The sequence below is a fragment of the Lutibacter agarilyticus genome (genome assembly GCF_900188235.1).
Taxonomy (GTDB): Bacteria; Bacteroidota; Bacteroidia; order Flavobacteriales; family Flavobacteriaceae; genus Lutibacter; species Lutibacter agarilyticus.
Genome location: NZ_FZNT01000003.1, coordinates 115,343 through 173,013 on the forward strand (window position 1 = coordinate 115,343; position 57,671 = coordinate 173,013).

At 31.1% G+C, this 57,671-nt stretch carries 52 protein-coding genes (2 of these 52 running past the window's edge); 22 read left to right on the forward strand and 30 right to left on the reverse strand.

The window, feature by feature from the left end; genetic code table 11:
- Positions 1-240, forward strand: partial view of an acyltransferase family protein gene (locus CHB67_RS05535; RefSeq protein ID WP_089380769.1) — the 3' portion only. It extends 864 nt beyond the left edge of the window; the window shows 240 of its 1,104 coding nt (coding positions 865-1,104); its start codon lies off the left edge, out of view; the stop codon is at positions 238-240.
- A 32-nt stretch (positions 241-272) separates the two neighbouring features.
- Here the strand turns inward: CHB67_RS05535 and CHB67_RS05540 are convergent, their stop codons facing one another.
- The 10 genes from CHB67_RS05540 to CHB67_RS05585 form a co-directional block, all read right to left on the reverse strand.
- On the reverse strand, positions 273-575 hold the full coding sequence (locus CHB67_RS05540; protein WP_089380770.1) for a chaperone modulator CbpM: 303 nt from the start codon (positions 573-575) through the stop codon (positions 273-275).
- A 2-nt stretch (positions 576-577) separates the two neighbouring features.
- Positions 578-1,477 carry a DnaJ C-terminal domain-containing protein gene (locus tag CHB67_RS05545; protein WP_089380771.1) on the reverse strand — a complete coding sequence of 300 codons (900 nt, stop codon included), beginning with the start codon at positions 1,475-1,477 and terminating at the stop codon, positions 578-580.
- Positions 1,478-1,662: 185 nt separating this feature from the next.
- Positions 1,663-4,101 (reverse strand): DUF4982 domain-containing protein, encoded by a 2,439-nt coding sequence (locus CHB67_RS05550; protein ID WP_089380772.1) that lies wholly within the window; start codon positions 4,099-4,101, stop codon positions 1,663-1,665.
- A 99-nt stretch (positions 4,102-4,200) separates the two neighbouring features.
- Entirely contained in the window at positions 4,201-7,422 is a 3,222-nt protein-coding gene (locus tag CHB67_RS05555) for a PAS domain S-box protein (RefSeq protein WP_089380773.1), read from the reverse strand.
- Positions 7,423-7,632: 210 nt separating this feature from the next.
- Positions 7,633-8,826, reverse strand: a complete 1,194-nt coding sequence (locus tag CHB67_RS05560) for a serine hydrolase domain-containing protein (protein ID WP_089380774.1) — start codon at positions 8,824-8,826, stop codon at positions 7,633-7,635.
- A 187-nt stretch (positions 8,827-9,013) separates the two neighbouring features.
- Entirely contained in the window at positions 9,014-10,960 is a 1,947-nt protein-coding gene (locus tag CHB67_RS05565; RefSeq protein ID WP_089380775.1) for a DUF349 domain-containing protein, read from the reverse strand.
- Between the two features lie 120 nt (positions 10,961-11,080).
- Positions 11,081-11,827, reverse strand: a complete 747-nt coding sequence (locus CHB67_RS05570; protein ID WP_089380776.1) for a shikimate dehydrogenase family protein — start codon at positions 11,825-11,827, stop codon at positions 11,081-11,083.
- The gene (locus CHB67_RS05575; RefSeq protein ID WP_089380777.1) at positions 11,820-12,842 is read right to left on the reverse strand and encodes a DUF368 domain-containing protein; all 1,023 of its coding nucleotides are present in this window, start codon (positions 12,840-12,842) and stop codon (positions 11,820-11,822) included. The genes CHB67_RS05570 and CHB67_RS05575 overlap by 8 nt, the downstream gene beginning before the upstream one ends.
- 6 nt (positions 12,843-12,848) lie before the next feature.
- Positions 12,849-13,778, reverse strand: a complete 930-nt coding sequence (locus tag CHB67_RS05580) for a DUF368 domain-containing protein (protein ID WP_089380778.1) — start codon at positions 13,776-13,778, stop codon at positions 12,849-12,851.
- A gap of 35 nt (positions 13,779-13,813) precedes the next feature.
- A complete protein-coding gene (locus CHB67_RS05585; RefSeq protein WP_245813433.1) occupies positions 13,814-15,160 on the reverse strand; it encodes a tetratricopeptide repeat protein in 1,347 nt (448 codons plus the stop codon).
- Between the two features lie 188 nt (positions 15,161-15,348).
- Between CHB67_RS05585 and pyrR the strand changes: the two genes are divergently transcribed.
- The 6 genes from pyrR to CHB67_RS17340 all read left to right on the forward strand — a co-directional run bounded on the left by pyrR (position 15,349) and on the right by CHB67_RS17340 (position 18,863).
- Entirely contained in the window at positions 15,349-15,888 is a 540-nt protein-coding gene (gene pyrR / locus CHB67_RS05590; protein WP_089381109.1) for a bifunctional pyr operon transcriptional regulator/uracil phosphoribosyltransferase PyrR, read from the forward strand.
- Between the two features lie 4 nt (positions 15,889-15,892).
- Positions 15,893-16,822 carry an aspartate carbamoyltransferase catalytic subunit gene (locus tag CHB67_RS05595; protein WP_089380779.1) on the forward strand — a complete coding sequence of 310 codons (930 nt, stop codon included), beginning with the start codon at positions 15,893-15,895 and terminating at the stop codon, positions 16,820-16,822.
- Positions 16,823-16,828: 6 nt separating this feature from the next.
- The gene (locus CHB67_RS05600) at positions 16,829-17,161 is read left to right on the forward strand and encodes a hypothetical protein (protein ID WP_089380780.1); all 333 of its coding nucleotides are present in this window, start codon (positions 16,829-16,831) and stop codon (positions 17,159-17,161) included.
- Positions 17,162-17,179: 18 nt separating this feature from the next.
- Positions 17,180-17,539 (forward strand): T9SS type A sorting domain-containing protein, encoded by a 360-nt coding sequence (locus tag CHB67_RS05605; RefSeq protein ID WP_089380781.1) that lies wholly within the window; start codon positions 17,180-17,182, stop codon positions 17,537-17,539.
- The gene (locus tag CHB67_RS05610) at positions 17,536-18,453 is read left to right on the forward strand and encodes a ribonuclease Z (RefSeq protein WP_089380782.1); all 918 of its coding nucleotides are present in this window, start codon (positions 17,536-17,538) and stop codon (positions 18,451-18,453) included. Before CHB67_RS05605 ends, CHB67_RS05610 begins: the two co-directional genes overlap by 4 nt.
- Before the next feature lie 236 nt (positions 18,454-18,689).
- The gene (locus CHB67_RS17340; protein ID WP_245813435.1) at positions 18,690-18,863 is read left to right on the forward strand and encodes a LuxR C-terminal-related transcriptional regulator; all 174 of its coding nucleotides are present in this window, start codon (positions 18,690-18,692) and stop codon (positions 18,861-18,863) included.
- Positions 18,864-19,095: 232 nt separating this feature from the next.
- On the opposite strand, the gene CHB67_RS05620 is transcribed toward CHB67_RS17340, so the two are convergent.
- The gene (locus CHB67_RS05620) at positions 19,096-20,370 is read right to left on the reverse strand and encodes a tetratricopeptide repeat protein (protein WP_089380784.1); all 1,275 of its coding nucleotides are present in this window, start codon (positions 20,368-20,370) and stop codon (positions 19,096-19,098) included.
- A gap of 15 nt (positions 20,371-20,385) precedes the next feature.
- The gene (gyrA, locus tag CHB67_RS05625; protein ID WP_089380785.1) at positions 20,386-22,911 is read right to left on the reverse strand and encodes a DNA gyrase subunit A; all 2,526 of its coding nucleotides are present in this window, start codon (positions 22,909-22,911) and stop codon (positions 20,386-20,388) included.
- Between the two features lie 257 nt (positions 22,912-23,168).
- Between gyrA and CHB67_RS05630 the strand changes: the two genes are divergently transcribed.
- Both CHB67_RS05630 and CHB67_RS05635 read left to right on the forward strand, forming a co-directional pair.
- On the forward strand, positions 23,169-25,709 hold the full coding sequence (locus tag CHB67_RS05630; RefSeq protein WP_089380786.1) for an ATP-dependent Clp protease ATP-binding subunit: 2,541 nt from the start codon (positions 23,169-23,171) through the stop codon (positions 25,707-25,709).
- A 53-nt stretch (positions 25,710-25,762) separates the two neighbouring features.
- Positions 25,763-26,311: a thioredoxin family protein gene (locus tag CHB67_RS05635; RefSeq protein WP_089380787.1), complete on the forward strand. Its 549-nt coding sequence runs from the start codon at positions 25,763-25,765 to the stop codon at positions 26,309-26,311.
- On the opposite strand, the gene CHB67_RS05640 is transcribed toward CHB67_RS05635, so the two are convergent.
- From CHB67_RS05640 to CHB67_RS05700, 13 genes are all read right to left on the reverse strand, one after another.
- Positions 26,312-27,262, reverse strand: a complete 951-nt coding sequence (locus tag CHB67_RS05640) for a glycosyltransferase (RefSeq protein WP_089380788.1) — start codon at positions 27,260-27,262, stop codon at positions 26,312-26,314.
- Positions 27,263-27,487: 225 nt separating this feature from the next.
- Positions 27,488-29,215, reverse strand: coding sequence for an acyl-CoA dehydrogenase family protein (locus CHB67_RS05645; RefSeq protein WP_089380789.1), 1,728 nt, complete (start codon positions 29,213-29,215; stop codon positions 27,488-27,490).
- A 166-nt stretch (positions 29,216-29,381) separates the two neighbouring features.
- Positions 29,382-30,401, reverse strand: coding sequence for an electron transfer flavoprotein subunit alpha/FixB family protein (locus tag CHB67_RS05650; RefSeq protein WP_089380790.1), 1,020 nt, complete (start codon positions 30,399-30,401; stop codon positions 29,382-29,384).
- Between the two features lie 24 nt (positions 30,402-30,425).
- Positions 30,426-31,301 (reverse strand): electron transfer flavoprotein subunit beta/FixA family protein, encoded by an 876-nt coding sequence (locus CHB67_RS05655; protein WP_089380791.1) that lies wholly within the window; start codon positions 31,299-31,301, stop codon positions 30,426-30,428.
- A 174-nt stretch (positions 31,302-31,475) separates the two neighbouring features.
- A complete protein-coding gene (locus CHB67_RS05660; protein ID WP_089380792.1) occupies positions 31,476-32,327 on the reverse strand; it encodes an enoyl-ACP reductase FabI in 852 nt (283 codons plus the stop codon).
- Positions 32,328-32,380: 53 nt separating this feature from the next.
- Positions 32,381-34,033, reverse strand: coding sequence for a DNA repair protein RecN (gene recN, locus CHB67_RS05665; RefSeq protein WP_089380793.1), 1,653 nt, complete (start codon positions 34,031-34,033; stop codon positions 32,381-32,383).
- Positions 34,034-34,056: 23 nt separating this feature from the next.
- Positions 34,057-34,944: a type IX secretion system protein PorD gene (gene porD, locus CHB67_RS05670; RefSeq protein ID WP_089380794.1), complete on the reverse strand. Its 888-nt coding sequence runs from the start codon at positions 34,942-34,944 to the stop codon at positions 34,057-34,059.
- Positions 34,937-36,151, reverse strand: coding sequence for a bifunctional phosphopantothenoylcysteine decarboxylase/phosphopantothenate--cysteine ligase CoaBC (gene coaBC, locus CHB67_RS05675; RefSeq protein ID WP_089380795.1), 1,215 nt, complete (start codon positions 36,149-36,151; stop codon positions 34,937-34,939). Before coaBC ends, porD begins: the two co-directional genes overlap by 8 nt.
- Before the next feature lie 2 nt (positions 36,152-36,153).
- A complete protein-coding gene (locus CHB67_RS05680) occupies positions 36,154-36,480 on the reverse strand; it encodes a DNA-directed RNA polymerase subunit omega (protein WP_089380796.1) in 327 nt (108 codons plus the stop codon).
- Positions 36,470-37,297: an outer membrane protein assembly factor BamD gene (locus tag CHB67_RS05685; RefSeq protein WP_089380797.1), complete on the reverse strand. Its 828-nt coding sequence runs from the start codon at positions 37,295-37,297 to the stop codon at positions 36,470-36,472. The genes CHB67_RS05680 and CHB67_RS05685 overlap by 11 nt, the downstream gene beginning before the upstream one ends.
- A 119-nt stretch (positions 37,298-37,416) precedes the next feature.
- Complete coding sequence (locus CHB67_RS05690; protein WP_089381110.1) at positions 37,417-37,932, reverse strand: ferritin; 516 nt, start codon at positions 37,930-37,932, stop codon at positions 37,417-37,419.
- Positions 37,933-37,978: 46 nt separating this feature from the next.
- Entirely contained in the window at positions 37,979-38,854 is an 876-nt protein-coding gene (dapA, locus tag CHB67_RS05695; RefSeq protein WP_089380798.1) for a 4-hydroxy-tetrahydrodipicolinate synthase, read from the reverse strand.
- Positions 38,854-39,375, reverse strand: coding sequence for a DUF6913 domain-containing protein (locus CHB67_RS05700; protein WP_089380799.1), 522 nt, complete (start codon positions 39,373-39,375; stop codon positions 38,854-38,856). The genes dapA and CHB67_RS05700 overlap by 1 nt, the downstream gene beginning before the upstream one ends.
- Before the next feature lie 52 nt (positions 39,376-39,427).
- On the opposite strand from CHB67_RS05700, the gene CHB67_RS05705 reads away from it, so the two are divergent.
- The 4 genes from CHB67_RS05705 (at position 39,428) to CHB67_RS05720 (ending at position 42,668) form a co-directional block, all read left to right on the forward strand.
- Positions 39,428-40,180 (forward strand): 5'-nucleotidase C-terminal domain-containing protein, encoded by a 753-nt coding sequence (locus CHB67_RS05705; protein WP_089380800.1) that lies wholly within the window; start codon positions 39,428-39,430, stop codon positions 40,178-40,180.
- A gap of 4 nt (positions 40,181-40,184) precedes the next feature.
- Positions 40,185-41,093 (forward strand): bifunctional metallophosphatase/5'-nucleotidase, encoded by a 909-nt coding sequence (locus CHB67_RS05710; protein ID WP_089380801.1) that lies wholly within the window; start codon positions 40,185-40,187, stop codon positions 41,091-41,093.
- A 15-nt stretch (positions 41,094-41,108) separates the two neighbouring features.
- The gene (locus CHB67_RS05715; RefSeq protein ID WP_089380802.1) at positions 41,109-42,149 is read left to right on the forward strand and encodes a GMP reductase; all 1,041 of its coding nucleotides are present in this window, start codon (positions 41,109-41,111) and stop codon (positions 42,147-42,149) included.
- 132 nt (positions 42,150-42,281) lie between these two features.
- Entirely contained in the window at positions 42,282-42,668 is a 387-nt protein-coding gene (locus CHB67_RS05720) for a DoxX family protein (protein ID WP_089380803.1), read from the forward strand.
- Between the two features lie 248 nt (positions 42,669-42,916).
- Here the strand turns inward: CHB67_RS05720 and CHB67_RS05725 are convergent, their stop codons facing one another.
- Both CHB67_RS05725 and CHB67_RS05730 read right to left on the reverse strand, forming a co-directional pair.
- Entirely contained in the window at positions 42,917-43,924 is a 1,008-nt protein-coding gene (locus CHB67_RS05725; protein ID WP_089380804.1) for a 3-oxoacyl-ACP synthase III family protein, read from the reverse strand.
- 212 nt (positions 43,925-44,136) lie between these two features.
- A complete protein-coding gene (locus CHB67_RS05730) occupies positions 44,137-44,826 on the reverse strand; it encodes a nitroreductase family protein (protein WP_089380805.1) in 690 nt (229 codons plus the stop codon).
- A gap of 167 nt (positions 44,827-44,993) precedes the next feature.
- Here CHB67_RS05730 and htpG point away from each other — a divergent pair, with 167 nt between their 5' ends.
- The 3 genes from htpG to CHB67_RS05745 all read left to right on the forward strand — a co-directional run bounded on the left by htpG (position 44,994) and on the right by CHB67_RS05745 (position 48,883).
- Positions 44,994-46,883 carry a molecular chaperone HtpG gene (gene htpG / locus CHB67_RS05735; protein WP_089380806.1) on the forward strand — a complete coding sequence of 630 codons (1,890 nt, stop codon included), beginning with the start codon at positions 44,994-44,996 and terminating at the stop codon, positions 46,881-46,883.
- A gap of 261 nt (positions 46,884-47,144) precedes the next feature.
- The gene (locus CHB67_RS05740; RefSeq protein WP_089380807.1) at positions 47,145-47,831 is read left to right on the forward strand and encodes a hypothetical protein; all 687 of its coding nucleotides are present in this window, start codon (positions 47,145-47,147) and stop codon (positions 47,829-47,831) included.
- 128 nt (positions 47,832-47,959) lie between these two features.
- A complete protein-coding gene (locus CHB67_RS05745) occupies positions 47,960-48,883 on the forward strand; it encodes an RluA family pseudouridine synthase (RefSeq protein WP_089380808.1) in 924 nt (307 codons plus the stop codon).
- Between the two features lie 36 nt (positions 48,884-48,919).
- Here the strand turns inward: CHB67_RS05745 and CHB67_RS05750 are convergent, their stop codons facing one another.
- Complete coding sequence (locus CHB67_RS05750; protein ID WP_089380809.1) at positions 48,920-49,702, reverse strand: S1/P1 nuclease; 783 nt, start codon at positions 49,700-49,702, stop codon at positions 48,920-48,922.
- Positions 49,703-49,820: 118 nt separating this feature from the next.
- Between CHB67_RS05750 and CHB67_RS05755 the strand changes: the two genes are divergently transcribed.
- The 5 genes from CHB67_RS05755 to CHB67_RS05765 all read left to right on the forward strand — a co-directional run bounded on the left by CHB67_RS05755 (position 49,821) and on the right by CHB67_RS05765 (position 51,780).
- A complete protein-coding gene (locus CHB67_RS05755) occupies positions 49,821-50,681 on the forward strand; it encodes an SPFH domain-containing protein (RefSeq protein ID WP_089380810.1) in 861 nt (286 codons plus the stop codon).
- Positions 50,682-50,761: 80 nt separating this feature from the next.
- On the forward strand, positions 50,762-50,932 hold the full coding sequence (locus tag CHB67_RS17020) for a DUF4177 domain-containing protein (protein ID WP_141119681.1): 171 nt from the start codon (positions 50,762-50,764) through the stop codon (positions 50,930-50,932).
- Positions 50,933-50,938: 6 nt separating this feature from the next.
- Complete coding sequence (locus CHB67_RS17175; protein ID WP_176461226.1) at positions 50,939-51,094, forward strand: hypothetical protein; 156 nt, start codon at positions 50,939-50,941, stop codon at positions 51,092-51,094.
- A gap of 10 nt (positions 51,095-51,104) precedes the next feature.
- Positions 51,105-51,608, forward strand: a complete 504-nt coding sequence (locus CHB67_RS05760) for a hypothetical protein (protein ID WP_089380811.1) — start codon at positions 51,105-51,107, stop codon at positions 51,606-51,608.
- A 1-nt stretch (position 51,609) separates the two neighbouring features.
- On the forward strand, positions 51,610-51,780 hold the full coding sequence (locus tag CHB67_RS05765; RefSeq protein WP_089380812.1) for an Arc family DNA binding domain-containing protein: 171 nt from the start codon (positions 51,610-51,612) through the stop codon (positions 51,778-51,780).
- A 48-nt stretch (positions 51,781-51,828) separates the two neighbouring features.
- Here the strand turns inward: CHB67_RS05765 and CHB67_RS05770 are convergent, their stop codons facing one another.
- Together CHB67_RS05770 and CHB67_RS05775 are read right to left on the reverse strand one after the other, a co-directional pair.
- A complete protein-coding gene (locus CHB67_RS05770; protein WP_089380813.1) occupies positions 51,829-54,051 on the reverse strand; it encodes a S46 family peptidase in 2,223 nt (740 codons plus the stop codon).
- An 18-nt stretch (positions 54,052-54,069) separates the two neighbouring features.
- Entirely contained in the window at positions 54,070-56,277 is a 2,208-nt protein-coding gene (locus CHB67_RS05775) for a S46 family peptidase (protein WP_089380814.1), read from the reverse strand.
- Positions 56,278-56,376: 99 nt separating this feature from the next.
- Between CHB67_RS05775 and CHB67_RS05780 the strand changes: the two genes are divergently transcribed.
- Positions 56,377-57,671 carry the 5' portion of a DUF819 family protein gene (locus CHB67_RS05780; protein ID WP_089380815.1) on the forward strand. Its footprint extends 7 nt past the window's final position, so only the first 1,295 of its 1,302 coding nucleotides appear in the window; its start codon is at positions 56,377-56,379; the stop codon falls past the right edge of the window.

Genomic DNA, 57,671 nt, shown 5'->3' on the forward strand with positions numbered 1-57,671 from the left:
ACAAATCCACTAGCTATTTATATGTTTTCAGGGATTTATGTATCTGCAATTATCTATTTAATTCAAATACCAACAGGATCTGGTGAAGTTTTAAGCGGTTACGAATATTTATATTCCAACCTATTTGTTCCGTTAGCTGGCAATATGAATGGATCTCTTTTATTTGCAATTGCGCATATTATCTTTTTCTGGTTTTTAACGTATGTTTTATATAAAAAGAAGATCTTTATTAAAATCTAATTTCATTAAACTACAGATTTTAAATACCGCAATTAATAACTATTAGGTTCATATAAACTCAATCTATTTTGAAGTGAATTCATTTTAGATTGAAGTGCATTCATTTTTTTTAACAGATTAAAAACCACATCAATCCCTTCAATATTAATATTTAATTCTTGATGAATACGTATCATTTTTTCAACATCATTAATTAAATTTTGATGTAAACATTTGGTTTGTTCTATGGTGGTTATTTCTACCAAGCCTTCTTCTTCTAACTGCTGAAAAAATGATACCTCTACTTTATAATGATTGCACAATTGCACTATTGAAATAAAATCTTGCCCTTCCATATCTATCTTAATTTTGCTAATTCCTCAAATAATTCTTTTTCCTTTTCACTAAGGTTTACGGGTATTTTTACTTCATAAGAAATAAATAAATCGCCGTATTTACCTTCTTTTTTATAAACAGGAAACCCTTTTCCTTTTAATTTTACTTTCGTTCCGTTCTGAGTTCCTGGTTTTACATTTAGTTTCACTTTACCTTCAAACGTATTTACAACAACTTCTCCCCCCAAAACTGCAGTGTAAAAATCTATTGCAACTGTAGTGTATAAATTGCTTTTATCGCGTTTAAAGTTGGTGTTATTTGCAATAGTAAATTTAATTAGTAAATCGCCTTTTGGACCATTATTTCGACCTTCACCTCCGTGTCCCTTAATTCTTATTACTTGTCCATTTTCAACTCCAGCAGGTATTGTTAACCGAATGTTTTTACCATTCACCGCTAAAGTACGTTTGTGCGTTTTATAAACATCATTCAAATTTAAATGCAACTCTGCATTGTAATCTTGTCCCTTATATTTTACGCTTCTTCCTCTTGATGCCCCGCCGAAAGCAGCACCTCCACCGCCAAACATAGAACTAAAAAAATCTGAAAAATCTTCTTCAGAATAATTTTGTGAACGACCTTGATGCGAGCTTCTGTATTGTTGTTGCTGCTGATTGGCTTTCTCATACGCTTCAGCATGTTCCCAATCTTTTCCATATTTATCGTATTTTTTACGATTCTCAGGATTGCTTAATACTTCATTGGCTTCATTAATTTCTTTAAACTTTGCCTCTGCTTCCTTATCGTTCGGATTTAAATCTGGATGGTATTTACGAGCTAATTTTCGATATGCTTTTTTAATATCGCTTTCTGAAGCTTTTTTTTCAATCCCTAATATTTTATAATAATCTATAAATTTCATTACAGCTTAATTTTTTCATGAAACAATTATATCTACGATTGCCCAAAACAGGCAACAAAAGCATCTAAAGAAAGTAACAGAACAAACTTAAAACGCTAAAGATTATAGTATAAATATAACCTTTTTATAAATTATTTCATAATAAAAACCAACCTAACCTATTGATTATTTAGTATTTGTATTTTTTACTTTTTCGCCTGAATTTTAACAGATGTACCTTTTAAGCCTTCCCCTGTAACATCTAATTCAATAGTTCCGGTTTTAGTAGTTGCTTGTACCAACACCACTAATTTCCCGCTAAATAGTTTCATAGTTGGCAGGTGGAATTGCTCTAAAGATGTGGCATCACCATTACAAGCGGCTCTATAAATTCCCGCACCTGTTACCTTAAATTTTAATTGATTGGTTGAGGTTGGACACGAAATTCCGTTTTTATCTACTACTGAAACTTCAACATACGACAAATCTTTACCATCAGCTTTTAGGATTTTCCTATCTGGATTTAAAACAATTTCATAAGGTTTTCCTGCTGTATGAATTTCTTTCTCCGCAGCCTTATTTCCTTGTTTGTCAAATGCTACTACTTTTATAGTTCCCGGCTCATATTTTACATCCATCCACATCAATCGATACCTGTTTTGAGGCGTTTCATTGTTTTTTGTTTGAACACCCATACTTTTCCCATTCACAAAGAGTTCAGCGCTATCATAGCTCGTATACACAAAAATGGGGGTTATTTCACCTTCTCTTCCTTTCCAATTCCAATGCGGTAATATATGTAAGGTTTCATCATTGGTATTCCAACGACTTCTATACAAATAAAAACGATCTTTTGGCAATCCAGCCAAATCATTAATTCCAAAGTACGAACTACGTGATGGCCACATTTCATCATAAGGTGTAGGTTCTCCTAAATAATCAAAACCTGTCCAAACAAATTCACCAATTACCCAAGGCTTATCATCTTGCAACACAAAATCATCATCGGGTACATTAGACCAGCTACAATACTCTAAATCGTACGATGAACTTTGAAAATCATCGTATTGTTTCATACTTGCTTTTTCTACAGGAAATTTATAAATCCCTCGAGAACTCACCGTTGAAGCTGTTTCTGATCCTAAAATAAATCCTTGCGGAAATTTCTCATACGCTTCTTCGTACAAATGCAATCTGTAATTTAAACCTGGCACATCTAACAACGCCCCAAAACCAGATTCCATCGTAGCTTGCACCTGATCCATACCTACAGTTACTGGCCGTGTAGAATCTTCTCTATGAAATAGTTCTTGCAACCATTTGGCGCGTTTTACTCCTTCTGCACCCCATTGATCTGGCACTTCATTTCCTGAGCTCCACATCACAATACTTGGATGATTTCTAGTGGCGTGTACTAAATTCACGATATCTTTTTCTGCATAATCTTCAAAAAAACGGTTGTAACCATTTGCTACTTTTGGAATCGCCCATTCATCAAAACTTTCAGCTAAAAACATGAAGCCCATTTCATCGCATAATTCTAATTGCTCTATGGAAGGCATATTGTGTGAACTTCTTATAGCGTTACACCCCATATCTTTTAAAATGGTTAACTGTCTTCTTAAAGCTGACTTGTTAACTGCTGTTCCAAGCGGCCCCAAATCGTGATGCAAACAAACTCCTTTAAACTTTCGCACCTCTCCATTTAAACTAAAACCTGTTTGAGCATCATAGTTGATATCTCTAATTCCAAAACGGGTACTTACTTCATCTTTTAATTGATTTTCAAAAAATAATTGTGTTGTTGCCGTATACAAATAAGGCGTTTCTGGACTCCATAATTTTGGATTGTTGACTTTTAAATTTTGCTCAAACTCTTCACCAAAAATAGTAGTTGTTTTATTTGAAGAAACTTGGTTTCCATCAGTATCAAAAACGGTTGTAACCAAAGTGAGATTTTCACCTGTAATTTTGGTTTTAATATTTATTTGTGCTTCTTTAGTACTTATAAATGGGGTTGTAATAAACGTACCCCACTGATCTATACTTTCTTTATTTTTAACAATAACGCGAACTTTACGATACAAACCAGCTCCTGGATACCACCGGGATGCAAATTCTTTATTTGAAAGTTTTACAGCCAAGGTATTTTCGCCTTCTGTAATAAATGCTGTGACATCAAAATAAAAATAGCTATATCCATAGGCCCATTCACCCACTTTCTCACCATTTAAAAACACTTCTGGTTCACTCATGGCTCCTTCAAAAAGCAATAGTACTTTTTTTTCTTTTTCTTCGGAAGTAATATTGAATTTCTTACGATACCATGCTGTTCCAATATGAGGCAAGGAACCTGTTCTGCCTGTTTTTTCAGAAGGTATTCTTTCTCCATTTTGAACAATGGCAACTTCTTGTTTGTCTATTTCTTTATCAAATGGTCCGTAAATTGCCCAATCATGTGGAACTGTAACCGTTTCCCATTTTGAATCATCAAAATTTACTTCAAAAGCCTTTTCCTGATTTATTTTTTGAAATTTCCAATTGGTGTCTAAATCTTTAACTGTTCTTACTTGTGAAAATGAAAATTGGGCTAGTAAGAATATCAAAATCCCTAAAAATAATCGAGTTTTAGTTTTGGTTAACATGCATTATTATCGTTTGGTTTAATTTTCTGAAGATACTTTAATTTTTACTATTTCTAAAAAAAGCATCTTATTTTAATACAGATCAAATTAACAACGTATTTATATTTTATTAAAATATTTTTGAAGAATTGATTTAACAACCTCACTTGTTATAGGTTTTGAAATAACAGCTTCACATCCTGCCAAAGTAGCTTGGTCATGTTCGTTCTTTGTAACATAAGCTGTTTGAGCTATGACAATTAAATTAGGTGAAATCTGTTTAATTTGTTTTGTTGCCTCATAACCGTTTAATACTGGCATTTTTAAATCCATAAAAACTAAATTTATGGAATTATTAAATTTACAAGCTTCAACTGCATCACTCCCATTTTTAGCATGAAGAATTTCACAATTTTCAGGGATTATACCTTTTAAAAGAGTATCAAGATACAAGAAATTAACTTCCTCGTCTTCTGCTATTAAAATAACACACTTATGGTCTGTAGCTTCATCCGTATCTTTAAGAGTCACACTTGTAAATACTGGCTTGTACGGAATTGTAACAAAAAAAGTTGAGCCTTCATTTTTTTCAGACTTCAACCGTATGTTACCGCCTAATAATTCTGCATTTTCTTTAGCTATTGATAAGCCTAAACCTAATCCTCCTGTTTTACTTGATAAGTTTTTTTCCTCTTGAGCAAAACGTTCAAAAATCTTAGCATGATTTTCTTTATTTATTCCAATACCAGTATCTTTTACAAATAATTCAATTTCGGTATCAATAAGTTGATACCCAAACTCTACAAAACCTTCATTTGTATATTTTAAGGCATTTTCAAGTAAGTTGCCAAGTACTTTATTTAGTTTTAATTTATCGGTTAAAATAGTACTTTGTTCATCGGTTAGTTGTTTTTTAAAATACAATGGTATAGCGCTTTCTTTAGCTTTACTTTCAAAAATTGAAAACAGTTCCATTAAAACATCATTTAAACAAACCTCTGTTTCCTGGACTTTTACCTGTTTGGTTCCTAATTTGGAAATTTCCAAAATATCATCTATAATATGTAATAATTGGCGACCACTGCTTTGAATTATTCTAATAAAATTATTACGTTTTTGAGTTGTTAAATCCGTATTACTTAATAAGTCTGAAAATCCTAAAATACCATTCATTGGGGTTCTAATCTCATGAGACATATTATTTATAAACTCTGTTTTCAACATATCGCTTTCTTCTGCTTTTTCTTTAGCTTTTACCAAGTCTTCTTCTCCCTTTTTTCTGGCTGTAATATCAACTATTGAAGCAATATTTTTACCAAATTCATTAAGCATGGTAGAACGTATAATTACATAAATCGTAGAACCGTCTGTTTTTATAAATTCGGTTTCACTAAAAAAGTCTTTTTCACCTGAAGCAATAGACAATAATTCATCTTTTAAAGTAGAAAATGCTTTTTCAGTATTTGTTTTTCTAATATGTTTTGTTAACTCTTCAACGTTTTTAACACCTATTAAATCGAGTGTTTTCTCATTTACATTTAATATTTTAATTTTTGAAATACATTCTTTAACAAACGAAAAATTATCATTTATATAGGCCGTTAAATCTTTAACTTCTGCTTTCTTTTTATTTAAAAGTATCATAACTTCTGAGAAATCTTGTTCCCAAATTGAAACCGGACTTTTCTCAAATAAATTTTGGAATTTATTTTTAGTTTCAATGAGCAAGTTATTTTTTATAGACAATTCATTACCTAATTGAAGTAGTTCCTTGTTTTGTTTTTTTAATTTTATTGAAGCTTTCTTTAACGTAGTAATATCTTTTTTTATTGCTAAATAATTAACAGGTTCTCCATCTTCATTTTTTATAGGTGTTATACTTGCTTCTTCCCAAAATAGCAATCCGCTTTTTGTTTTGTTTTCTAGTTCACCTGTCCATACATTCCCTGCTAAAATAGTTTCCCACAAGTTGGAATAATAAGCCTTAGTTTCATTTCCTGAGTTTAAAATTCGTGGATTTTTACCAAGTACTTCTTCAGCAGAATACCCTGTGATTTCGGTAAATTTAGGATTGGTATATTCAATATTTCCTTTTAAATCTGTTATAACAATTGAATTAGGACTTTGCTCTAGGGCTGTTGACAATTTTTTAGTTTCGCTTAATAACTTTTTACTCTCTGTAATATCCTGAATTGTTCCATACAAGCGCACAGGCATACCATTTTCAAAATACACTTTTCCTTGTGTTCTAATATAAATATTGTTTCCCTTTGCTGTAGTAAGCAGAGATTCAAACTTATAAGACTCTCCATTTTCAATAGCCTTATTAACTAAGTTTCTAATAATTGGACGATTCTTTAGTGGATAATACTTTATACCATCTTCTATTGATAACTTTGTATTTAAAGATAACTCATAAAGCTTGTAAGTTTCTTCTGTTAAAAATGTTTCTCCTGTAATTAAGTCTAATTCCCAACCGCCAATTTTACCTAACTTACCGGTATCTTTTAAAAGCAATCTTGCTTTTTCTAGTTTATTTTCAAGTTGTTTCTTTTCTGTGATATCAATAATAAGTCCGAAAATTTGTAGCGGAATGCCATTTTCATCTCTTTTATAAATGGATTCTCGTGAATATAACCAAACCCAACCGCCTTTTTTTGATTTCATACGAAATTCATGGTCAATTAAATCATCATCCGCTGCTGTTTGATATCTCGGAATTATATGTTCACAATAATTTATAAAATCATCAGGATGCATCAGATATGAAATAACATTTGGGATATTCTTTATTTCCTCTGGTGCATAACCAAGAATCTTTTCAATAGGATTATTTACATAAATATTTTTATTTTGTTGAATATCGTAGATATAAATTATATCTGAAAAGGATTTAAGTAAAGAGTCTTGAAAACTGTCCTGTTTTTTGATTTCATCTTCTAACCTCTTTTCATTTGAAATATCTTCCAAAGCCATTACAAATTTATTTTCTGAAGGAGAAAATGCATTTACTTTGAAGTATTTTTTTGTATTGTGATTATAATCAACAAATTGGACTGTTTTTTTATTAAGAACAACATCGCTATATTTATCAATCCAAAACGGCTCAACATCAGGATAAATTTCACGAACAGTTTTACCAATTGTTTGGTTAATTTTTAACCCTGTGTGTTTTTCAAATGCAGCATTTAGTTTAATAAAACGATAATCGCTTGGTTTTCCTGTTTTATCAAAAAGGAGTTCACACAATGCAAATGCTGAAGTTAAACCGTAAAATATTTCTTTAAATATTTTATCACTATCATTGTATTCACTTTTTAATTCGTTTTTCTCTGTTTTCATAGAAACACGTCTAAAAATTAGTATTTTAAATGATTAAATGAACAGGCTTAGAAAAATAAGTGTAAAATTTGGCAAGCTTTATTCAAAAGCAAATTTATTATCCTTAAAGTTACCAAATTTATTTCATTAAAAAAAAGAATGTATTAACTAGCACCTTAAAAATTTGGTTGTTAAATAAATAGAGCTTTAATTAATTTGAAGTAAACAATTTTAGACTCCAAAATTTTCAGATACAATTTTCTTTACTTTTTTATTTAAAGAAGTCATAGCATTGTAACTTGTGTGTTCTAAAACAATAACCACTAAATCATCTTCAGGGTATTGCGTTAAACCTGTACTAAAGCCATTCCATTTTCCGTGATGATAAATGGTGTTTTCATTTTTTGAATTAATTCTAAATCCAAAACCATAAGGAATTTTTCTACCATAAATTGTTTCCCCTTTTGAATACATTAATTCTAAAGATTCCTTGGAAAGGATCTTCCCGTTATTAAGTCCAACAGTCCATTTAAATAAATCTTCGCTAGTAGCATACACATTTTTATCTCCTACAACAGCATCATTTACAGTACTCTTAATTTTTAGGTGTCTCCAACCTCTATATAACCTATAACCCGTTAATTGATTTCTTTTAATACTGTCATTTTCATAACTGTACACAAAAGAATCTTTCATATCAAGTGGATCAAAAATATTTTTTTTTACAAATGTGCTAAAAATAGTTCCCGATACTTTTTCTACTATAGAAGCCAACACAAAATAACCCGTGTTTGAATAATCAAAATTGCGGCCAGGCTTAAAATATCGTTGCACATTACTTGTTGACAACAACTCCATCATTTCGCTATTTGTTGGAGCCTTTTCTTGTTGCCATTTATGTTCAGCAACCCAAAAATATTTTGGCAATCCGGCAGTATGATTTAACAAATTTTTAATGGTTACATTTTTATATGGAAAATTTGGGAAATATTTATTTACCGTGTCTGTAAGTTGCAATTGGTTTCTTTCGTACAACAACATAATTGCTGCCGCTGTAAATTGTTTACTTACTGAAGCAAGTTGAAACAACGAAGCTTCGTTTAATGGTTCCTTCTTTTTAAAATCAGCATACCCTATTTGATTTTCATATAAAATTTTACCGTTTTTTGCGACTAATAATGATCCATGAAAATCATGTCTTTTATTAATTCTTTGCAATAACGAATCTAATTTATGGCTAACTTTTTTTGTTTCTGTTTCTGAAAATCGTTCTACTACATTTTTTGAAGATGCTTCAACTATTACTTCTTTTTTGACTAATAATAGCTCATCCTTACTTGTTGAAGAATTAGAATTGGCTACAAAAATAAAACTACTTAAAAGCAGTATAAGAATGAGTGCGGAATATTTTATATATTTTTTCAAATGAGGCTTTGGAGCTTTTAAACACGCAAATTAATAATCAATTTTATATTATCAAAAGACTAGAGCAATTTTAACGTAAATTTTAGCTTACTCTATATTCTCTAATCCTTTAATAATTATGCTTTTCTATTTTCAAAAGATTACTTCTTTTAAATAAAAAAGCCTGCATTAGCAGGCTTTCTTTTATTTAATACTCTAATTCTCTTAGGTATTTAAGTTTGGTTTTCCAGATTGTTAATTTCTCTTTAATAGTATTTATTTGTTCGTGTACATTTTTAACCAACGGATTGTCATCACTTACGTTTGAAATAAAACCAATATTATTTTCCAATTGTTGGATTTCACGAACAGACTCATCAATCTTTTTTCTAACAAATAATTGCTCTGAATCTATTTTTCTATAATTTTTTTGTTCAAGATAACTGTTCACCAAATTAGTAAATTTAATCATTTCCATTTCACTTTGATCAATATCACTATTGCTAACAATTTTATCTAATAACTTATTGAATTTCATTTCAATATGTCTCATATCATATGGAACCCTACCTAACTCTCTCCATTCCGAAATATACGTATTTAACTTATCTAACGTCATCGTTTTTTCGGTTTCAAACTGCTCTTTGATTGTTTTTAACAACGCTTTCTTTTTTGTAAAAACACCTAATTCAAGTTGATTTCCTTCTTCTTGTTTTTTATGCAATCTATCAAAATAATGATTACACGCATCTTTAAATTCTTTCCAAAGTTTATCAGAATATTTTCTTGGCACATGTCCAATTTTCTTCCAATCAGATTGAATTTTTTTCATCACTTCCGTTGCTGACTCCCAGTCATCACTGTCTTTTAAAGCTATTGCTTCCTCAATAAGAAGTTTCTTTTTATTTAAGTTTTCTAGATGATCTTTCTTTACATCTTTAAAAAACTTGTTTTTTTCATTATTAAAATTTTTAGTGGCATCTTTAAATTTTGCCCAAATTTTATCACTTTTTCCTCTTGGCACTTGACCAACGGCAAAAAACTTGGCTCTTAAAGCTTCTATTTCATTGATACTTTTTTGCCAATCGTTTCTTGAGGTGTTTTTTGAAGTATCAACTGCTTCAATTTCATTTATTACTGCTAATTTTTTATCGATATTCTCCTCGTATTTAGACTTCAAATCCTTGAAAAAATCATGACGTTTATCGTGTACTTTTTTTGTTGCAGCGCTAAAACGTTCCCAAACCTCATCTCTATATTCTCTTGCTACAGGACCAACTTCTTCTTTCCAAAGTTTATGCAACACTTGCAATTCTTTAAATGCTTGGTTAATATCCTCAGAATCAGCCAATATTTCAGCTTGAGCAACTAATTTTAGTTTTTCTTCTAAATTGTGTTTAAAATCTAGTTCACGTAAATCATTACTTATATGTAATAAATCGTAAAAACGCTCAACATGGTGATGGTATGTTCTCCAAATATCATTGTATTTTGCTCTTGGAACTGGCCCCGTTTGTTGCCATTTTGTTTGAATTTCTTTGAAGTTTTTATACATAACTCCACCATCATCAGAGTTATCTACTAATCTTTTTAAATCTTCAATAATCTCAAGTTTAGCTTCTAAATTATCATTTAATTGCTTTTCTTGATTTGCAAAAAACTCATTTCGCTTCACTTTATAATCGTACAAATAACTATTATAAGTAGATTTTAACGGATTACTATATTGAAAATCAACAATATCACCACCTTCAATTAAAAACTTTTCTTTTTCTTGCTTTAATAACTTTCCAAATTCAACATTAAAAATAGTTTTAATGTTATTTACATTCGTATTTATACTTTGAACCTCGTTACCGTGAATTAATTTCCCTAACTCAGCTACTAATTCTTCTAAACTAAATTTGCTATAATCAATCAATTCAATTGAAGTGTGCTCTACTTTTTCAGAACTTTCAGCAATTTTATCTTCAATTTCTTCAATTGCTTTGTTTTCTAATAACTTTATTTCAGTAGTTGCTATTTTTTTAACTTCAGCTGGTGCTTCAATTTTCTTTATTTCTTCTTTTAATTCAGAATTATCAGTAGTACTTTTTACTTCTTCAGAAGATGAAGTGCTATCTTCCATCGGTAATTTATGCTCTTGGTCTAACATATTAGAATGTTTAAGGTTCGTTAAAATTAATTAAAATTAGTAATATATTTTAGTACTAATTCTACTTCTTTATAAGATGATGATTATTAATAAAAGTTGCGTGAATTTGTAAAATACTTTTTACGAATTCCATATTTCCCATGACTTCTCTGCTTGCAACTGAAGCATTTCAAAACCATTCTTAACTGCTGCACCTCGTTTTTTTGCTTCACTTAAAAATTTAGTTTCTTCAGGATTGTAAATTAAGTCGAAAAATAAATGTTTTTCTGTTATAAATTGAAATGGTATATTTGGACATTCATCAATATTTGGATGTGTTCCAATAGGTGTACAATTAACAACTATGGTATGTTTTTCTAAAATTTCTTCATTTAATGCTGAATATAAAAACATGTTTTCATCTACTTTTCTTGAAACAAATTTATAGTCAATATTCATTTTTTTTAAAGCATACGCAATTGCTTTTGAGGCACCACCGGTTCCTAAAATGAGTGCATTTTTATGATGCTCCTTGATAAATGGTTCTATGGATTTTTGAAATCCATAATAATCTGTATTATAACCTACTAATTTATTATCATCGGTTACTTTAATGGTATTTACAGCTCCAATTTTTTTTGCATCTTCATCAATAGCATCTAAGTATCGCATTACAGCTTCTTTATAAGGAATTGTAACATTTATTCCCCTGTACTCATCCTCTCTATGGTATAACAAAAATGGAAATTCTTCAATTTCAGGAATATCAAAATTACCATACTTATACTCTTTCAATCCAAGTTTTTCAAATTTTTCAGAAAAATATTTTCTAGAAAATGAATAGGAAATATTTTTTCCTAATAAGCCAAATTTAGTTCTATTACTCATCTATATATTCTTTTCGTTCTGTACCGTATGTATCTAATAACAAAATAATTCCTAAACCAATTACTATAAAAAGTATAGCAATCCAAGTTTCATTTTGTGTAAAGTCTGGAAAATAACGTGTGTAATTTTCAATAATGTTATTTCCCCTAGCATCAAACAATGCTTTACCGTTTTCAATTTTATAAATTTCTTTTTTCCAAGGCCAAACTATGCCCAAAGAACCAGCTATAAAACCAATTATTGCGGCGGTTACAATTTGATGCCACCTTTTTAAAACATATCCTAAAATATGAGATATAACCACCAAACCAAACGCTGAACCTGCGGTAAATGTTACTATTATTTTTAAATAACGTAATTGTTCTACATTGTCTATAAAACTAAAATCTCCCGTGACTACTTGTGTCAATGTTTGCAATAAAACCGTTACAGAATCAACCAATAAAAGCATATAATTACCTAACAATATCAAAATAAAGGACCCGGATAGGCCGGGTAAAGTCATTCCTGAAACCCCAATTATACCGCAAATAAAAACAAACCAAAGGTTATCATTCTCTTTTGCCGGACTCATAAAACTTATTGCCAAACCCAAAGAAACGCCAATAACTAATGATATAATATTTTGAAAACGCCAATCATTAAAATCTTTTGAAATATAATAAATTGAGCCCAAAATCATTCCAAAAAAAGAACTCCACACATACAATTCATAATTGTTTAACAAATAATCGAGTACCAAAGAAATTGAAAAGTAACTAAACATACTTCCTCCAAAAACAAGTATTAAAAAAGTACCGTTTACATAATTGTAAAAACTCTTAAATCTTCCATTAATTATCAATAAAAAAGCCTTGTAATTTATTTTTTTGAAGGAATAAATCATTTCTTCATAAAAACCTAAAACAAAAGAAACGGTGCCTCCAGATACTCCAGGAACTTTGTTTGCAGCTCCCATAGAAAGGCCCTTTAGAAAAAGGAAAAATTTATCAAATAAATTTCGTTCTTTCGACATTGCTTTTTATTTATTTGAAAGATTTGCTATTTTTTCTAACATTATAATTACAGCAAAACCGACAATACTTAATAGTATTGCGGCCATTAATTGAGGATTTCCATCAAATGAAAATGGAGAAATACTTTGTTCATTAAAAGGAACATTTTCTCCGTGTGAATTTATGCGCCAAGTGAGCGTTTCTTTCCAAGGCCAAATTTTATTTAATGAACCTAAAATAAAACCTGTTAGCACTGCCAATGTTAAATTTTTATAATGTGCAAACAGCCACTTTAAAACTTTTGAAAATGATAACAAACCTACTACAGCTCCAGCAGCTAGAAATCCTAACATTTTTATATCCTTGTCATGTATTGCATCTAAAACTGGTTTATAAGCACCTAAAAGCACTAATATAAATGACCCCGAAATACCTGGTAAAATCATAGCACAAATTGCAATTGACCCCGCTAAAAATATAAATAAAGGTGATGAATTTGCTGAAACCAACGGCTCTAAGGTTGTAATATAATAGGCTACAACAGCTCCAACTAACAAAAATACAATTGTTAAAATATTCCAACGGGTAATTTGTTTTCCAATGTATAAGATGCTTGCCAACACCAAACCAAAAAAGAATGACCAAACTAAAATAGGTTTATTCTCTAACAACCAAGATATTAACTTAGCTAATGATAAAATACTAATAAAAATACCGACTAATAATGAAAATAAAAAATTCCCGTTTACTGCTCTCCAAGCAGCCCTAAGCCCTTGGTTTTTTAACATTTTTAGCGTAGTGAAATTTACGGAACTTATTGAAGTAAGTAATTCTTCATAAATACCAGAAATAAAAGCAATTGTTCCTCCAGAAACTCCAGGCACAACATCTGCCGCTCCCATTGCCATTCCTTTCAATGAAATAATTACGTAATCTATTAATTTTCTTGATTGCATATGTCTGTAAAATTAGTCAGACAAATGTAGTATTTTTATGAGGAAGTTTTTTTGAATTCATTTATTATATCCTGCACACTTTCCATTTGATATACTTCTATAAATAATTCTTTAAATATTGTTTGGTATTCAAAATCTATTACCAAAGCTTGTTTTAAATAAAATGCCCCTTTTTCAAAATTTTTAAATTTAAAATACAAACCACTTAATCTATAATCTATTTCGGCAAAGTCGGTAAAATATGTTTTTGCTTTTAACAAATTTGTTAAAGCATCTTCATAATCACCTAAAAAGCACAGTACATCAGCCAAACCTACCCAAATTTCAATATCGTAATCTTGTAAAGTAATACAACGCTGAAAAGCTTCTATAGCTTCTTCAAAATAGTTCAATTTCAAATTAATTTCAGCATATTTACGCCAATACAAGGTATTATTTTCGTCAATTTCTAAGGCTTTATTTACATAAAATAAGGCTTTATTGTATTTTTTTTGTTTTAAAACTAGGTTTGTTAAAACAATCCAAGCTTTATCTAACAAAGGATCTTCGTGTACTGCTTTCTTGTAGAATTGAGTGGCCAAAGAATACATTTCTAATTTCTCATAACATTCCCCAATTCTTAAAAACACAAAGGCTGTAGCATCGTCTAATTCTAAGGTTGCTTTGTAATTCTCAATAGCGTCTTCAAATTGATTTAGTTTTTCTAAGGTTTTTGCCTTTTCTAAATAAGCACCAACAAAATACTCATCAATAACAATTGCATAATCAAAAGCTCTTGCAGCTTCTTCGTATTGTTCTAAAATAAAATATTGCCTTCCTAATTGATGCCAAGCAACTTCACTATATGGATCTTTGTCTATATATTTATTTAAATAATCAACTGCTTCTTGATGTTTACTTTCCATATCAAAACAGTACACTACATTATATAGAGAAGAATAATCTTCAAAATCTACTTCTAAGCATTTTGCAAAATTTAACCGTGCTTCATCAAAATCATCAAGAAACAAATATTCCATACCAATCATAGCCAACACATCTGCTTTTTCATCGGTATATGCCAAAGCTATTGTTAATAAATCAATGGCTTTTTTATGGTTGTCTCGTTTTGAAAAAATACTTGCTTGCTGCACATACACCTCATCATTGGTTGGTTCAATGGCTTGAATTTCTCTCAATAATATTCCTGCAGCATCAAATTCATCATCAAAAATCAATAATTCGGCTTGTAATAATTTTAAAATAATTGAGTTTGGATGTTGTTTAAGACCAAGTTTAATTGCCTTTTTAGCCAACGCATTTTTACCAGAATCTATATAATAATGTATAATCTCCTCAAATTCAACAGAATCAAAAAAATAAACGCTATTTGTTTTTAGCATTGATTCGAATTTTGTAAGCGGTATGTTATTTTCGTTTGGAGTTAAAGACATAAATGTAATTGAATAATTACTACGAGTATAAAAGTACAAGAACAACTCATAATTTTTAAAATAAGTTCTAAATGTTTTTAACATATTAATTAACAAAATGCTTTATATTTGTATTCCAAACAATGTTTGGTACTACCATGAGTAAAAAAACACTTCTTAACTCAAAAGAAATTGATATTATTTTACATCGATTGGCTTGTCAGTTAATTGAAAATCATCATAATTTTGAGAACACCGTACTTATTGGAATTCAGCCAAGAGGTACTTTTTTAGCTGAACGCTTAGTTGCTATATTAGAGAACGACTACAACATTCCGAAAATAGAATTTGGACAACTAGATATCACTTTTTATAGAGATGACTTTAGACGACGTGAAGCACCATTAGGTGCCAATAAAACAACTATTAATTTTATTGTTGAAGATAAAAATGTTGTTTTTATTGATGATGTGCTCTTTTCAGGAAGAAGTATTCGTGCGGCATTAACTGCAATTCAATCATTTGGAAGACCTGCTGATATTGAACTATTAGTACTAATTGATCGAAGGTTTAGCCGTCACCTACCTATTCAGCCAGATTACAGAGGTAGACAGGTTGATGTGATTAACCAAGAAAGAGTAACCGTAAATTGGAAAGATAAAGATGGTGAAGATACCGTATATATTATAAATAATTAAGTAGATGAGTCAGTTAAGCGTAAAACACCTAATAGGTATAAAACATATAAATGAAGCTGATATTAATTTAATTTTTGAAACAGCCGATCATTTTAAAGAAGTAATTAACCGACCAATTAAAAAAGTTCCCTCGCTTCGAGATATTACTATTGCCAATTTATTTTTTGAAAATAGTACCCGAACAAAACTTTCATTTGAATTGGCTGAAAAGCGTTTATCAGCCGATATTATTAATTTTTCTGCCAGTCAATCTTCTGTAAAAAAAGGGGAAACATTAATTGATACTGCTAACAATATTTTATCAATGAAAGTTGATTTAATTGTGATGCGTCATCCTAATGTTGGAGCTTGTGATTTTTTATCAAAACACGTAAATGCTCGTATTGTAAATGCTGGAGACGGAACACACGAACATCCAACACAGGCATTATTAGACTCGTACTCTATTCGTGAAAAGCTAGGAAGCGTAACGGGTAAAAAGGTTGTAATTGTGGGTGATATTTTACATTCGCGTGTAGCACTCTCAAATATTTATGCTTTAAAATTACAAGGTGCTGAAGTAAAAGTTTGCGGACCAAAAACTTTAATTCCAAAATATATTGAAAGCTTAGGTGTTGGTGTTGAATACGATATTAAAAAAGCTTTGGAATGGTGTGATGTTGCCAATGTTTTAAGAGTTCAAAATGAACGCATGGCAATTAATTATTTCCCATCAACAAGAGAGTATGCGCAACTTTTTGGTATTAACAAACCGTTATTAGATTCATTATCTAAAAAAATTGTAATTATGCACCCTGGACCTATAAACAGAGGGGTTGAAATTACTAGTGAAGTTGCAAACTCAGATCAATCAATCATCTTAAATCAAGTTGAAAATGGTGTTGCTGTTAGAATGGCTGTAATTTATTTATTAGCCGAACAAATTCAAAGATAATAACCAATGCATATTACTAAAAACAAACAATTTACTCAAATAAAACCAGAACAAGATTCTGTTAAAGATTTCTTTACAGATTTTATGAATCGGTACTCAGAATTTAAAAATGAACATTTATTGCTCGACTTTTCTGAAAAAATTAACACGAAAATTCAAGATTTATTCCTATTTTTGGATATAAGTACCACTCACAAAGAAAATGGTACAAGTTTTGTTATTATTTGTCAAGGTATTGATATTGATGACATTCCGGATGAAATTAATGTAACACCAACATTTACTGAAGCCGTAGACATATTAGAAATGGATGCGATTGAACGAGATTTAGGATTTTAAAACACAAGTAGCTTATTGATGAAAAAATTACTTTTATTAACCTTTTTATTCCTTTTAACTTTTGGTTTTGCGCAGCAAAATAACAGAAGAATCACGGTTATTAAAAATAATGAACCTTCAATTACTTTAACATCCGTTTCAGCATCTCCAAATCCATTAGTTACAAATACTCGAATAACTTTTAAGTCTTCAAAAAAACAATTAATAAATTTTTCTGTAAAAAGTTTATTGGGAAAAATTGTTTTTCAAGAACAGGTGAACAGTAAAACTGGAATAAACACCATTTATTTTGAACGTAATAATATATCAAAAGGAATGTATATTTATACCTTACATAGTGAAACTGAAGTTATTTCAAAAAGATTGGTTATTAAATGAGTTTAAAACTTACTGTTTTAGGCTGCCATTCTGCAACACCTAGGGTAAACGCACATCCAACTTCGCAGTTTTTAGAAATAAAAAACCACCATTTTTTAATTGATTGTGGAGAAGGAACTCAAGTTCAATTACGAAAATACAGCATTAAGTTTTCAAAAATTAAACATATTTTTATATCTCATTTACACGGTGATCATTTTTTTGGTTTGGTGGGATTAGTTTCTACATTCAGACTCTTAAATCGTGAAAATGAATTGCATGTATACGGTCCAAAAGGCATTAAAGAAATTATTACTTTACAACTAAAACTCTCAAATTCCTGGACGCATTACCCTTTATTATTTCACGAACTATCATCTAATAAACCCGAACTTATTTTTGAAGATGCAACTGTTGAAGTTCATACAATTCCTTTAAATCATAGAGTTTATACCAATGGTTTTTTATTTAAAGAAAAATTAGGCGAACGCAAATTAAATATGAATAAGGTGTTACAATACTCAGAAATTGAAACTTGTGATTATCAAAATTTAAAAAACGGTAGAGATTTTATTCTGAAAAATGGAACACTTCTAAAAAACAACACCTTAACTTTAGATCCAACTCCTCCAAAAAGTTATGCTTTTTGCAGTGATACTAGTTATTTTCCTGAAATAATTCCGCAGATAAAAAATGTAACCTGTTTATATCATGAAACTACTTTTTTAAAGGATAAAGAAAGCCTAGCTACAACCACAATGCATTCAACAGCAGAACAAGCCGCAAAAATTGCAAAAGAGGCAACTGTTAAACAATTAATCATTGGACATTACAGTGGTCGCTATAAAAATAAAGAAGCCTTTTTAAATGAAGCAACACCTATTTTTAAGAATACGCTATTAGCTGAAGAAGGAAAGGTATATACCATAAACTAACTCTTTTTTTCATAAACAAAAACACCTTTTAATTTTAAAGTATCAAAAATTCAAGCAATCTATTATGTTTTTTTTGGAATATTTAAATATACTTAACAAAATACTAGTTTACAAATAGCGCCATAAATACCATTTACAATGAATTTTTTGAAACCTATCAAGGGATAGAAATTGAAGAACATATTAAAAAATTAATTGAATTAGATTTTTTTCACCCGTTTAACACCTCTTTTTTTGTGTTACAAATACAGTATCTCAAGGTTTTGAATACGTTAGCAAAAATTTCAGAAAAACTCCATATTAGCAAACACACTGTTGATACGCATAGGAGAAATATCTTAAAAAAATTCAATCTTACTTCAACAGGAGAACTGCACAGTTACTTTAAAAGTAATATCGATCTCTTTTAAAAATACTCAAATTGAGTATTGCATGGTAATTAATTATCTACTACTTTTCCATTTTATTACTAACAAATAAAAATCGTATTGGGGAAATTAGCTATTTTTTAAGATAGATCATAAACGAATGCAGATACAAAATGCAATCTCAAATTTTATAAAATAGTTTAACTGAAAAATTATTAAATATCCAAAAAAAAAGCCCACTTAAAAGTGGGCTTTTTTTACACTAAATAGTATATTATTTTAAATTCTCATAAACAGCCTTCATATCTTTAAGCTTATCTGTCAATTCTAAATTTTCATATATACCAACTAAAATTTGAACAACTGATACATTTGAATTATCTATTTCATACGCTTTTTCATAATAAGGAAGTGCCTCTCTGTAAACCTCTTTTTGCTGATTTAATAATTTATCATACTTATCAAAATCGCTTAAACTTTTATTCATTTCTTCTTGAATAGGCTTTGTTTTGTCAAGAATAGTAGCCCCAATATTATTATATGCATTTGAATTATTAGGATCTAATTCTATAACTTTTTCAAAGTTTTTAATTGCCTCTTCTATGTTATCCTCATTTTTATACATAACACCAATGTTTAAATATAAAGAAGTGTTTTCAGGGTCTAATTGAACTGCTTCTTCTAATAACTCTTTAAACTTAGTATTGTTACCTTTTTTGTAATTAACATTAGCCTCTGAAATTAACAATTGATAATTGTTTGGAAACTCTTGTCTTCCTGCTGCAATAATTTCTAAAGCTTTATCATAGTTTTCTTCAGCCATATAATTTTCAACCATAATATTGTAAAGAATCCCTCTTCTTGACTCTTTAACCTCTGCTCTTGGATTTGTAGCTAATTTCATTTTCACTTGTGCATCCATTGCTTTTTTATCTGGATAAGAAATATCTTCACCATTAATACCAGTCGCAATATACTCTGTTGTAACACCAGTATAACCCATATCTAATAATTGTTGAGAATATTTATTAGAATTTTCATGGTCATGCGCTTTAGAATACAAAAATGCCGCATTATCTAAAAATAATGTATCTTTTGGACTTAAAGTATACACTGTGTAAAACTTTTTAGCAGCTGCTTTGTAATCAGCATCAGCTTTAGTTTCAACGGCTTTTGAATAAGCATTTCTAGCTTGCTCCATTGTTTTTGCCTTTAATTTTTCAGATAATTCGTTAATCTCAGAAGTATATTTAGGCTTGTTTGTTTCTTTTTCATAACTTATTAATTTATTAAAAGCTGCACTTACAGCTTTTAAATCAATAGGTTTTGCTCCATTTTTATAAGTCGCTAATGCTTTTATGTAATACACTTTAGCTGTTGTTTTTTGGTCGGCTCCTGAAAGCATTCCCTCTGCTTTATTCACCTGTGCCAAAGCACTTGCAAAATCATTTGCTTTTAAAGCTTTTTCTGCAGCTTTTACTTCATTTTTTTGACCGAATACCGTCATGCTTATTAAAAAAGCAGACAGAATTAATAATTGTTTCTTCATTTTTGTTAAATTAATTTATTCTTTATTTGTGTTCTCTTCGTTATTGTTTTCAACTTCCGTGCCATTTTCTGTTTGGTCTCCATCTATTTCTTCATCAACTTCTTCTTCATGAGCTACTTTTGCAACGGCAGCAATAGAATCGTCTCCTTTAATATTGATTAATTTTACACCTTGAGTTGCTCTACCCATAACACGTAAATCTGAAACGGCCATTCTAATAGTAATTCCAGACTTGTTAATAATCATTAAATCGTCTTCATCTGTAACTTCCTTAATAGCTACTAAACCTCCGGTTTTATCGGTTACGTTAATCGTTTTAACACCTTTTCCTCCACGGTTGGTAACACGATAATCGTCTAAACTAGAACGTTTACCATAACCATTTTCAGAAACAACCAATACGTTACTTTCCTCACTATTTACAGCAATCATTCCAACAACCTCATCCTGCTCATTTTGTAAAGTAATACCTCTTACTCCAGAAGCATTTCTACCCATAGGACGCGTTTTACCTTCTTCAAATCGAATAGATTTACCTGATTTTAAAGCCATCATTACTTGGCTATTACCATTGGTTAATTTAGCCTCTAATAATTCATCTCCCTCTTTAATTGTAATTGCATTAATACCATTAGTTCTAGGACGAGAATATTGTTCTAATGAGGTCTTTTTAACTTGACCATTTTTAGTTGCCATTATTATGTAATGATTATTTACATACTCTTCGTTCTTTAAATCTTCTGTAACTAAGAATGCTTTTACTTTATCGTCTTGTTCAATGTTTATTAAGTTTTGAATAGCTCTTCCTTTTGAAGTTTTTCCTCCTTCAGGGATTTCATATACACGCATCCAAAATACTTTCCCTTTTTGTGTAAAGAACAACATATATTGGTGGTTGGTTCCAAGAAATAAATGCTCTAAGAAATCTTCATTTCTAGTTGAAACACCTTTTTGACCTCTTCCTCCTCTATTTTGAACTTTATACTCGTCTAAGTTTGTACGTTTTACATAACCCGCATGAGAAATAGTTACTACAACTTTAGAATTAGGAATCATATCTTCAATTGATAAATCTCCACCAGCATATTCAATCACCGATCTTCTATCATCACCGTATTTATCTCTAATTGTGATTAACTCATCTTTAATAATAGTGTAACGTCTTACCTCGTCGCTTAAAATATCTTTTAAATCTGCAATTAATTCAATAATTTCATCATACTCTGCTCTTAACTTATCTTGTTCTAGCCCCGTTAATTGACGCAAACGCATTTCAACAATTGCCTTAGCTTGAATTTCAGATAATTCGAAACGTTCTATTAAGCTCTCTCTAGCTTCATCAGCATTTGATGAACCCCTAATAATTTTAATTACTTCATCAATATTATCACTTGCAATAATTAACCCTTCTAAAATATGCGCTCTTGCTTCCGCTTTTTTAAGTTCAAACTCAGTTCTTCTAACAATTACTTCGTGTCTGTGTTCAACAAAATAATGAATTAATTGTTTTAAGTTTAATTGCTCAGGACGTCCGTTTACTAATGCAATATTATTTACACTAAATGATGTTTGAAGTGCTGTATATTTATAAAGTTTATTTAATACAATATTGGGAATTGCATCTCTTTTTAATATATATACAACTCGCATTCCATTTCTATCCGATTCATCGCGAATATTAGCAATACCTTCTAATTTCTTTTCATTTACTAAATCGGCAGTTTTTTTAATCATGTCTGCCTTGTTCACCTGATAAGGAATCTCAGTAACAATTATACACTCACGACCGTTTACTTCTTCAATTGTTGCCTTTGCGCGCATTACAATTCTACCCCTACCTGTTTCAAAAGCATCTTTTACACCTTCGTAACCGTAAATTATTCCCCCAGTTGGAAAATCAGGAGCCTTAATATGCTGCATTAATTCTGAAATTTCAATCTCTCTATTATCAATATAAGCTAAGGTTCCATTGATAACCTCTGTTAAATTGTGAGGCGCCATATTTGTAGCCATACCAACTGCAATACCTGAAGCTCCGTTTACCAATAGGTTTGGTATACGTGTTGGCAAAACAGTAGGTTCTTTTAATGTATCATCAAAATTTAATTTATGGTCTACCGTATCTTTTTCAATATCTGCAAGCATATCTTCCGATATCTTTTGCATTCTCACCTCTGTATAACGCATTGCTGCCGGACTGTCACCATCAACTGAACCAAAATTCCCTTGCCCATCAACCATCATATAACGAACACTCCAGTTTTGTGCCATACGTACCATAGAGTCGTATACAGATGTATCACCGTGTGGGTGATACTTACCTAAAACTTCCCCAACTATTCTAGCTGATTTCTTATAAGATCCGGTTGCTTTAACTCCCAATTCATGCATTCCAAATAAAACCCTTCTATGTACAGGCTTTAAACCATCTCGCACATCTGGTAATGCCCTTGAAACTATTACTGACATTGAATAATCAATGTAAGCCGACTTCATTTCATCCTCTATGTTAATAGGTATCAATTTTTCTCCGTCTGCCATATATTTTTAATTTATTTTAGTGTCATTTTTTAACAAAGCAATATACAATTTTTCACTTTTTTACAAGTTAATTATAGCGTTGTTTTTAGAATATTTATCAACAATAGTAATACTGCAATCAACTACACAAAACACTGATTATCAATTGGTTTAAAACCGACAAAATGACTGATTTTACAAAATATGAAAAAGTGGTGCTATTTTTGTAGTTTAAAAAGAAAAAAATCAGTTAAATTTACAATATAAACACAAAAACTATGGACGATAATTTTTCACCAAAAGTTAAAGATGTGATAGCATACAGTAAAGAAGAGGCCTTGCGTTTAGGTCACGATTTTATTGGTACTGAACATCTCATGCTTGGACTATTAAGAAAGGGAGAGGGAAAAGCTATTGAGATTCTGAATTCATTAGATATTAACCTTGATCATTTGCGTAAAAAAATTGAAGGCTTAAGCCCTATAAACCCAATTTCTGTTTTCACTAAAGAAAAGAAAAGCTTACATTTAACTAGGCAAGCTGAAAAAGCTTTAAAAACAACTTTTTTAGAAGCTAAATTATATAAAAGCGACGCTGTAAACACTGCACATTTATTGTTGTGTATTTTACGTAATGAAAATGACCCGACAACTAAACTACTTCACAATTTTGATGCTAGTTACGAAGACGTTAAAAATATATTTAAAAATACTTATCAAGACGAAGAAATGGATTTACCAAAAGCTGAAAATCCTTCAGATGATGATTTTGACACACCAAAATCAAATCCGTTTGAACAGCCACAATCAGGAAAGTCAACTCAAAAGAAGTCAAAAACACCTGTTCTAGATAATTTTGGACGTGATTTAACGCGTTTAGCCGAAGAAGGAAACTTAGACCCTGTTGTAGGTCGAAAAAAAGAAATAGAACGCGTTTCTCAAATTTTAAGTCGAAGAAAAAAGAACAACCCAATGTTAATTGGTGAACCTGGTGTAGGTAAATCTGCAATTGCTGAAGGGTTAGCTTTAAGAATTATTCAACGTAAAGTTTCTCGTATTCTTTTCAATAAAAGAATTGTTTCTCTTGATTTGGCCAGTTTAGTAGCCGGCACAAAATATAGAGGTCAGTTTGAAGAACGTATGAAAGCTTTAATGAATGAGTTGGAGAAAAACGATGATATTATTTTATTTATAGATGAAATTCATACCATTGTTGGTGCAGGTGGAGCTACAGGATCTCTAGATGCTTCAAACATGTTGAAACCTGCTTTAGCTCGTGGAGAAATACAATGTATTGGTGCCACTACTTTAGATGAGTTCCGTACAAATATTGAAAAAGATGGTGCTTTAGAACGAAGATTTCAAAAAGTAATTGTTGAACCTACCTCTGTTGAAGAAACAATTCAAATACTTGAAAACATAAAGGATAAATACGAAGAACACCACCATGTTAATTATACCGATGATGCAATTGAAGCTTGTGTAAAATTAACCAACAGGTATATGACCGATCGTTATTTACCAGACAAAGCTATTGATGCTTTAGATGAAGCTGGATCTCGAATTCATATTACCAATATTGTGGTGCCAAAAGAAGTATTGCAATTAGAAGCTGAATTAGAAAAAATAAAAGAAGACAAAACTGCAGCTGTTAACGGTCAAAAATACGAAGAAGCTGCTCGTTTACGTGATGATGAAAAACGTGTTGAAAGTTTATTAAAAACGGAACAAGCAAAATGGGAAGCTGCGTCTAAACTAAATCGTGAAATTGTTACCGAAGATAATGTTGCTGAAGTAGTTTCAATGATGACAGGTATTCCTGTGAATAGAGTTGCTGAAGCTGAAAGCCACAGACTGCATGATTTACCTAATTTAATAAAAGGAAAAGTTATTGGTCAGGACGAAGCTGTTTCAAAAGTTGTAAAGGCTATTCAACGTAACCGTGTAGGATTAAAAGATCCTAACAAGCCAATTGGTTCATTTATCTTTTTAGGGCAAACAGGTGTTGGTAAAACACAGTTAGCAAAGGTATTAGCTACTGAGTTATTTGACAATGAAGATGCTTTGGTTAGAATTGATATGAGTGAGTATATGGAGAAATTTGCCATTTCTCGCTTAATTGGAGCGCCTCCAGGATATGTTGGTTACGAAGAAGGCGGACAGTTAACTGAAAAAATTAGACGCAAACCTTATGCTGTTGTTTTATTAGATGAAATTGAAAAAGCACATCCTGATGTGTTTAATATGTTACTTCAAATATTAGATGACGGACATATAACTGATAGCTTAGGACGAAAAATTGATTTTAGAAATACAATCATTATTATGACTTCTAACATTGGTTCTCGTCAATTAAAAGATTTTGGAGCTGGTGTTGGTTTTGGAACTGCTTCTAAAACTGCTCAAGCTGATGCAAATGCTAAAAGTGTTATTGAAAACGCCTTAAAAAAATCATTTGCTCCAGAATTTTTAAATAGAATTGATGATGTTATTGTATTTAACGCTTTAGAACGTGAAGATATTCATTCAATTATAGATATTGAATTGCATAAATTAATTTTAAGAATTGAAGATTTAGGTTACAAACTTACGTTAACCGATGAAGCAAAAGATTATATTGCAAATAAAGGATTCGACAAACAATACGGAGCCAGACCGTTAAAAAGAGCCATTCAAAAATATATTGAAGATGCTTTAGCTGAAGAAATTGTAAATTCACAATTAAAAGAAGGCGATTCTATCCATATGGATTTAGATAAAAAAACCGAGGAACTTACTATTAAAATTAGTAAAGGCAAAGGGAAAAATAAAGTTGAATAACAAAAAAAGGTTGAGAAATTCTCAACCTTTTTTTTTTGACTAAAAATCACTCTATGAAAATTAAAACTTTTATTTCATTCCTTTTCATTTTAGTATGTATTCAAAATATACATGCTCAAGAAAAACCAAAAAGCGTTGCGCTAATTTTAAAAGAAGCAAAACAACAGGCTACAATAGAAAATAAAAATGTTTTTGTAATGTTCACCGCTTCGTGGTGTGGTTGGTGTAAAAAAATGAAAGCAACAATGGAGACTCCTTCTGTTGAAAAGCTTTTCAACACCAATTATGTAATTAAGTACATTACTGTACTAGAACATAAAACAAAAAAACAACTTGAAAATCCAGGAAGCAAGGAGTTATTGAATAAATATGGAGGCAAAAATAACGGAATTCCTTTTTATCTTATTTTTGATAGTGACGGAAATTTGTTAGCCGACTCTAAAATGGTGAGCAATAAAAATGTTTTAAAAGGCGAAGGTACTAATATTGGTTGCCCAAGTACTAATGAAGAAATTGATGCGTTTGCTTATAAATTAAAAGAAACCTCCAATTTAACCGATAAAGAATTGATTGCAATTGCAGCGGAATTTAAAAAAGAATAATTAGTTCGCAAACAATCCTTTTAAAAACCCCAATCCATACCCTGTAAATTGAGTAATTGTTGTTAAAATACTCACAAAAGCAACACCTATATTTTTGTTTTTCAGTAATGAATCTAAAAAAATAATAAGAAAATAAGCTGTGAAAAATCCCATAAAAATTGGATATCCTATAACTGAACTTATCACTGAGAACAACAATAAAACAATAAAAACTGAAGGAAACCAATATGTGATTTTTGCTGAACCCGGATATTTTCTATTTAAAAAAGGTCGGCCCTTTCCAAATGCGAATGTTTGTTTAAAAAACTGTTGAAATGTTGACCTTCTTTTATGATACACAAAAGCATTTTTAATAAACTGGGTTTCAAAATTGTGTTCCCAAAGTCTGAACGTTAAATCTATATCCTCTCCTATTTTCATTTTTGAAAAGCCTTTTGTTACTTCAAAAGCTTCTCTTGAAATTCCAAAATTAAAACTTCTTGGTTGAAATTTATCAACTGCTTTTTTACTTCCACGTATACCACCTGTTGTAAAAAAAGAAGTCATACTGTAATTTATTGCTTTCTGAATCGTTGTAAAAGATTCGTGAGCAGCATCAGCACCACCAAAAGCATCTGTATAATATTTAGTCAAAGCATTTTCAACTTCAACCAAATAATTAGGCGGAATAATACAATCGGAATCAAAAACAATAAAATAGTTGCCCAAAGCTTTTTGCATTCCAAAATTTCGACTTGCACCAGCACCAGTATTTTCCTTATAAAAATAGTGAAGGTTTAAATCCTTTGCATATTTTGAAACAACATCTTCAGCTTTAATTGTAGAACCATCTTCAACCACAATAACTTCAAAATTGTCTGAATACGTTTGGCACACTAAACTCTGCAACAACTCATCAATTTCAGTTGGGCGATTGTACACAGGAATAATTATGGAAAATTGCAGCTTCACTAATATTTAATTTTTCGATTTCAAATTTAGGCTATTTATTATAAATAGTTGGTACTATCTAAAATGAAAAAAACTGTCTAAAAAGTAAACTTTTAGTCAACCTAAATTTAATTTAGGTTCTCAAAATGATTAATTATCATTATGATTAGATTCTGAATCAAGTTCAGAATGACGAGTTTTAACACTTTTCAGACAGTCTTAATATTTAAATGTGCTTGCTAGAAATTAATGTTGCAACACTTCAATATCTACATCTTTATACAGTTCTAAATTTTCAATTTCAAAACTAGCCATATAATCAAATCGTTCTCTATTTTCAGATTTAACTAAATTCACATATAGTTTTGCTGTTTTCACAAACTTCTCTTCTTTTTGACTATTTAACACTAATAAATACCCCATAATAATATTTCCAGCCATTTCAACCAATCTAGTTGAATGAAAATCGATCAATTCATTGCTTTCTTGTGCCACAACTCTTTGAACAATTGACTCATATTCTTCAGTCATTTTATGCAACTTCGTTCTAATTTCACAATTTTTATCAGAAACCTCCGTATCATATTTCTTAATTTGCTCTAAGAATACCCCTGTTGTAACACCTTTTATTGCGGCAACAGCTTGTAATTGCGATGTACCTTCATAAATAGAAGTGATACGTGCATCTCTATAAATACGTTCAATTGGGAAATCTTTCATAAAACCAGTTCCACCGTGAATTTGTAAAGAATCATACGCTATTTTATTACAAGTTTCACTAGCTGTTAACTTGATTAACGGTGTAAAAACATTTGATAATTTAGCATAGTATTTCATTTCCATGCGCTCTTCTTTCTCTAATTTTCTAGAACGCATTACATCTTCATACACTTTAGAAATATCAACAAAACGAGTAGTTTCATACAATAAAGAACGAAGTGCATCAATACGAACTTTCATATTGGTAAGCATTTCATAAACTGCGGGAAAATTCACAATTACTTTTCCAAACTGCGCTCTTTCTTCAGCATATTTTAAAGCTTCACGATAAGCAGCGTCAGCAATACCAACCGATTGTGCTCCTACTCCTAAACGAGCAGAATTCATCAATGCCATTACGTATTTAATCAATCCAAAGCGTTCTTTACCTACCAATTCCGCAGGTGCATCTTTAAATACCAACTCACAGGTTGGAGAACCTTTAATTCCTAATTTTTTTTCTAAGTGACGCACCTCAACGGCGTGATCATTTCTATCATAAATAAACATAGATAAACCACGAGCATCACTAGTCCCTTCTTCTGACCTTGCCAACACCAAAGAAATATCAGCATCACCATTTGTTATAAACCGTTTTACACCATTTAAAATCCAAGTATTTTTTTCTTCGTTAAAAACAGCTTTCAATTTTACGGCTTGTAAATCAGAACCAGCATCAGGTTCTGTCAATACCATAGCAGCCGTAGCACCATCACGGTTAAAACGAGGTAAATATTTTTCTCTCTGTGCTTCTGAACCAAATTCATATATGGTTTCGGCACAATCTTGCAATCCCCAAATATTGGCAAATCCAGCATCTGCTCTGGCTACCATTTCTGCAGCCATTACATACGGCAATAATGGAAAGTTTAATCCTCCATATTTTCTTGGCAAGGACAAGCCAATTAAACCTGCATCATATAAAGCTTTATAATCTTCAGTTGTTCCCTTGGCATAAATTACTTCGTTATTTTCAATATGTGGACCTTCTAAATCTACAGATTCGGCGTTCGTTGCAATGGTATTTGCACAAATATCACCCACAATATCAAGTATTTTTTCATAGGAATCTATGGCGTCTTCGTGATTTAAAGGTGCAAAATCAAACTCTTCAGACTCTTTAAAATCTTGTTCTTTTAATTTTACTATTTTTTTTACAATTGGATCTTTTAAATGAAATTTAAAATCCGGAGTATCTGTGAAAAAATTATTCATTTTTTTCTATTTTATGGTTAATAAACTTTCAAAATTACACTTTTCGTCAACCTGAATTTAGTTCAGGTTCTCATCTCTTTAGATTACTGTGTAATGAGATGCTGAAACAAGTTCAGCATGACGGCTTGTACTATTTTTTGAAAATCTTATCATTTTTTTTATTAATCTATTTAGCGTTTTCCTTATAAAATTTAATCATCTTAGGAATAACTACACCCAAATCACCTGTGATTACATAATCTGCCAATGCATTTATAGGAGCTTCAGGATCATTATTTATGGAGATAATCATTGAAGCATCTTGCATACCAGCTGTATGTTGAATTGCTCCTGAAATACCTGCAGCTATATACAATTTTGGTCGAACTGTTGTTCCTGTTTGTCCAATTTGGCGATTGTGATCAATAAACCCAGCATCTACTGCTGCTCTAGAACCACCAACTTCACCCCCCAATATATTAGCTAGATTTTTAAGTAGATCAAAATTTTCTTTTGACCCTACTCCATAACCACCTGCAACAATAATAGGCGCGTCTTTTAAATTCACATCAGACTCTTCTATATGACGCTCAATTATTTTTACCACAAAATCGGTATCAGAAACAGCTTCATTTACTATTACCGAAATTACTTCTGTTTTGTAATTCGCATCAAAAATTTCTTTTTTCATCACACCTTCTCTAACCGTTGCCATTTGCGGGTGCATATCCCAATTAATAATATTTGCCATAATACTCCCCCCAAAAGCAGGACGAATGGCATATAATAAATCGGTATATTCTTTCTTTTCCTTCTTTACAAAATGATCACCAATATCTAAAATTGTTGTATCAGCGGTTAGGCCACAATTTAATTTTGAAGCAATTCTTGGTGCCAAATCTCTTCCTACTGAAGTTGCTCCAAACAACACTATTTGAGGATCTTCTTGTTTTAAAACTTTAGTTACCAAGGCTGCATGAGGTAACGTTCTATATGGTTCTAATCTAACATCATCACCTACAAATAACCTATCTACACCATAAGGTGCAATTTGGCTTTCAATACCTTTTAAATCTTTTCCATTAACCATAGCGACTAAAGGAGCATCTAATTTTTCGGCTAAACGTTTCCCTGCTGATAATAACTCTTGGCTTATTTCTGCTACTTTTTTATTTTCTACTTCGCAATAAACAAATACACTTTTCATCTTACTTATTTTAAGTTATATCAACTACCCAATGGTATGATGTTTAATTAATTCTTTAATCATTCCTTCAATATCACTATCTGAATCGTTCAACACTTTGGATTCGGTTGCTGTTAAAACAATGCTTGATACACTCTTTACTTTTGTAGGCGAACCAGCCAATCCAATTTTAGTTACATCAGCTTCAATATCTTCTACACTCCATTCAGGAATAACTAAATAAGGTCTTTTTAAATGTAATGCTTCTAAAACAGGGTCTCCTTTTCTCATTTCTGTTTTAGTTCTTGCATATTTATGTTTCATCACTTTTTTAGCAATTCTTGATCTGCAATCTGGTGAAGACCCATGAACTGTCATTAAAACAGGATACGGTGCTGAAACAGTTTCAACTCCAGTTTCCAAACGACGTCTAGCTATAATTTCATCCTCTTTAATATCAAGAATTTCCTCAACATAAGTTACCTGTGGAATTCCTAATTTATCAGCACATTGAGGTCCAACCTGAGCGGTATCACCGTCAATTGCTTGTCTTCCTCCAACAATTAAATCGTAATCGGCTATTTTTTTTATTCCTTGAACAATGGTATAACTTGTAGCTAAAGTATCGGCACCTCCAAAACGGCGATCTGAAATCATAATTCCATTATCAACACCTCTATAATAACCTTCACGAATAATGTCGGCGGCTTTGGGTGGTCCCATTGTTAAAATGGTAACCGTTGTTCCCGGTATACGATCTTTAATATTTAATGCTAATTCTAAGGCATGCAAATCATCTGGATTAAAAACGGTTGCAAGCTTACCTCTATTTACCGTACCATCAGGCTTCATAGCATCAGGCCCTACATGTCGGGTGTCTGGCACTTGCTTTGCTAGTACTACAATTTTAAGTGGTCTCATATTTTATATCAATTCTGTTTAGTTTAATCTTCTAAATTTAAAGGAAATATTTCGTCAAAAGCATGACATTACTCATACTCTTAAAATAGTTTAAACTAACTTTAAAAATAGGCATAAAAAAAAGCGATGATTTTTAAATCATCGCTTTAAAATATATTGGTTTTTAACCTACTTTTACTTTTCTAATTCTTCAACATTATCAGTTTCATGATTAAAAGTATTCATGAAATTTTCCATAATAGCATTGCTAACTCCCATATTTGAGAATCCTCCATCGTGGAATAAATTTTGAAGTGTTACTTTCTTTGTTAAATCTGAAAATAAACTGATGGTATAATCTGCACATTCTAATGCGGTAGCATTACCTAGTGGAGACATTTCTTCAGCATACGCAATAAATCCGTCAAAACCTTTAACACCACTACCTGCTGTTGTTGGAGTTGGAGATTGTGAAATTGTATTTACTCTTACTTTTTTATCTCTTCCGTAGAAATAACCAAAGCTACGTGCAATTGATTCTAAATAAGCTTTGTTATCAGCCATATCGTTATAATCAGGAAAAACACGTTGTGCAGCCATATAAGACAAAGCAACAATACTTCCCCATTCATTCATAGCGTCTTTTTTATATAACATACTCATTACCCTGTGGAAAGATAATGCTGATACATCAAAACCTGTTTTTGTGAAATTATAATCTTGATTAGTGTAATGATTTCCTCTACGAACATTCACAGACATACCAATTGAATGCAATACAAAATCAATTTTCCCTCCTAAGATTTCCATTGCTTTATCAACTAAAACTTCTAAATCCATCATTGATGTTGCATCTGCAGGAATTACTTGAGAACCTGTTTTTTCAGCTAATTCAGAAATAGTTCCCAATCGCATAGCAACTGGTGCATTTGTTAACACAAATGTTGCTCCTTCTTCGTGCGCTCTTTCTGCTACTTTCCATGCAATAGATTTTGAATCTAATGCTCCAAAAATAATTCCTCTTTTCCCTTTTAGTAAATTATACATGTAATATATTGTTTTTGATTTTATTTGAATTTGGTTGCAAATATAGTAATTTATTAACTTAACAACTCTTTTGCATGTTCAATAGCTGTTGAAGTAACATTTTTACCGCCTAACATCTCTGCAATTTCAGTTATTCTTTCACTTTCTGAAAGCTGTTTTAACTGTGTTACTATGTTATTTGAAATGTCTTGTTTGTATACTTTATAGTGTTGTTGCCCTTTTGCTGCAATTTGAGGTAAATGCGTTATGGTAATTACCTGCATGTTTTTGCTCATTTGTTGCATTATGTCTGCCATTTTTTGAGAAACATCTCCAGAAACACCGGTATCAATTTCATCAAAAATAATGGTTGGTAACTTTAAATATGTTGAAAGAATTGATTTTACAGACAACATAATTCTTGACAATTCTCCTCCTGAAGCTACTTTTTTAAGTTCTCCAAAATTAGCACCTTTATTTGCTGAAATTAACAACTGTAATTCATCCTTACCGTTTTTAAAATAGGATGTTGAATGCTGAATATCAAATTTAAAACGGGTATTTTCCATTCCTAAATTTGACAACATTTTTTCTAATTTCCTCACCAAAACAGGAATGGCTTTCACTCTCTTTTCAAAAATTTTATTAGCTAAAACATCAATCTTTTTCGCAACCTCAGCTACTTCATTTTCCTTTTCTTTTATAATGGTTGAAGAGTTTTGCACAGCATCTACTTTTACTGAAAGTGTTTGCTGTAGCTCTAATAAACTTTTTACAGAATCTACCACATGCTTTTTCTGTAAATTATATATTAACTGCAATCTGTCGTTTAATTTTTCTAATTCAGAACCATCAAAACTTACATTTTCATTAGCATCTTCAATCTCACTTGTAATGTCATCAAATTCAATTTTTAAACTCAACACTCTTTCATAAAGTTCCTTATAATCACTTGAAAAAGGTGAGATTTTATTAAAATTATTGGTCAACGCATTTAACATAGACTGCAAACCAATTTCTTCGTTTACCGCCATTGATTGTGCTTCAGATAAATTTATTTTTATTTCTTCAATATTATTTAATTTATCTAATGTTTGCTCAATTTCTTCTTGTTCACCTTCTTTTAATTTTGCACTTTGCAACTCTTCAAACAAATGTAAATTATATTCGTATTGCTCTTTTTCTTTTGCTTGTTCCTGCTTAAGTGCGTTAAGTTCTTTTACTAGTTTTGTATATAATGTTAGACCTCTTTTATACGACTCAATTTTAGCGAAATTATTCTCCAAAGCGTCCAATATTTGAAATTGAAAACTGGCATCAGATAATTGCATTGTTTGATGTTGTGAATGTACATCTATTAACTTTTCACTTAAGTTATTTAGAACTTGTAATGTGGTAGGCGTGTCGTTTATAAATGCTCTAGATTTTCCGCTAGGTAAAATTTCACGCCTAATAATTGTTTCTGCTTCAAAATCAATATCATTTTGTTCAAAAAAGGTTTCTAAATTATATTTAGAAATAGAAAATTGACCTTCAATAATACATTTTTGTAATGAATCCTTCAATGTTGAAGATTCAGCTCGTTTACCTAAAACCAATCCAAGTGCGCCTAATAAAATAGATTTACCAGCACCGGTTTCACCTGTTATGATAGATAATTGGTCTTTAAAATTTACAGCCAAACTTTCAATTAAGGCATAATTTTTTATGGAAAGGTGTGTTAGCATTTTCTAAAATAAAAAGTAAAAAATTACTTTATAGAGTTCCACTTTTCAGCATTTAAAGGGGAAATTCTTATTAAATCTTCTTTTAGTTCAAAGGTTTCATATCTTGGTCCGTCTGAAAAAATTTCAACAATTTCATCAGATTTTGAATCCATAAAAACACGTAATAAAAACGCATTAGGACGCGAATTATGTAATGTTTTTAATATACCTAAAGCTTCTGCAATATTTTCTTTTGCTGTTTTAGGGTCTTTACTCATTAAATCTAAACCGTGTAAATGATATTGATACATTGCTGTATGAAATTCTTTATACGTTGGCGACAATATATTATCGGTTAAACTAAAACGAGTTCTTGCACCATCAGCCTGATTCCATCCTTTATAACCACTTTGTTGCGCTTGTGCCAATACATCTTGAGCTTGTGTAAAAAAAGATATTCCTCCGTATTGAGAAAAAGTATCAGCATCCATTCCCAAAACAACATACACATAATACGTTATCATTGAAACTAAATTAGATTCAAAAGTTGTTGCATTATAAACCAAAGGTTCAAATTCTAAATATTGAAATGAGAAATTTGTGTCTTTAAAATTAAAAACGGGTGTTGAATAATTTGAATTATAAACTGGGCGAGATGATTGTATTTGTATACTACCTTTAAACGAACTTCCGTTCTGTTCATCAATAATAATACTCATATTACAATTAACGCGTTCCTGATTTTTATAATTATAACCTGTCCAACGTGTTTGATTTATAAAATCGTTTAGTGAATTTTGAAGTGTTGTAAAAATTTGTTTATTTGACCCAGGTACTTTATCTGAATTTATAGTAATAGTACAGTTTAACTCTTGTGCATTTAACTGAATAATTGCAAAAAGGAAAAAAATTATTTGAACTATGCTACGCATTAATTGTATTCAGTATTTCGTTAAAAATATCTGCTGCTACTTTAGCTTTAGATTTCAGACTAAATTCGGAGATTTTTTCAAATTTATCAATAAGAGTTACTTTATTGGTTGTTGTTTTAAATCCTGCACCTTTGTCTTTTAGCGAATTTAGTACAATTAAATCTAAATTCTTTTTATTTAGCTTTAATTTTGCGTTTTCTATTTCATTATTGGTTTCCAAAGCAAAACCAACTAAAAATTGATGTGATTTTTCTTTTCCTAATGAAGCTAAAATATCTTGTGTTTTCACCAATTCAATAGTTAAAGAATCTTCAGATTTTTTCAACTTTTGATCAAAAACTATTTTTGGCTTGTAATCTGCTACAGCTGCTGAAAGAATTGCGATATCAACATTTTTGAAATACGTATGAGCTACATTATACATATCTTCTGCACTCACAACATTGATTCTTTCAATTGCTGAAGTTTCAACAATTTCGTTAGAAGGCCCCGCTATTAAATAAACTTCGGCTCCTAAACTAGCTGCTGTTTTCGCCAATTCAAAACCCATTTTACCCGATGAATGATTTCCTATAAAACGAACAGGATCAATTGCTTCATACGTTGGTCCAGCAGTAATTAACACTTTCTTTTTATACAAAGGTAATCCTTTAACTATTTCATTTTCAATAAATGAAACAATATCTTCTGGTTCAGCCATACGGCCTTCACCTTCTAAACCACTTGCTAAAAAACCAGTTGATGGAGGAATAAATATATTTCCGAAACCTTGTAACTTTTTAATGCTATTTTGGGTAGATGGATGCTTGTACATATCTAAATCCATTGTAGGTGCAAAAAACACCTTACATTTTGCAGATAGATAGGTAGCTAACAATAAGTTATCGCAAGTACCATTCCCCATTTTAGACAATGTATTTGCAGTTGCAGGGGCAATAACCATATAATCAGCCCAAAGACCTAATTCTACGTGGCTATTCCACTCTTCATCCTCATCTTCACTTTTATCAAAAAAGGTAGAATATACTGGATTTTGTGAAAGCGTAGAAAGTGTTAACGGTGTAACAAAATCTTTAGAGGCAGGTGTCATAACTACTTTAACGTTTGCACCTGCTTTAATAAAAAGTCTGACTAAACTTGCCGTTTTATAAGCAGCAATACCAGCTGTTACGCCTAAAAGTATGTTTTTACCGCCTAAAACACTCATAATTACTCTTGAATTTCTTCTGGATTTCTGAAGTAAATTTTATCTTGTAACCACTCTTCTACTGCAAGTGCTGTAGGTTTTGGTAATTTTTCATAAAATTTAGAAACTTCTATTTGCTCTTTATTTTCAAATACCTCATCTAAACTATCAGTATAAGTTGCAAATTCTTCTAATTTTTCAATTAATTCACTTTTTAAATCACCATTAATTTGTTGAGCTCTTTTAGCTATAATAGTAATTGCTTCGTAAATATTTTCTGTTGGCGCTTCAATTAAGTTCTTGTCGTAAGTAACTGTTGTTGTAGCTGCTTTTGTGTTTTTATAATCCATTAGTTTCCTTTTTTAGTGCAACAATGAGGCTTAATTCCTCATTTAATTTTGTTAATAATTCTTCCGTTTCTTCTAATTTTTCAGCTTCAGGAAAATTTCTTTTAAACTTTTCCTGAGCCTTAACCGCATCATTTAACCTGGTTTCTTTTTTATAAAAATAGCTATTAATTGCTAACTCATAAGAAGAAATAAATTTTAAATATAATGCTTCTTCTTTGTAACTAGTACCTAAATATTCTCCTAAAAAAATATCAAAAGCAGCTATTGCTGCAATGTAATCTTGAGTATGGTAGTATTGTCTTGAAATTTCAAAAGCTTTTTTTTCTAATTTAGAGGTTAATTCTTTGATCGTCTCATTAGCTTCAACTATTTTGTCAGATTCAGGGTACTTATAAATAAAATTCTGCAACGCATTGATTGCCTCATAAGTATCTTTTTGATCTAAACTATATACTGGAGAAGCTAAAAAATAACTACGTGCAGATAAATATGCTGCTTCTTCAACTTTAGAACTTTGCGGATAATTTTTAACAAACTTATCAAAATAATATGAAGACAATGTATATTGCTTGGTATTATAATGTGCTTGTGAAATCATATATTGAATACGCTCATTTTGAGGTTTCCCCCTATAAAATGGCGTAATTTTCTCAAGTAATTGGTTCGCTTTATTAAAACTCTGTTCTTCGTACATTTTTGTAGCCATCTTATATTGTTCCTGAGCAGTACCCTTATTAAGTACTTTATGATACTCACCACAAGATGAAAGTCCTGTTGCTATCAATAAAATGAAAATATAAATCTTATTTTTTTGCATTGGGCAAAATTAGTTATTTATTATGGATTATTAAAATGATTTTTTTACTTCAATAAAACACAAAAATAACTTGCTTATACTATATAAACAGTGTAAAAAACTTAATTGTTTGTTAATTGTTATACTGTAGGTGCTGCTGCACTTACCACATTAAGTTGCTTAATATCATTATCAAACAAGTACAACCCACCTTTATCGTCTCCAATTAAGTTAATTTTATCTAAAATCGTTCTAGCTTGGGCTTCTTCTTCAATTTGTTCAGCTACATACCACTGTAAAAAATTATGAGTTGCATAATCTTTTTCTTCTAAAGCAATATGAACTAAATCATTAATACTTTGAGAAACAAAAACCTCATGTTTAAATAATGTTTCAAACATTTCTTTAATTGAACCAAACTCAGCCGCAGGCTCAACTAAATCAGAAACATGTGCTTGACCTCCTCTTTCATTCACATATTTAAATAGTTTTAACATATGCTGACGTTCTTCATCTGAAGCATCGTACATGAATTGAGAAACTCCTTCTAAACCTTTATTCTCTGAATAAGAAGCCATTGCTAAATATATTTGAGACGATTCTGCTTCAATTCTTATTTGCTTATTTAAAGCAGCTTGCATATTTCTTGATAACATAATTTTGTATTTTTTATTCATTTTACACCTAAACGATGTAAAATTACTAATAATTATCTATAAAAGCATTAATTTTTTGCTGTAATTCTAACGTTGCAGGTACCAAAGGTAACCTCACATTTAATTTACAGATGGCTAATTTATTTAAAACCGCTTTAATTCCAGAAGGATTACATTCTTCAAAAATAGAATCAATACTATCCATTATTTTATAATGCAATTCATTCGCCTTTTCAACTTCACTATTTAAGCCTAATTGAATCATTTCTGAAAAATCTTTAGGTAAACCTTGACCAATTACCGAAATAACACCTGAACCACCTGCTAACACCATTGGTAAAGCAATCATATCATCACCTGAAATCACCATAAAATCTTTAGGCTTTTGTTGAATTAAACGCATTGCCTGTACCAAATCTCCTGCTGCTTCTTTTACCGCTACAATATTATTAAAATCATTAGCCAATCTTAAAATTGTTGTTGGCTCAAAGTTTTTACCAGTTCTACCTGGTACATTGTATAAAATAATTGGTAAAGGACTAGCTTCAGCTATAGCTTTAAAATGCTGGTAAATTCCTTCTTGAGTTGGCTTGTTATAATAAGGAGAAACAGAAAGAATTGCACAAAAAGCTGATAAATCTGTGGTTTTAATTTCTTCAACAACAGCCATTGTATTGTTTCCTCCAACACCTAACACCAACGGAAGCCTTCCATTGTTAGTTTTTATAATGGTTTCCTTTACCTGTTCTTTTTCTTCTTTTGTTAAGGTCGCTGGCTCTCCTGTAGTACCAAGAACTACTAAATAGTTAACCCCATTATCAATTTGAAAGTTTACCAAACGTGCTAAACCAACAAAATCAACTGATTGATCTTCATTAAATGGTGTTACCAAAGCAACGCCTGTCCCTAACAATTCCTTCATTATAATTTATTTAAGATCTCTAAATACTTCTTTAACTCACTATTAAACAACGCTGTATCAGATATTTCGCAATCAATCATTATATCGTACAAGCGTGTGTCAACTTCTGAAAAACCAACTTTAAGCGCAGCCTCACATTGCAAAACTAATAACTTACAATATATATTTTCAACTTTACTGTAATTAATTAACAAATCGTATTTTTTTGTTAAAACAGCTTTCAAAACGTCAGACTTCACTTTACCAAACCAACCAAAATCTTTTGAAGAAAAACAGTTTTCACAAGTATTTTTTTTATTTATGTTATTATAAAATATTACAACATCTATGTTATCTTCAGTCAATCCCAAGTGCTCAGAAATACTTTGTAAAACGGCTTCTCTATTAGAACTCTCATTTAAAAAAACAACACTATTTTGAAGCTTATATGATTCATGTTTTTTTGAATCTTCCAACAATTTTCGCAATTGTTTGTTGAAAAAAAATTGAGTACTTTTTCGTTTAAATCCTTTGAAAATCATCTATATTTACGCTTGATTCACAAAACTAATTAAAATCATTAGTACTACAACAATGAAAAATACAATTCTTATTCTTTTTATAACTTTACTTAGTGTAAGTTGTAAAAAAGAGCCTCAATATTTGGTTAAAATTGAAGGTAAACAGCTGCCTATTTCCGCAGAAATTGCATCCGATAAAACTATTGAAGATTTTATTCTACCATATAAAGAAAAAGTAGAAGCTGAAATGAACACTGTTTTAAGCTACACTCCTAAAGACTTGGTTAGAATAGATGGCAAATTAGAAAGTTCTCTTGGCAATTTAATGGCCGATTTATGTTTTGAAAGAGCAAATCCGGTATTCAACTCTAGAACAGGAAAAAATATAGATTTTGCGATGCTAAACTTTGGTGGCATTAGAGCAGGAATTACAAAAGGCGATATTAAAACAATAAATGCTTTTAATTTAATGCCGTTTGAAAATAGCTTGGTTGTTGTAGAAATGACCGCTGAAAAAGTTACCGAATTAGCCAAGTATTTAATTGCTCAAAACAAAGCTCACCCCATATCAAAACAACTAAACTTAATAGTTGAAGCTAATGAATACAATTTAACAATTCATAATTTACCTCTTGATGATTCAAAAACTTATTTTGTTTTAACTTCTGATTATTTACAAAATGGAGGTGATAATATGGTGTTTTTTAAAGACCCTGTGAAATTATTTAAATTAGATTATAAAGTTCGAAATTCAATTATTGATTATTTCACTGAAATTGATACAATTAAAGTTGAATTAGACGGAAGATTTACAAAAGAAAATTAAGAAAATGAAAAGAAGAAACTTTATACAAAAATCTACTGCTGCAACTGCTTTTTTAACTTTAGGCGGACTTTCAATGCAGTCTTTCAGCGAAAAAAACACCAAGCAGATTACCATTTTACACACAAACGATGTACATAGCCATATTGAACCTTTTAAAAACAATCATTATAAATACCCAAATCAGGGTGGTGTGGCTCGAAGAGCAATTTTGGTTGAAGAAATTCGAAAAGAAAACCCTAACACCTTATTGTTAGATGCTGGGGATATTTTTCAAGGAACGCCTTACTTTAACTTTTACGGTGGTGAATTGGAATTTAAATTAATGAGCATGCTAAAATATGATGCTGCAACTATTGGAAATCATGATTTTGACAATAGTATTGATGGTTTATATGCACAACTTCCCCACGCAAAGTTTAATTTTATTTCATCAAATTACGATTTTAAAAATACCATTTTAGATACGCACGTAAAACCTTATAAAGTTTTTGAAAAAGATGGAATTAAAATTGGAGTTTTTGGCTTAGGAATTGAATTAGCTGGTTTGGTAGACCCAAGAATGTTTAAAGAAACAATTTATTTAGACCCTGTTGAAATAGCACAGGATATGAGTAGAATATTAAAAGATGATGAAGGCTGCGATTTGGTTATTTGTCTTTCGCACCTAGGATATCACTATACTAATGATAAAATTAACGATTTAAAACTAGCTTCAAAAACAAAAAATATTGATTTAATAATTGGAGGCCATACACATACTTTTTTACCTAAGCCAACCGTTACTAAAAACAGTGATGGCGAAAATGTGCTGGTAAACCAGGTAGGCTGTTACGGAATAAATGTTGGCCGAGTTGATTTTTATTTTGATAGTGATAAAAATAAAACAAGTAAAGGAAAAAGTATTATTGTATAAAACAAAATAGATAGCATGAGAATTGAAACAGATTTAAAATTAGGATTTAAGGATGTAATGATACGACCTAAACGCTCTACACTAAGCTCTAGAGCACAGGTAAGCTTAGATAGAGATTTCACCTTTTTACATAGTAATTACAAATGGACTGGCGTGCCAATTATGGCCGCAAATATGGATACTGTTGGTACTTTTGAAATGGCAACAGCATTAGCTAAACATAAAATTTTCACAGCAATTCATAAACATTATACAATTGAAGAATGGAGTATTTTTATGGAATCTATTCCTGATGAAATGACCGATTATTTTTCGGTAAGTACAGGAACAGGAGCTGCAGACTCTGAAAAATTAGCCACAATTATTGGCAATCATCCTCAAATAAAATTTATTTGTATTGATGTTGCAAATGGCTATTCTGAACATTTTGTGAATTTTGTAAAAAACACTCGCAACCAATATCCTGATAAAGTAATTATGGCAGGAAATGTAGTTACAGGTGAAATGGTGGAAGAATTGTTGCTAGCTGGTGCAGATATTATTAAAGTTGGTATTGGACCAGGTTCAGTTTGTACAACACGTGTAAAAACTGGTGTTGGTTACCCACAACTTTCAGCTATTATTGAATGTGCTGATGCTGCACATGGTTTAGGCGGACAAATAGTTTCAGATGGTGGTTGTAAAATTCCTGGAGATATTGCCAAAGCTTTTGGTGGTGGCGCTGATTTTGTAATGCTTGGCGGAATGCTTGCAGGCCATACAGAAAGCGGTGGAGAAACAGTTGAAATTGATGGCGAAAAATTCAAGCAGTTTTACGGAATGAGTTCTGAAACAGCTATGAACAAGCACGTTGGAGGTGTTGCAAATTACAGAGCTTCTGAAGGTAAAACTGTACAAATTCCTTTTAGAGGTAGCGTTGAACACACCGTTCAAGATTTCTTAGGAAGTTTAAGATCTACTTGTACTTATGTTGGCGCAAACAGATTGAAAGAATTAACCAAACGAACTACTTTTATTAGAGTTCAAGAACAACACAACGAAGTGTTTTCAAAATAAAGCTTGCAATACATTAAAATTGAAAGGTGTAAAAAACAATGTGATTGTTTTTTACACCTTTTCTTATTCCTACACTTTATGAAATAATGTAATCATTTTAAAAAACTACGTCTAAATTTAAAAGTTTCAAAAATGAATAAAACTATTTCTTTGCTTATTAGAATTGCAATTGCGCTAATTTTAGTTCAAACATTACGATACAAATTTACCGCGCATCCCGACAGTGTATTTATTTTTTCAAAAATAGGATTAGAACCCTTTGGAAGAATTGGAATTGGAATTTTAGAATTAGTTGCAGCACTACTTATTTTAATTCCAAAAACCATTTGGGTTGGTGCCGTTTTAACTGTTGGAATAATTAGTGGAGCAATATTTATGCACTTAACAAAATTAGGTATAGAGATTCATCAAGATAATGGCAAACTATTTTATATGGGCGTAATCGTTTTAATTTTAAGTATTGTTATTTGTTGGAACGAACGAAGAAAGATACCAGTAATCAGAAACTATTTTAAATAAATCCATGGCTTTCCTAAGAGCGAATTACTTCTTAAAATATGTTTTAAATATTTATATGTTTAACAAATTATTAACGTAAACAGCTGTTACAAAGCAACATTACAAGCGTCTTTTAAGTATACCATTTGTTTGGGACATTAAACTTAAAGGTTTTATAATTATTTGAATTAATTTATAACACCTAAAAAACAAAAAAGCCTCTTAAACTTGCATTTTAGAGGCTTTCTTTATTTTATACATTAGCTAAACTACCATCTCATCACCACACTTCCCCAAGTAAATCCACTACCAAAGGCAGCTAAAACAACCAAATCATTGTCTTTAATTTTACCTTTTTCCCACGCTTCAGAAAGCGCAATAATAATTGAAGCCGCAGTGGTATTACCGTAGTTCATAATATTATTATACACCTGATCATCATTCAGCTTAAATTTCTTTTGAATAAATTGAGAAATTCTCAAATTAGCTTGATGCGGAATAAACAAATCTATATCTGTAGCTTGTAAATTATTTTTTTGAAGTCCTTCCATAATTACTTCTGAAAAACGAACCACCGCATTCTTAAACACAAATGTTCCATTCATATACGGAAAATAAGATTCATCTGTTTCATCATTAGCCTCTAAAATTTCAGGCACCCAATGGCGAATGCTTGGAGCCAATACGGTTAATTCTTCAGCATGTTTTCCTTCAGAATGTAAATGCGTAGATAATATTCCCTTTGTATTATCTTCGGTTCTAGATAACACGGCTGCCCCTGCTCCATCACCAAAAATTACTGAAACATTTCTTCCACGTGTAGTTTTATCTAATCCTCCTGAATGAAATTCAGAACCTACAACCAACACATTTTTATACATTCCTGTTTTAATAAATTGATCTGCAACAGACAAACCATATACAAATCCTGAACACTGATTTCTAATATCTAATGCACCAACAGTTCGCATATCTAACATTTCCTGTAATTGCACTCCACAACCTGGAAAATAATAATCTGGACTTAGCGTAGCAAATACAATAAAATCAATATCTTTTGTAGTTAAACCCGCTCTTTCTATGGCAATTCTGGCTGCTTTTGCCCCCATAACTGCAGAAGTATCTTCACTTCCTTCTTCAATCCATCTTCGTTCTTTAATACCTGTTCTTTCCTGAATCCATTCGTCATTGGTATCCATAAGTTTGGATAAATCGTCATTTGTAACCACATTTTCAGGCACGTAATAACCAAGACCTGTTATCTTCGAATTATACATATTTTACATTTTTTAACATATCTATTCCAAACTTACTAAAAAGTTCATATTTTAACAATTAAAATTTTCATAATTCGTAATAAACAAGGTGTTTTAAAAAACTTAAAACTCATAACTATTTCAAATAGAGCTACTTCTTTTAAGTGCAAGTTCAATTATTTTAATTAACAGAATTAAAATTTAACAAAAAAGGTAGTTTAAACGAGCTTTTATTAGTATAATTCCATCACCTCATCTAAAGGTTTTCGTTCAATAGCTGGCACATAGGTTTTAGCTGCTTTATAACCGACTGGTAGCAATAAAAAAGCTCGTTCGTTTGATGGTCGCTCTAATATTTGTTCTAAAAAACGCATTGGGCTTGGCGTATGTGTTAACGTAACCAGACCTGCATTATGTATGGCCGAAATTAAAAATCCACAAGCCAAACCCACAGATTCATTTACATAATAATTTGGATGCTTTTTTCCTTCAACATCTATTTCATAAGGACGTTTAAATACAATAATTAAATAAGGAGCCGTTTCTAAAAAAGGTTTGTTAGCATCGGTTCCTATATGTTTTAAATCGTCTAGCCATTCTTCACTCATACGTTCGGCGTAACTTTTACGCTCTTCTTCTTCCGCAGCCAATCTAATTTTCTTTTTTATTTCTGAACTTTTTACAACACAAAACGTCCAAGGTTGTTTATTTGCTCCTGAAGGCGCTGTTGATGCCGATTTTACAATGTTCTCAATAACTTCAATAGGAATTTCCTTATCTGAAAAATCGCGAACAGATCTACGTTTGTTACACCTATTAAAATAATCTTCTGAACGTTGCAACATTTCCTTTTCTGAAACTTCTTCTTGATTGTAAAAAATATGTTTATGACCATTCACTAAAATAAAATCATCTGTTTGCATACGTATATTTTTGAAGTTAAAAATACAAATCTATTTATAAAGTACGTCTTTATGACCATTACAGGTTGAAATATTTTCAACACTGCTGTCAAATTGTCACAGATACAACTTTGGTATTTTTTTTGACTATTGACTATTCGTTAAACTAAAAATTAAAACATATACATATGGCAACAGGAAATATTAATGTAACAGCGGAAAACATTTTTCCTATTATCAAAAAATTCTTGTATTCTGATCACGAAATATTTTTACGTGAGTTAATTTCGAATGCAACAGATGCAACTTTAAAATTAAAACATCTTTCTACTTTAGGTGAAGTTAAAGGTGACATTGGAGAACCAATGCTAGAAATTAAAGTTGATAAAGACAAAAAAGAAATTAGAATTATTGACCAAGGAATTGGTATGACTGGTGAAGAGGTTGAAAAATACATTAACCAAGTAGCCTTTTCAGGCGCTGAAGAATTTGTTGAAAAATACAAAGATAAAGTAGAAGACTCTGGAATTATTGGTCATTTTGGTTTAGGGTTCTATTCTTCATTTATGGTAGCTGAACGTGTTGAGATTTTCTCTAAATCTTTTCAAGAAGGTTCAAAAGCTGTACGTTGGGAATGTGATGGAAGTCCGCAATACACTTTAGAAGAAACTGATAGAACTGAAAGAGGAACTGAAATAGTTTTACATATTGATGACGATTCTTTAGAGTTTTTAGAAGAAAGCAGAATTAACGAGCTTTTAAACAAATACAATAAGTTTATGCCTATTCCAATTAAATTTGGAACTAAGGAAGAAACATTGCCTTTGCCTGAAGGTGCTGAAGAAGGTGCTGAAGCTGAAAAAATTACAGTTGATAATATTGTAAACAACCCTACACCAGCTTGGACTAAAAAACCAACCGAATTAAATGACGAAGACTATACAAAGTTTTACAGAGAATTGTATCCAATGCAATTTGAAGATCCTTTATTCCACATTCATTTAAATGTAGATCACCCATTTAACTTAACAGGGATTTTATATTTCCCTAAAATGAGTAAAAATGTAGATCCTATGAAGGATAAAATTCAGCTGTATCAAAACCAAGTGTTTGTAACTGATAATGTTGAAGGCATTGTTCCTGACTTTTTACAAATGCTTCGTGGTGTAATTGACTCTCCAGATATTCCTTTAAACGTATCTCGTTCTTACTTACAAGCTGATGGAGCTGTAAAGAAAATTTCAGGATACATTACGCGTAAAGTTGCTGATAAATTAATTAGCTTGTTTAAAAATGATCGTGCTGCTTTTGAAGAAAAATGGGATGATATTAAGGTAATTATTGAGTACGGAATGCTTTCAGAAGAGAAATTCTTCGAAAAATCTGACAAGTTTGCATTGTTCCCAACAGTTGATAAAGCATATTATACTTTTTCTGAATTAGAAGAAAAAATTAAGCCTAACCAAACGGACAAGGATGGTAAAACTATTGTTTTATATGCTTCAGATGTAAATGCGCAACACAGTTATATTGACGCTGCTAAAGAAAAAGGATACGAAGTATTATTATTAGATTCTCCAATTGTTTCTCATTTAATTCAAAAACTTGAAGGAAGTAAAGAAAACATTCAGTTTGTAAGAGTTGATTCTGATCACGTTGATAATTTAATCAAAAAAGACGAAGATAAAATCAGTAAACTTTCAGATGAAGAAAAAGAAACACTAAAGCCAATTATTGAAGAAGCTATTCCAAAAGAAACATATACAGTTCAATTAGAAGCTATGGATTCTAACGCTAATCCGTTTATGATTACGCAACCAGAATTTATGCGTAGAATGAAAGAAATGCAAGCTACCGGTGGTGGTGGAATGATGGGAATGGGTAATTTCCCTGAAATGTATAATTTGGTAGTAAATACAAATAACGATTTAGTTGGAGAAATTTTAAATACCAAAACTAAGAAAAAACAAGAGCGTTTAATTCAACAAGCATTTGATTTAGCGAAGCTATCTCAAGGGCTTTTAAAAGGACAGGAATTAACCGAGTTTATTAAACGTAGTTTTCAAATGGTGAAATAAAACTTTCAACATATAAAGTCTTAAAAAGGCTGTCTAAAAAGTTTACCTTTTGTCAACCTGAATTTATTTCAGGTTGACGGATTTTAGAACTTTTTAGACAGCCTCTTTTTTTGCTGAAATTTTATTTTTACAAGCAGTTTAACAAACAATTATAAAAGCGTCAATCTTCATTGCCGCTTTTTTTATTATTTTTACCCAAGAAATAAAGTGTCTCACATTTATGGCATTTTTTTGCAGGTCATAAAAGTTTATATACAAACTATGAATAATTCATTAAAAATAATTTTAACAATTGGCATTATACACTTGATGTCAATACATAGTTTTGCTCAAACATTCCCTTCAAATTCAAAAATATTAGATGCTGAAATAAATGCTGCTTCAGGTAACAAACAACTCAATTCAAATTACACAAATACTAAAGTCGCACCAAACGCTAATATTGACTTAAACATTAATAAACAGTTAAATACAAACGCTGTAAATAACACCATGAATAAATATGCCACCAAAAATGACGGCAATTTTTTAATGGAAACACTCCCTGAAGATAGAGATATTACAGGAAAAAGATACTTGAACAATAAAGATGTTACGCACAAAAGATTAGGGACAAGTATGGATTTAGGAACCATTTCAACAACGTCAAAAGTTGTTAGGGTTGTTTGTAGAGATCATAGTTATGTTGACGGAGATATTATTAAAATTTTTATCAATGAACAGTCTTTAGAAAATAATGTTGTTTTAAAAGGCAGTAGCTATATTGTGTACTTAAATTTAAATAAGGGCTACAATAGAATTGACTTTCAAGCTTTAAATCAAGGCCTTTCTGGTCCAAATACCGCAGAATTATTGCTTTTTGATGAGAATGATAATTTAATTTCTGCAAAGGAATGGAATTTACTTACTGGTGAAATTGCTACCCTTGGAGTGATTCAAAAAGATTAAATTTCAGCTTCAAAAAACAGCATTTAACATTTCGTTTGGTTTTCATTATGAAAACATTAGCACTACATTAACACAAATAAATGTAACTTTTAAGTTGTAGTAGCGTCTTTACTTTATAACCTTTACTAATGAAAACGAACACAAACTCTGCCAAACAAACAATAATTCACGCGCATATTGTACCAAATTCTGTAGAAAAAATTCGCTTACAAGATTACGCTCCTGAAATTTTTAAACTATACATTCCTTCTAATAGCGGTATAAAAAAAGCTATTAAAAGAGGTCAGATTTTAACTGATGGGAAAACTTCTGAAACTGGAAACTGGGTTTGCGAAGGACAGGTATTAGAATTAATTGAAGATCCAAACAATAAACCCAAAGTGTATGAATTTAACTTAGAAGTTATTTTTGAAGATGAACATTTTGCTGTAATTAATAAACCTGCAGGAATTATTGTTAGCGGAAATACTTTTAAAACTGTTTTTAACGCACTTCCACATAATTTACAACCTAGTACAGAACCTGATGCATTAAGATCTCCTACGCCAGTTCACAGACTCGACAATCAAACATCTGGTTTGTTATTAATAGCTAAAACCAAAACAGCACAAATTGAATTAGGAAAAGAATTTGCTAATAACACCATTCAAAAAAAATATTGCACCATTGTTATTGGAAAAGTACACACCAACCAAACAATTACTAGTCCTGTTGACGACAAACCTTCTGAAACAAGTTTTGAAATAATTAGAGTTGTAAAATCTTTAAAATACAACGAACTCTCGTGCTTAAAAGTATATCCAAAAACCGGTAGAACCCATCAAATTAGAATTCATTTAGCTTCAATAGGACATCCTATTTTAGGAGATAAATTATATGGAAACATAGACACTATTCACAAAGGAAAAGGCTTGTTTTTATGTGCTTCAGAAATAAAATTCTTACACCCAAAAACATTTGTTCCTTTAATTTTTAAAATTGATGTTCCGCAAAAATTTCAATCAATATTAAGTCGTGAAAAAAGACGTTGGAATACTTACAACGCAAAGTAGCCTAAAGTTTTACTAGGTAAAAACCTCAACTAGTAACTAAGCAAATATATCGTTTAAAACCTTTGCTAAACGTATACCACCCTTTTGTAACTGAGACCGCACCACTTCAAAATTATAATACATATAACCATATTTTAGGTTATCACCAATTGCAGCCGAACCGTATGCTTTTACCGTAAATTTCTGAGTATCATTTACCCAATCAGCTGTGGTACCTTGTTGTAAACGCTCAACATCATTTTTTGAAATCTCGTTAGTATTGGTAGCTAATTCAGTATAAGTCATATTGTAATGTTCAATCATTTTTGAATCCCAAACCGAGTGTAAATTTGTTCCATTACCAAACCACTGAACTTGCACTGTATTTCCACCTTTATCTTCTTTTCTACCCACGTGCATTGGTTGGTGTAAATCACCTACTAAATGCACCAATAATTTTAAATAAAATGCTTTATCTTCTTTTGAAGAAGTTGCATCTAATAATACAGATTTACATTTTTCAATTCCTGTTACTAAATCTCCTTCAGGATTTTTTTCTGAATCTTCATAACGCACATCAAAAGGCATATTTACATAATGCCAAGTATAAAACTCTTTATATTTTTTATCAGATTTAATATCATCACCAAAGGTTGAAACTAAAGCCAAAGTTTGCCCATCTAATAATTCTGCAATTTTTCGTTTTGTTTTACCTTTTAAATAAACCGTTGCTATTTCACCAACCGTTCTATGCCCCGTTGCTCCCCATTCAGGATTTTCTGCTTTTACTATTGAAAATCCAAAAACTAACGCTATTGCAATACAAAATATATTTCTCATTATCTATGTCTACTATTTTCGGCAAAGATAAAATAAAGTTGCTTAATACTTTGGAAAAATGAAAAATTATATTGTATCTTTATGATATCATTTTAATATCATTCTAAAACAAACAATCATGACCGAAGAAAAAATTATAAAAATATCAAGTGGCTACTCAATGTTAATACTATTAATAGTGTTAATTGCTGGTGGAATTACAAGTTTAGTAACTTCAATAATTCCTTTATTTTTTGTGTTTTTATTACTAACCATAGCCACATTACCAGGTTTCTTTTTAGTAAATCCAAATACTTCTAAAGTTATTTTACTATTTGGTAAATACATAGGAACCGTAAAAGAAAATGGTTTTTATTGGGCCAATCCGTTGTATCGCAAAAAGGGAATTTCTTTAAGAGCTAGTAATTTTGATAGTGAACGTGTAAAAGTAAACGACAAGCTTGGAAACCCAATTATGATTAGCACCATTGCCGTTTGGAAAGTAAAAGATACGTTTAAAGCTGCTTTTGACGTTGATAATTACGAAAATTTTGTACGTGTACAATCGGATGCTGCTGTAAGAAAATTAGCTAGTTTATATCCTTATGATAATTTTGAAGATGATGGTAAAGTCGAAGAAATTACCTTAAGAGCAAGTGTAAATGAAGTAAGCGAAGCCTTAGAAGAAGAACTTTCTGAACGCTTAGAAATGGCAGGAATTGAAGTTTTAGAAGCCCGAATTGGGTATTTAGCTTATGCACAAGAAATTGCAAGCGCTATGCTAAAGCGCCAACAAGCAACTGCTATTATTGCTGCTCGTCATAAAATTGTTGAAGGTGCTGTAAGTATGGTTGAAATGGCCATTGATAAGTTGAGCGAAAATAACGTGGTAGATTTAGACGAAGAACGAAAAGCGGCAATGGTTAGTAATTTAATGGTGGTACTTTGTTCAGACAAAGATGCGGCTCCAATTGTAAATACAGGAACTTTAAACCATTAATATGATTTCGTTTTTAATATACATTGCCGTAGAAATTTACTTCATCCTATTAACAATAGTATTCGTTTAAATTAAAAATAATGAGAGAGTATAAAATTATTAAACCCGAAAGTATGTGGATTCATAAAGATGCTACTTTTGAAGAGCTATTCAACAAACATGCATCTCAAGGATGGCGCGTAATAAGCGTTGCTTATGGAGGTGGGGGAAATATACTAAAAGCAGTTTTAGAAAGAGACAAAAATCGTTAATCTATTATGAAATTAAATTCAGAAACAAAGTCTATTGCAATAGGAACAGCACTAGGTGTAGGAATAGGTGTCGCTTTAAATAATTTTATCTTAGGATTAGCTATCGGAATTGTATTTACAGTTGGATTAATGAATAAAAATAAAGCTTCAAAAGAAAATTAGATATCAAACCATGAAAGTATTTATTGAACAACAAAAATTTACACAACCATTGGTAATTATAGCATTATCAATAGCATTTGTTGTTACAGCATTTTCAATATATAAAGAATGGAGCACTATAAACACAGGAAGTTTAACTGAAAAATTAAGTGCTTTAAGCGGCTTAATAATAGTACTATTAGTAGTGCTATTATTTGTTAATTTAAAGCTAAAAACTCGCATTGATGAAAAAGGAGTATACTATCAATTTTTTCCTTTTCAATTTTCTTTTAAGTTTGCCGCTTGGAACACAATTTCTACTTGCTACATAAGAAAGTACAATGGGTTAACCGAATTTGGCGGTTGGGGAATGAAACGTAAAATCTATGGTAAAGGTAGATGCTATACCACCAAAGGAACTATTGGTTTACAAATTGAATTCAAAAATGGGAAGCAACTTTTAATTGGCTCGCAACATAAAGAAGAATTACAACGAACTTTAGACACCTATAAAAGTAAAATTATAAAGAACTAATATGTCGAAGAAAAAAGCATTTGCACTACGTATAAATGAAGATATGCTCAAAGCAATTGAAAAATGGGCTGCTGATGAGTTTAGATCTACTAACGGACAGTTAGAATGGATGTTGAACAAATGCTTAAAAGATGCCAAACGCTTACCAAAAAAGAAAGAATCCGAAGATTAAGTCATAAAAAAACGCCAACTAAAGTCGGCGTTTTTTTTTATGATTAAATTAATTTTTCTTCTTTTTATTTTTTTTACTCTTGCTTAAATCTCTGCTTTGCTTTGGATGTACCAACGTCATTTCATCAATTAAATTTTGAGCTCCTGCAAATTTATCTATGATAAATAATACATAACGAATATCAACTGAGATACTTCTTACAATATCAGCATCAAAATACAAGTCGCTCATCGTTCCTTCCCAAGTAGTATCAAAAGCCAAACCAATCATATTTCCATGAGCATCAATAATTGGGCTTCCAGAGTTTCCTCCAGTCATATGGTTTGTTGATAAATAATTTACTGGCATTTTACCATTTTCAGCATATTGACCGTAATCTTTACTATCGTATAAATCTTGTAATTTTTGAGGTACATCAAACTCATAATCTCCAGGAACATACTTTTCCATAACTCCTTTTAAATAAGTTTTATTGGTATAATACACTCCATCTTTTGGCGAATACCCTTGCACCATTCCGTAGTTTACACGTAAAGTACTATTCGCATCTGGGTAAAAACGTTCATTTGGAAATACTTTCATTAACGCAGTCATATATTCTTTTTGAACCGCGCCAATTTCCATAGTTAACTGTTGAAATTTAGGTTCTATTTTATTGTAAAATATAGCGTGAATATCTTTTCCGAATGCGTAAGCTTTATCTTCATTCAATTTTTTAATAACTTCTTCTGGCGTTCCTGAAAACAATTCTTCAACACTCGCTAAAGAGGTTAATTTTGATGTTGCATAAATCTCGCTTGAAAGCACTTTAATATCTATCTCGTTAAATGACTCTGGCAAGTATTCCTTTGGCATTTTTTCAGCATATAAACTCATTAACTTTTCAAAAACTGGCTGATCTACAACTACACTATAATTTTTAAATGTACCTTTCAACCTATTTAATATTGCTGCTTTTGCATTTTCATAGGCTCCAACCCCACCTTTTAGGAAAGCTTGTTCTAATTGAAATGCACTGAATGAAACTCCTAAAACCTCTACATTTCTATAAGCAACTTCAATCCAATAATCGCGTGCTAAAGAAACCGTTTCAATTTCTTTGTATAATTTTTCAAAATCAGTTAACAAGCTAGTATAACCTGCCATGTCTTTTTCTGAAACTATTTTAGAAAATTTAGCTTCTAATTCTTTCTTTTTCGCAATGGCATTTGTTTGGTGAATCCCTTGATTTTCACCAATCCATTTTTTCCAATAGTTTGCTGTTGAAGCAAATTTTGATGCGTATTTTATTTTAATATCGTCATCCTTACGCATGTAAGAATCTATAATTTTTAATGCATTATCACGCACTTCAATTTTAGCAGGATTCAGCACATTTACAATTTGATCAACCGCTACAGCAGGTAAATATTCATTTGTTCTGCCCGGAAAACCAAACACTAAGGTAAAGTCGCTTTCTTCAACACCATCTAAAGAAATAGGCAAATAATGATCGGCTTTGTAAGGTACATTGTCTTTTGAATATGCTGCCGGACGGTTATTTGCATCAGCATATACTCTAAACATTGAGAAATCTCCTGTATGACGAGGCCACATCCAGTTATCTGTATCAGAACCAAATTTTCCAATTGAAGTTGGAGGTGCACCAACCAAACGCACATCTGTAAACTTCTCAGTTACAAATAACAAGTACTGATTTCCTTTAAAAAACGATTTTACATTGGCATCTTGCCAAGCTTCTTTTTTAGCACCTTTTGTTGCTTTATCAATGTTTTTGTCGATTAAACTTTGCTTTGCAGCTTCGTCCATATCAGCAGTAACTCCTTCAAAAACTTGAGCTGTTACATCGTCAATTCTTTTAATAAAAGTAGCGCTTAAACTTTCGTTTGGCAGCTCTTCTTCATAACTCATAGCCCAAAAACCATCTTTTAAATAATCGTGTTCTAATGATGAGTGTGATTGAATAACCCCATATCCACAGTGATGATTGGTTAACAACAATCCGTTTGGTGAAATAATTTCAGAAGTACAACCTCCACCAAAATGAGCAATAGCATCTTTTAAACTAGATTCATTAATATCATAAATATCTTTGGCAGTCATTTTACTTCCTAATAACTGCATTTCTTCTTCATTCATTCCCTCTAATAATGAAGGAATCCACATTCCACCTTGAATATCTCTGGTGTCAATTTTTTCAGTTTTTTGGGCTGAAATTGAAAGCGATATAAATGCAACCGCTATGAATACATATAATTTTATTTGTTTCATTTTATATAGATTTGGTTATTATTTTTTTGGATGAACTAACATCATTTCTTTAATTAAATTTTTAGCACCAGCGTATTTATCAACTATAAACAATACATAACGAATGTCTACCATAATATTTCTACAAATATCTGCATCATAGTTATAATCGCTCATAGTACCTTCCCACACTCTATCAAAATTTAAACCAATTAAATTTCCGTGTGCATCAATTGCTGGGCTTCCTGAGTTACCTCCTGTAGTGTGGTTTGTACCAATAAAACAAACTGGCATTTTACCATTTTTATCAGCATATTGTCCGTAATCTTTGGTTTCGTATAAACTCAATAATTTTTGAGGTACATCAAACTCATAATCACCAGGTACATATTTTTCAATTACACCTTCTAAATGCGTAGTAGTTTCATAATACATTCCATCTTTAGGCTCATAACCACTCACTTGCCCATAAGTTACACGCAACGTACTATTAGCATCTGGAAAGAAACGTTCGTTAGGAAAAACTTCCATTAATCCTTTCATATAATTCTTTTGAACAGCTGCAATTTGAAGATTTAAATCTTGAAATTTTGGTTCAATACTATTGTAAAACATATTATGCAATTCTTTTCCAAAAACATACCCTTTGTCTTCATTTAATTTTTTTATAACTTCTTCAGCAGAACCAGCTAATAATTCTTCAGCACCTGCTAAATTTGTTAATTTTGAAGTTGTGTAAATATCTGCAGCAGCTAATGTAAAATCTACTCCTTGTAAATTTACCGGAAAAAATTCTTTTGGAGCTTTTTCTTCATATAGCTTCATTAATTTTTCAAAAACTGGCTGATCTACAATTGCACTATAATTTTTATAGGTTCCTTTCAATCTATTTAAAATTGAAGTTCTTGCATTTTCAAAAGCAGCTTCACCACCTCTTAAATAAGCTTGTTCTATTTGATAAGCTCTGAAAGATACACCTAATAATTCAACATTTCTGTAGGCAACTTCAATCCATAAATCACGTGCTAATGAAACATCTTGAATTTCTTTGTATAAGGTTTCAAATTCTGATAAAAGCGTTTGATAACCTATTAAATCTTTTTCGTTAACTATTTTTGAAAACTCAGCTTCTAATTCTTGTTTTTTACCAATTGCATTAGATTTTTCAATTCCTTGATTTTCACCAATCCATTTTTTCCAATAATTGGCTGTTGAAGCAAATTTTGATGCATACTTAATTTTAATATCTGCATCTTTACGCATATACGAATCAATAATTTTTAAGGCATTGTCACGAATATCAATTTTTGCAGGATTTAAAACATTCACAATTTGATCAATTGCTACAGCAGGTAAATACTCGTTTGTACTTCCTGGAAAACCAAATACCAAGGTAAAATCTCCTTCTTCAACACCATCTAAAGAAACTGGTAAGTAATGATTTGGTTTATAAGGCACATTGTCTTTTGAATATTCAGCTGGGCGGTTATTAGCATCGGCATAAATTCTGAACATAGAGAAATCTCCAGTATGACGTGGCCACATCCAGTTATCTGTATCTGCACCAAATTTACCAATTGATGAAGGTGGAGCACCAACCAAACGAACATCTTTATAAATTTCAGTAATAAATAAAATGTATTGATTGCCTTTGTAAAACGATTTTACATTTGCCGATTGCCATGCTTCTTTTTGAGCTGAATTTGTTACTTTTTGTATATTTTGATCTATCAAACGTTGTTTTGCAACTTCATCCATTTCATCAGTAACACCAGCAAAAACTTGTAAAGTAACATCATCAATACGCTTGATAAAAGTTACCGTCATACTTGGATTTGCTAATTCTTCTTCTAAACTCTTCGCCCAAAAACCATCTTTTAAATAATCGTCTTCAACAGTTGAATGAGATTGAATAGCTCCATAACCACAGTGATGATTGGTTAATAACAACCCTTTAGGTGAAATAATTTCAGAAGTACAACCTCCGTTAAAATGCACAATAGCATCTTTTAAGCTTGAGTTGTTTACATCGTAAATATCTTTGGCAGTCATTTTACTACCTAATAATTGCATTTCTTTTTCATTAACCCCTTCTAATAAAGAAGGAATCCACATTCCGCCTTGTATTTCTCTAGTATCTACAACTGCCTGAGGCTCAATTAACGAAACTGTTTCAACTGTTGGTTGTTTGGTTTTACAAGAAACTATAATTAAGGCTAATAATAAATAGATTTTTATATATTTCATTTGATTAGATTTTATGCTAGCAAATATATAAAACCCGCAAGTCTTTTGTTGTGAATAAAGTCATAAAAAATACTATTTTAGCTGAAATTCAAAAAACATATGGATACAACACCAATTATAACACAAGATACTATTGTATTTGGAATATTAATGCTTACACTAGGTTTTGTTTTTTACACTTCCTCAAGCGAAAATAGTGCTTGGAAAAAGTTTTACAAATTTGTACCTGCTTTATTAATGGCATATATGATGCCTGCTCTTTTTACATCAACTGGAATTATTTCTCCGGAATGGACGACTGTAGGTAACGATGGAGAAATTACGGAGCATTCATCACAAATTTATTATATAGCTAGTCGGTTTTTATTACCAGCCGCCTTGGTTTTAATGACCTTAAGTATTGACTTAAAAGCGGTATTTAATTTAGGACCGAAAGCTTTAATTATGTTTATAACAGGTACGGTTGGAATTATAATTGGAGGACCTTTGGCTGTGATGTTGATCTCAGTTATTTCTCCTGAAACTGTTGGCGGAATGGGGCCTGATGCTGTTTGGAGAGGTTTAGCTACACTAGCCGGTAGTTGGATTGGTGGTGGAGCAAACCAAGCTGCAATGTTAGAAATTTACGAGTACAATCCTCAAAAATATGGAGGTATGGTAATTGTTGACATAGTTGTTGCAAACATTTGGATGGCAATTGTATTATTAGGAATTGGTAAACAAGAAAAAATTGACAAATGGTTAAAAGCTGATACTTCAGCTATTGAAGAATTAAAAGACAAAGTATCTTCTTACGCTGCTGCGAATGTTAGAAACCCTTCATTAACAGATTATATGATTATATTATCTATTGCATTTACTATTGTTGGAGCTTCTCATTTTGGCGCCAATGAAATTTCATCTTTTTTAAAAGAGAATATTGCTGCGGTGAATGATAAATCTTCTCCTTGGTCATCATTTGGATCTCAGTTTTTCTGGATGATAAGTATTGCAACATTTTTAGGTATTATTGCATCCTTCACTAAACTTAAAAAATACGAAGGTGCAGGTGCTAGTAAAATTGGTAGTATTTTTATCTACGTTTTAGTCGCATCCATAGGTATGAAAATGGATTTGACAAAAATATTCGATAATCCTGGGTTAATTGTAGTTGGTTTAGTGTGGATGACCATCCATGTTATTCTATTAATTTTTATTGCAAAATTAATTCGAGCTCCGTATTTCTTTTTAGCTGTTGGAAGTCAAGCAAACGTTGGTGGAGCTGCATCAGCACCAATTGTAGCCGCAGCTTTTCACCCTTCTTTAGCGACTGTTGGTGTTTTACTCGCTGTTTTTGGTTATGTAGTAGGTACTTATGGAGCAATGTTAACTGCTGAATTAATGCGAATTGTTGC

Bases quoted from the DNA above. Each gene is read 5' to 3' on its own strand.
- CHB67_RS05655 (WP_089380791.1), bottom strand. From the start codon at position 31,301: ATGAGACCACTTAAAATTGTAGTACTAGCAAAGCAAGTGCCAGACACC.
- CHB67_RS05745 (WP_089380808.1), top strand. From the start codon at position 47,960: ATGAAAACGAACACAAACTCTGCCAAACAAACAATAATTCACGCGCAT.
- CHB67_RS05765 (WP_089380812.1), top strand. From the start codon at position 51,610: ATGTCGAAGAAAAAAGCATTTGCACTACGTATAAATGAAGATATGCTC.
- CHB67_RS05680 (WP_089380796.1), bottom strand. From the start codon at position 36,480: ATGGATTATAAAAACACAAAAGCAGCTACAACAACAGTTACTTACGAC.
- CHB67_RS17020 (WP_141119681.1), top strand. From the start codon at position 50,762: ATGAGAGAGTATAAAATTATTAAACCCGAAAGTATGTGGATTCATAAA.
- CHB67_RS05710 (WP_089380801.1), top strand. From the start codon at position 40,185: ATGAAAAGAAGAAACTTTATACAAAAATCTACTGCTGCAACTGCTTTT.
- CHB67_RS05540 (WP_089380770.1), bottom strand. From the start codon at position 575: ATGGAAGGGCAAGATTTTATTTCAATAGTGCAATTGTGCAATCATTAT.
- CHB67_RS05750 (WP_089380809.1), bottom strand. From the start codon at position 49,702: ATGAGAAATATATTTTGTATTGCAATAGCGTTAGTTTTTGGATTTTCA.
- CHB67_RS05575 (WP_089380777.1), bottom strand. From the start codon at position 12,842: ATGTCGAAAGAACGAAATTTATTTGATAAATTTTTCCTTTTTCTAAAG.
- recN (WP_089380793.1), bottom strand. From the start codon at position 34,033: ATGCTAACACACCTTTCCATAAAAAATTATGCCTTAATTGAAAGTTTG.
- CHB67_RS17175 (WP_176461226.1), top strand. From the start codon at position 50,939: ATGAAATTAAATTCAGAAACAAAGTCTATTGCAATAGGAACAGCACTA.
- CHB67_RS05755 (WP_089380810.1), top strand. From the start codon at position 49,821: ATGACCGAAGAAAAAATTATAAAAATATCAAGTGGCTACTCAATGTTA.
- CHB67_RS05585 (WP_245813433.1), bottom strand. From the start codon at position 15,160: ATGCTAAAAACAAATAGCGTTTATTTTTTTGATTCTGTTGAATTTGAG.
- CHB67_RS05545 (WP_089380771.1), bottom strand. From the start codon at position 1,477: ATGAAATTTATAGATTATTATAAAATATTAGGGATTGAAAAAAAAGCT.
- CHB67_RS05610 (WP_089380782.1), top strand. From the start codon at position 17,536: ATGAGTTTAAAACTTACTGTTTTAGGCTGCCATTCTGCAACACCTAGG.
- htpG (WP_089380806.1), top strand. From the start codon at position 44,994: ATGGCAACAGGAAATATTAATGTAACAGCGGAAAACATTTTTCCTATT.
- CHB67_RS05760 (WP_089380811.1), top strand. From the start codon at position 51,105: ATGAAAGTATTTATTGAACAACAAAAATTTACACAACCATTGGTAATT.
- CHB67_RS05690 (WP_089381110.1), bottom strand. From the start codon at position 37,932: ATGTTATCAAGAAATATGCAAGCTGCTTTAAATAAGCAAATAAGAATT.
- dapA (WP_089380798.1), bottom strand. From the start codon at position 38,854: ATGAAGGAATTGTTAGGGACAGGCGTTGCTTTGGTAACACCATTTAAT.
- CHB67_RS05635 (WP_089380787.1), top strand. From the start codon at position 25,763: ATGAAAATTAAAACTTTTATTTCATTCCTTTTCATTTTAGTATGTATT.
- CHB67_RS05740 (WP_089380807.1), top strand. From the start codon at position 47,145: ATGAATAATTCATTAAAAATAATTTTAACAATTGGCATTATACACTTG.
- CHB67_RS05595 (WP_089380779.1), top strand. From the start codon at position 15,893: ATGAGTCAGTTAAGCGTAAAACACCTAATAGGTATAAAACATATAAAT.
- CHB67_RS05555 (WP_089380773.1), bottom strand. From the start codon at position 7,422: ATGAAAACAGAGAAAAACGAATTAAAAAGTGAATACAATGATAGTGAT.
- CHB67_RS05630 (WP_089380786.1), top strand. From the start codon at position 23,169: ATGGACGATAATTTTTCACCAAAAGTTAAAGATGTGATAGCATACAGT.
- CHB67_RS05645 (WP_089380789.1), bottom strand. From the start codon at position 29,215: ATGAATAATTTTTTCACAGATACTCCGGATTTTAAATTTCATTTAAAA.
- CHB67_RS05580 (WP_089380778.1), bottom strand. From the start codon at position 13,778: ATGCAATCAAGAAAATTAATAGATTACGTAATTATTTCATTGAAAGGA.
- CHB67_RS05725 (WP_089380804.1), bottom strand. From the start codon at position 43,924: ATGTATAATTCGAAGATAACAGGTCTTGGTTATTACGTGCCTGAAAAT.
- CHB67_RS05730 (WP_089380805.1), bottom strand. From the start codon at position 44,826: ATGCAAACAGATGATTTTATTTTAGTGAATGGTCATAAACATATTTTT.
- coaBC (WP_089380795.1), bottom strand. From the start codon at position 36,151: ATGAGTGTTTTAGGCGGTAAAAACATACTTTTAGGCGTAACAGCTGGT.
- CHB67_RS05605 (WP_089380781.1), top strand. From the start codon at position 17,180: ATGAAAAAATTACTTTTATTAACCTTTTTATTCCTTTTAACTTTTGGT.
- CHB67_RS05715 (WP_089380802.1), top strand. From the start codon at position 41,109: ATGAGAATTGAAACAGATTTAAAATTAGGATTTAAGGATGTAATGATA.
- pyrR (WP_089381109.1), top strand. From the start codon at position 15,349: ATGAGTAAAAAAACACTTCTTAACTCAAAAGAAATTGATATTATTTTA.
- CHB67_RS05570 (WP_089380776.1), bottom strand. From the start codon at position 11,827: ATGAGTAATAGAACTAAATTTGGCTTATTAGGAAAAAATATTTCCTAT.
- CHB67_RS05685 (WP_089380797.1), bottom strand. From the start codon at position 37,297: ATGCAAAAAAATAAGATTTATATTTTCATTTTATTGATAGCAACAGGA.
- CHB67_RS05775 (WP_089380814.1), bottom strand. From the start codon at position 56,277: ATGAAATATATAAAAATCTATTTATTATTAGCCTTAATTATAGTTTCT.
- CHB67_RS05770 (WP_089380813.1), bottom strand. From the start codon at position 54,051: ATGAAACAAATAAAATTATATGTATTCATAGCGGTTGCATTTATATCG.
- CHB67_RS05700 (WP_089380799.1), bottom strand. From the start codon at position 39,375: ATGATTTTCAAAGGATTTAAACGAAAAAGTACTCAATTTTTTTTCAAC.
- CHB67_RS05660 (WP_089380792.1), bottom strand. From the start codon at position 32,327: ATGTATAATTTACTAAAAGGGAAAAGAGGAATTATTTTTGGAGCATTA.
- CHB67_RS05550 (WP_089380772.1), bottom strand. From the start codon at position 4,101: ATGTTAACCAAAACTAAAACTCGATTATTTTTAGGGATTTTGATATTC.
- CHB67_RS05705 (WP_089380800.1), top strand. From the start codon at position 39,428: ATGAAAAATACAATTCTTATTCTTTTTATAACTTTACTTAGTGTAAGT.
- CHB67_RS05650 (WP_089380790.1), bottom strand. From the start codon at position 30,401: ATGAAAAGTGTATTTGTTTATTGCGAAGTAGAAAATAAAAAAGTAGCA.
- CHB67_RS05720 (WP_089380803.1), top strand. From the start codon at position 42,282: ATGAATAAAACTATTTCTTTGCTTATTAGAATTGCAATTGCGCTAATT.
- CHB67_RS05565 (WP_089380775.1), bottom strand. From the start codon at position 10,960: ATGTTAGACCAAGAGCATAAATTACCGATGGAAGATAGCACTTCATCT.
- porD (WP_089380794.1), bottom strand. From the start codon at position 34,944: ATGCGTAGCATAGTTCAAATAATTTTTTTCCTTTTTGCAATTATTCAG.
- CHB67_RS05620 (WP_089380784.1), bottom strand. From the start codon at position 20,370: ATGAAGAAACAATTATTAATTCTGTCTGCTTTTTTAATAAGCATGACG.
- gyrA (WP_089380785.1), bottom strand. From the start codon at position 22,911: ATGGCAGACGGAGAAAAATTGATACCTATTAACATAGAGGATGAAATG.
- CHB67_RS05600 (WP_089380780.1), top strand. From the start codon at position 16,829: ATGCATATTACTAAAAACAAACAATTTACTCAAATAAAACCAGAACAA.